Source organism: Kutzneria sp. 744 (genome assembly GCF_000568255.1).
Taxonomy (GTDB): domain Bacteria; phylum Actinomycetota; class Actinomycetes; order Mycobacteriales; family Pseudonocardiaceae; genus Kutzneria.
In genome coordinates this window covers 2477161-2526815 of the sequence record NZ_KK037166.1, presented here as the reverse complement: position 1 = coordinate 2526815, position 49655 = coordinate 2477161, and the positions used below count along the sequence as shown (strand labels likewise).

Genomic DNA, 49655 nt, shown 5'->3' with positions numbered 1-49655 from the left:
CCGAGCCGGTAGCCGCCGTGCGGGCCGCGGACCGACTCGACCGGGATGCCGGCCTCGCGCAGGATGCCGACGTAGCGCCGGGCGGCGCGCTCGGTCACGCCCAGGCGCTCGGCCAGCTCGTCCGCCGTGGTGCCGGGCCGGGTCTGGAGGATCTCCAGGGTCCGCAGCGCCCGCGCGGTGGGGCTGATGTCGGTGCTCACGTCAGCAGGCTAGGTGAACCGGAAGCCGAACGTCCGGAATTGCTCCTAGGCTGCCCCGCATGGACATTCTGCTCGCCTCCGGCCTGTGGCTGGACGGGTCGACCGCGTGGGACGACGTCGTGGCCGCCCTGGACCACCGGGCCGTGCCGATCACCCTGCCCGGCCAGGGCGACGGCAACGCCGCCGCCACCCTCGACGACCAGCTCGCGGCCGTGCTGTCCGCCGTGGACTCGGCGGAGGAAAACCCCGTGGTGGTCGGGCATTCCGCCGCCTGCACGCTGGCCTGGCTGGCCGCCGACCGGAGGCCGGACCGGGTGGCCGGGGTCGTGCTCATCGGCGGTTTCCCGACCTCGGACGGCCAGCCCTACGCCGACTTCTTCGAGATCCGCGACGGCGCGATGGCCTTCCCCGGCTGGGATCCGTTCGAGGGCCCGGACATCGCCGACCTCGACGCCGCCACCCGGCAGCGCATGGCCGCCGCCGCGATCCCCGTGCCCGAGGGCGTGGCCACCGGCGTCGTCCGCTACACCGACGAACGCCGCTTCGCCGTGCCCGTCACGCTCGTGTGCCCGGAGTTCAGCCCCGAGCAGGCCAAGAAGTGGATCGACGGCGGCGAGGTCGCCGAGCTGGCCAAGGCCGAGCGTGTGGAGTACGTGGACATCGACTCCGGGCACTGGCCGATGGCCACCAAGCCTGTTGAGCTGGCCCGGATGCTCGACGCTATTGCTGCGAGTTGACCTCCGCCTGAAGCCGCAGCCAGGTCGGATCGGTCGGCTCGGCCTCGGCCACGGTGGCCGGGTCGTCCCAGCTGCGGGTGCCGTCGGTCTTGGTGGCGACCGACCAGACGTCGGCGTCGGCGGGAATCTCGTTGGTGGCGGTCAGGAATCCTTCGACACCAACGGGATCCGCCGGCGCGGCGGCGGTGATCAGCACGAGCTCGCCGGCGGTGGCCACGACGACGTTGCCGGTCGCCATGGCGGCCAGGGCGGTGATCGGGGCACCCACCAGTTCGTCGTGTCCGACGGCGTTCCCGTCGGCGACGTCGATCTCGACCAAGGACCCGCTCGGCGTGCCGATCCACAGCGCGGCGCCGAACGCGATGTTGTGCCGCGACCAGGAGTCCATCTCCGCCCGCCAGTCGTCCGGGATCGGGTAGCCGGGGAAGGGGGCGCCGAGCGTCGTGGACAGCACGCGCCGCAGCGATGGAAACTCGAATACCGCCAACGTGTTCTCGTACGCGTTGCCACGGATGGCGATGTGCCGGCCGTCGGCGCTGAAGATCGGCGCCCGGTACCCGTCGACGTCCAGGATCAGCGCACGATCCAGCAGGCGCAGCGCTCCCCGGTTGACGCGGGCGAACACCGCCAGCGTCGCGCCCTGCTCGCTCTGCAACGCCACCGCCAACCCGCCGGCCGGATGCACCGCGAGCCCGGTGTCCCAGCGCGGACCGGATTCGACCCTGCCGTTGGTGATCGCGTCGGCGTGGTCCCAGTCGCCTTCGCTCGGCGAGGCGAAGACCGTCTCGCCGTCGGGGCTGAACGCCAGGTAGTCGTAGTGGTCGGCGAGATCCGACGGTGCCACGCCGTCCGGCGTCCAGCGCACGGTTCTGTTCAGCAGCAACGGTTCCGTCGGGTGCCAGGCCACAGGGCCGCTGGCCGCGACGACCTGGGGCGCGCCCTGGCCGTCCCAGATGTGGATCACGTCCGGGCCGATGCCGGCGATCAGGGGCAGTCGCGGGTGGCCGATCAGCCGCTCGATCGGGCCGGCCGGCACACGGTTGATGATCACGGTGCCACGGTACGGGGACCGGCGGCGAATTTTGGGCGTTTTCGCAGCACAGCGGGGGATCGTCTGCTGGGATCGTGGGACGGACCGGCCGAGCGACGACAGGGAGCACGACGATGCGGTTCCTCATGATGCACCGGATGGACGAGAGCCTGCCCGAGGCCTGGAACCCCAGCCCGGAGTTCATCCAGAAAATGGGCGAGAAGATCGGGGACTGGACCGCCCGCGGCATCCTCATCACGGCCGAGGGCGTGCACCCGTCGGCCAAGGGCGCCCTGGTGCGCAAGACCGCCGCCGGCTCCATCGCCTCGACCGACGGCCCGTTCACCGAGGCCAAGGAGGTCATCGGCGGCTTCGCGCTGATCAACGCCGACAGTCGCGAGCAGGCCGTGGCCTACGCCGAGGAATACGCCGCGCTCTTCACGGAGATCGAGGTCGAGGTGCGCCAGGTCGTCGAGTTCGAGGACCTTCAGTAGACAACACCGTCAGTAGCGCACACCGTCAGCAGAGCTGACGTTCAGGGGGCCGGCCGATTCCGGCCGGCCCTCAGGTCGCGGCGCGGATGCCCGTGATGATCAGCCGCAGCCCGTGCTCGAAGTGCTCGTCGGGATGGGGCGCCGGCACGAACTCGATGGCCGCCGCCAGGTTCGCGTACGGCTCGACGGCCGCGGTCAGCCGTTCAGCGCCCTCGTCGGTCAACGCCAGCTGGTGCTCGATCGTATGGGCCACAACGTGATACGTGACGGTGTCGGCGGTCCAGGCGGCGTCGCGAGGCGACAGGCCGGCCTCCAGTAGCGCCCCGATCATCGCGTCCCCGTAGGCCAGGGCGTTGGGCAGCGGGAAGAACACCGCCGAGTAGACGCGCGCCCCGTCACGGCGGCTCAGCAGCGCCCGTCGAAGCCGTCGCGCGAGGTCAGCGACCCGTGTGTCCCACGGCCCGGTCACGCCTTCGGCGACCCCGGTCAGCAGCTCGTCGGCCATGGCCTCCAACAGGGCCTGCTTGCTGCGGAAATGCCAGTACGTGGCCCCGTTCTGCACGCCGAGGGCGGTGGTCAGCCGCCGCATGGTCAGCTGGTCGAGCCCGACCTCGTCGAGCAGGTCGAGCGCGGCGGACAACACCTGCTCGCGATTGAGCCGCACGGGCCTCTCCTCAATGACGCGTTTGACGACGGCCACCAGTATGCCGCAGACTTCAACGACGTTGAAGTTCAACAGCGTTGAAGTCACGAGGGGATTGGCATGCGTCGTGTCGTCTTTCGCCGCTACGGCGGACCCGAGGTGCTGGAAATGGACCACGCCGAGCGGCCGGAGCCGGGCGAGGGGCAGGTGCTGGTCGAGGTGGACGCGATCGGCGTCAGCCTGCCGATCGTGCGCCTGAGCAGGGGCAACAGTGCCGAGCTGCCGCACGTCCCCGGCGGCGAGGTGGTCGGCCGCGTGGTGGCGATCGGCCCGAACGTCACCGACTTCCGACTGGGGCAACGCGTGGCGGGCCTGGCCTTCTCCGGCGCCTACGCCGAGTTCGCCACGGTCGTGGCGCCGTTCCTCGCCCACGTCCCGGACGGCGTCGACGACGCGGCGGCGGTTTCGCTGGTCCGCGGCGGTCAGGTCGCCCTCGGCACCCTCCGCGCGGCGGCAATGCACCCGGGCGAGAGCGTGTTGATCACTGCGGCGGCCGGGGCCGTCGGCCACCTCGCGATCCAGCTGGCCAACGCCTTCGGCGCGAGCCGGGTCGTGGCCGCGGTCAGCGACGAGAGCAAGGCCGACTTCCTACGCGGCATCGGGGCGCACGAGGTCATCCGCTACGACCAGACCGCGTCCCGGCCGGTCGACGTCGTGCTCGACGGGGCCGGCGGCGAGGCCCAGAACGCGGCCCTGAACCAGCTGGCGCCGTTCGGCCGCCTCGTCTCGTTCAACGCGGCGGGGGAGAAGGTGGACGTCAACGAGCTCCGCTTCCACGGCCGCACTATCATCGGCTTTGCCATGGCGCACTTGGCTTCCCGTCGCCCGGAGGTCTACGCTCGACACCGCCGGGAACTGTGGGACCTGCACGCGCGAGGTGCCCTGAAGCCGGCCGTCCACGCCACGCTGCCGCTCGAAGAAGCCGCCCAGGCGCACCGGATCATGGAGGCACGGGCCAACCTCGGCAAGATCGTGCTGACGCCCTAGATCCCTTCGGCGAGCCGCTCGATCAGCGGCACGGCGAAGGCCAGCGCGGCCAACTCCTCCTCGGAGAAGCCGGAGCCGAGGGCGGCGGCCAGCTGCCGGGCGTGGGCGGCCCGCTTGCGGCGCAACACTTCCCGCCCCGACTCGCTGGCCGACATGATGATCCGGCGGCCGTCGTGCGGATCGTTGCGGCGCTCGACCAGGCCGCGCTGCTCCAGCCCGCCGAGGGTGGTGGCCATGGCTTGCGGGGTGATCTGCTCCGCCCGCGCCAGTTCGGCCGACGTCGACGGCCCGCCACGGTCCAAACGGGACAGTGCCGAGCGCTCCGGCAGGGTGAGCTCCCCGGGCGTCGCGGCCTGGCGGAGTCGGCGCGCGAGCAGGCTCACGCTGTCCTGCAACGCGGAAGCCAGATCGTCGACGTCCATGGGCGCGAGCCTAGCCTGCGGTGGCCGGCACCAGGCTGGCCACTGTCATCGCCGTGCGCACGAACGCGGCGACGGCCGGCGAGCGGGCCTCGCGGGGCCAGGCCACGGCGATGGTGATCGGGTCGAGGTCGAGCACCGGCCGGTAGACGATGCCGGGCCGGGCATGGCGGCGGGTGACCGACAACGGCGGATACCAGACGATCTTGCCCAGCTCGACCAGGCCGAAGATCTGCGCCAGATCCAGCGGCCGGCCGCCGCTGACGTCGCCCGGCCCCGGCCGCCCGGCCAGGTCGGCCTGGCGCAGGGTTTCCTTGGCCACCAACGGATCCGTCGCGGCCAGGGCGACGAAGCAGGGCTCGGTCGTCAACGGCTCGAAGTCGATGTCCCGGTCGTCGAACGGGGCCGGGACGAGGGCGACGTCGGCCCGGCCGTCACGCAGGGCCGGGGCCTGCTCGCCGCGGCCGCCCATGTGCACCGACACCGGAACGGCGGCGTCTTCTTGTTCGTACAGAGCCAAGATCTGCGGCAGCAGCCCGCCGTCGTAGTCGGCCTTGAGGGTCAGTCGAAGCCCGGGCTCGTCCCGGCCGGCGTGCTGGGCCCGCCGCCCGGCCGCTGCGACGGCGTCCAGCGCGGCCAGCCCGTCCCGCAGCAGCACCTCGCCGGCCGGGGTGAGCGAGACCTGCCGAGTGGTGCGGATCAACAGCTGCACGCCGAGTTGCCGCTCCAGGTCCCGGATCGCCCGGGACAGCGGCGGCTGCGCCATGCCCAGTCGTTCGGCGGCCCGCCCGAAGTGCAGTTCCTCGGCCACCGCGACGAAATACCGGAGCTGCCGGACCTCCAGGTCACTCATATCTCCAGGGTATCAATCACAACCGGATCGGTCATTCCGTTTTTCCGGGGCCGGCGGTTGACTTCAGGACATGATCGTTGTGACCACCCCGACCGGATCCATCGGCAGCAAGGTGCTCCGGAACCTGCTCGACCACGACGCCAAGGTCCGCGTGATCGTGCGCGACCCGGCCCGCCTGCCCGAAGACGTCAGAGAACGAATCGAGGTCGTCCCCGGCTCGCACGGCGACGCCGATGTCGTCAACACCGCCTTCGCCGGCGCGGACGCCGTGTTCTGGTTGGCGCCGCCGAACTTTCGGGCCGAGAGTCTCGACGCGGCCTACCGCGACTTCGCCCGCGCCGCCTGCGACGCCTTCACCAGCCAGGGCGTGCACCGCGTCGTCGGCGTCTCCGCCCTCGGCCGCGGCACGGCCGTCGCAGACCGGGCCGGCTTCGTCACGGCCGCGCTGGCCATGGACGACCTGATCGCCGACACCGGCGTCAACTTCCGCGCCCTGGCGTTGCCCGGCTTCATGGACAACGTGCTGCGGGATCTCGCGGAGATCGTCGAGCACGGGGTCTACCGCACGCCGCTGCACCCCGACCTGAGGCTGCCGCACTGCGCCACCAAGGACATCGCCGCCGCGGCCACCCGGCTGCTGCTCGACGACACCTGGACCGGCCAGGGCCATGTGGCCGTGCTCGGCCCGGAAGACATCTCCAGCAACGAGATGGCGGCGATCATGGGCGATGTGCTCGGCCGGACCGTCCACTGTGAACACGTTGAGCCCGAGGCTTTCCTGGCCGGGCTGCGGGCCTCCGGCGCGACCGAGGCCGTCGTCCGAGGCTTCTACGACATGATGACAGCCAAGAACAACGGCCTGGACAACGCCGAGCCGCGTACCCCGGAATCCAGCAGCCCCACCGGTTTCCGCCAGTGGTGCGAGGAGAACCTCAAGAGCTGACCGCCAGCCGGAGGTCGACGACCATGCCCTCGTCGACGTCCTCGGCCCGGCGCACCTTCGCCTTCAGCGGCACGAGATAGCGGCCGTCCTTGGGGAACATGGACGTCTGCCAGGTGGTGTCGCCGAGGGTGACGGTGCACGGCACGCAGCCCCAGCCGTACGAGACCGCCGCCGACACCTCGTGCAGCTCGCGGCACTGATCCTCGGGCATCGTCACGAAGTAGAACGGCGACGGCCCGCGCCAGTGCCAGATCTCGCCGCTGAAACGGAACTCCATCACGGGGCGTCCTCCCCGACCCGACCGTCGATCGCCTCGCGGATCAGGTCGGCGTGGCCGGTGTGCCGGGCGTACTCCTCGATCATGTCGGTCAGCAGCCGGCGCAGGCTGGGCGTGCCCCAGCCGGGGAACTCCTGCCCCTTGGCCCGGTCGAGGCCACCGTCGGCGAGCGCCTCCGCGACCAGCCGCCGCGACCGCTCCACGGCCGCCCGCCAGTCCCGCCAGGTCTGCTCGACATCGCTGCCCGGGCCCCATTCCCAGTCGGATTCCCAGTCCGCGCGGGTGGGGCTCGGGCCGCCGTTCAGTTTCCACACGAACGTCGACGCCTCGCACCGGGTCAGGTGGCGCAGCAGTCCGCCGAGGGTGATCGACGACTTGCCGATCTGGGTCGACATGGCGGCGGCGTCGAGGCCGGCGCACTTCCAGGCCAGCACCCGGCGATTGCGCTCCAGAGTGCGCACCAGCGTGGTCAGCTCGTCGCCGGCCACCGGCGGCTCGGCCTCGACGCCGTCGAACAGCACGTCTACGAAGGGCTCGGTCATGCCGACACGGTAGAACCAGTTCCGGACGATCCCCTACCGGAATCGACACTGCCGGAATCGACACGGCCGGAAAGTACGTCCAGATCGCGTTCGGCGTACAGCCGGTGCTCCCACTCCTCGTTCAGCACGGTCAGCAGGCACTCCCGCACCGGGAAGCTCTCCCCGGACGGCGGCCAGCCGACGCCGTCGGCCGGCTCGGTGTCGCCGGCCAGGAACTCCTCGGTCAGGTCGTCGACCAGCTCCCGCACCGTGGCCATCCGGTCCCGCCGCAGCTCCAGCACCTCGTCCAGCGACGGCCGCGCCGCCCGGTCGCGGGGCACGCCCGGGGTGTCGGGCATCTCGTCCCACGGCAGGGAAAGCTCGTGCCACGGCGCCGGCTGGCCGAGAATTCCCCGGTAGATCCAGCATTCGGTGGCGAACACCAGGTGCCGCTGGGTCTCGATGAACGACCACTCGCCGTCCACGGATTCGTGCAGCAGCGCGGGATCGAAGGTGCGGGCCCGTCGAACGGTCCGGTCCCACAGGCGTTCCACCACGTCCCACGCGGTGCGGAAGCCGGCCGGGTCGGTGGGCCGCATCTTCGCCCGGTCGGGGTGCCGGCGGTCCAGCTCGGCCTCGACCAGCGGGCCGATGTCGACCCCGTTCACGGTGACGTTGACCAGCTCACCGGTGATGTCCACGTTGCGCAGCTCCAGGCCGTGCAGGGTGGCGTCCTTGACCAGCGCCCCACGCATCTTCACGTCGGTCAGGTTGACGGAACGGAACTCGGCCCCGATGAACCGGACGCGCTCGAACCGGGAGCCGCTGAGATCCTCGCGGATGAACTCGGGCATGTCAGGACTGTAGGTGCCGGCTCAAGTCCCCGCGCAGGTGAATCGTGACCCGCCGTTCGGCGAACCGCCAGCGGCCGTCGACGCGCGCGAAGGCGTCCCGGTAGCGGCCGGCGGCGATGCACTGCAGCGGAAAGTCCGGTAGGGCCTGGAAAATCGTCACGTACGCGTGCGTGACGGCAGTGTCGCCGTCGACCTCGATGATCAGGTTGCTGGTGGCGTGCTGGGTGCCGGGCGTGCCGTCCTCGTAACGGATGACGGTGTTCTCCAGCATCGCCGTGACGGCCTCGCGGCCGGTGAACTCGCCGACGCCGACGAAGGTGGCCTCGGCGAACAGGTCGCCGACGCCGGCGAAGTCGCCGGTGTCGACCAGGAGGGCGTAGCGGGCGATCAGGTTCTGGATCGCCACGTGATCGTCGGGCATGGGCCCATCATCGCCGCCACCGGGCGCCGGCCGCCGGTCGAAGCGCCGGGTTGGCGGGATGTGTGCGGCCCTGTGAGGTTTCGCCTACCACAGCCTAGGAAAGCGGTCGTGGCAACCGCGTTCTTGTTGGAGCACCATCGAACTAGTCAGACGGAGGAACCACCCGGAAAGCGAGAAGTTCGATGAGCGCAGCACAGAAGGTCGCGATTGTGACCGGCGCGTCCCAGGGGATCGGCGCCGGCCTGGTGGCCGCCTACCGCAAGCTCGGCTACCGCGTGGTGGCCGTTTCCCGGTCCATCGAGGAATCCGGCGATCCGGAGGTGTTGGCCATCAGGGCCGACCTTTCCCGACCGGGTGCCGGCGTCGAGGTCGTCCAGCAGACGCTGGCCACGTTCGGACGTATCGACACGCTGGTCAACAATGCCGGCATATTCTTGGCCAAGCCGTTCACCGAGTACACCGACGAGGACTACGACGCGGTCACCGGCATCAACCTGCGGGGATTCTTCGACATCTCCCGCGGTGCGGTGGCGGCCATGGTGGAACAGGGCGGCGGGCACGTCGTGTCGATCTCGACCACGCTGGTCGACCACGCCCTCGCCCAGGTGCCCTCGGCCCTGGCCTCGCTGACCAAGGGCGGCCTCAACGCCGTGACCAGGTCCCTGGCCATCGAGTACGCGGCCCGCGGCGTGCGGGTCAACAGCGTGGCGCTGGGCATCATCCGCACGCCGATGCACGCGCCCGAAACGCACGACTTCCTGGCCGGCTTGCACCCCGTCGGTAGGCTGGGCGAGATCGACGAGGTGGTCGACGCCATTCTGTACCTGGAGAACAACCGGTTCGTCACCGGCGAGATCCTGCACGTCGACGGCGGCCAGAGCGCGGGGCACTGAGAATGAACGCCGAAGAGCGGATCCTGACCACGGTCCTGGGCCGGTGGAAGAGCGCGGTCGACGCCCACGATCCGGAGCGGGTGGCCGCAAACTTCACCGAGGACGCCATTTTCCAGGGCCTGCATCCGTACACGGTCGGGCCCAAGGGTGTCGCCGAGTACTACGATTCCCAGCCGCTCGGAATGGTGGCTGAGTACGAGATCCAGGAAACGCGCCGGCTGGCCGAGAACCTGGTGCTCGGCTACCTGCACGTCGATTTCACCTTCACCGACCGGGACACCGTGAGCGTTCAGCTCAGCCTGGTGGTCGAGGGTGAGAAGATTCGGCACTACCAGGTGTCGCGGCTCTGAAGAAACGGCACCACCACATCGCGGAACTGGTTCGGGCACCGGCTGTGCACGCGGTGCCCGGCCGCGATGGCCACCAGCCGCCCGTTCGGCAGCCGGCGCGTCATCTCCGTGACGTGGTCGAGCCGGACGTGGCTGCCCGGGCCGCCGTGCACGAGCAGCGTCGGCGCCGCGACCGCCGGCAGCCGTGACCACCAGAACGGGTCCGGCGTGCGGAACTGCGTGATCACCGGCCGCACCATGGTCCGATCGAAGGCGCGCCACACGAGCAGTTCGGCCAGCGACGCCAACGATCTCGTCGGCGGTGGGCCCGGCTCGTGCGGCGGCGGGGGAGTGTCCTCCAGGACCAGCCGGCGCACCCGGCCCGGCTGCTCCAGCGCGATCATCGCCGCCACCCGCCCGCCCAGCGAATGGCCGACCAGGTCCACCTGCCTCAGGCCCAACTCGTCGAGCAGACCGACGATGTCGTCCCGGAAACCGGCCAGCGTGTAGTCCGCCGCGCGGGAACTCCGGCCGTGGCCCCGCAGGTCCGGCACGATCACCCGGCGGTCGCCCAGGCACGCCGCCAGCCGGCGCCAGGTCCTGCCGCTGCTGGCCATGGCGTGCAGCAGCACGACCGGCGGGCCGTCGCCGGAACCGGTGTCCCGGTAGGCGATCTCCACATCCCCGACCCGCACGGTGGGCAGGACGGAAGTGGGCACGGTCCAACCCTAGCCGTGACCGGTCCGTCGCGGTGCGTGGTCACTCGAACGCCGCAGAGGGGACGTCCGGACGCTCAATCCGGTCGGGCCGTAGCGCGGGGGCGATCAACGAGGTAGAACTAGCCAACCTCCCATCGTTAGACCGAACACGGGACCCGCCCGGGCCGCGAGAGAGCGCTCTCACCGGTCCGCCCGACGCTGGGAAGGGGGCTTTCCCGCACTCCGAGTGCGGGAAAGCCCCTTCCCGGCGTTCGTCAGACCCCGAGACGACAGGACGACCTATGACCATGGCTCGAAGACTCGGCCGGGCGCTCGTGCTCGGCATTGCGCTGGTGGCGGCCCTGCCCGCCATAGCGACGGCGGCTCCGGCGCCGCAGTATCACCTCGGCGGCAGCGGCGGCCCCGACCTGGGCCCCAACGTCACCGTGTTCGACCCGTCGATGCCGGTGACGCAGATCCAGGCGGCGCTGGACGCGGCCAGCACGCAGCAGGTCGACAACGAGATGGGCACGCAGCGCGTCGCGTTCCTGTTCAAGCCCGGCACCTACGGCACCGCGACCCAGCCGCTGCAGATCAAGGTCGGCTACTACACCGAGATCGCCGGCCTCGGCGCGTCCCCGAACGACGTCGTGATCAACGGCAAGATCGAGACCTACAACCGGTGCCTGGAGGGCGGCGGCACCAGCAACTGCCTGGCGCTGGTGAACTTCTGGCGCACCGTGTCCAACCTCTCGCTCAACATCAACGCCACCGGCCAGGACGCCTGCCGCGCCACCGCCAACTTCTGGGCCGTGTCGCAGGCCGCTTCCGTGCGCCGGGTCAACGTCACCGGCGGCGGCCTGTCGCTGATGGACTACTGCACCGCCGGCCCGCAGTACGCCAGCGGCGGCTTCATCGCCGACTCCAAGCTGCCGTCGGTGACCAACGGCTCGCAGCAGCAGTGGCTGATCCGCAACAGCGAGGTCGCCGGCTGGTCCAACGGCGTGTGGAACCAGGTCTTCTCCGGTGTGGTCGGCGCGCCCGCCGAGACGGGCTTCCCCAACCCGCCGTACACCACTCTCGACACCACCCCGGCCAGCCGCGAGAAGTCGTACCTCTTCGTCGACTCGCACGGGAAGTACAACGTGCGGGTGCCGTCGGTGCAGCACAACAGCAAGGGCGTCACCTGGGCCAACGGCATGACGCCCGGGCGCACCGTCCCGCTGTCCGACTTCTTCGTGGCCAAGCCGTCCGACCCGGTGTGGCTGATCAACGCGGAACTGGCGCTGGGCAGGAACCTTCTGCTCACGCCGGGCGTGTACAACGTGGCGCAGAGCATCCACGTGTTCCGCCCCGACACCGTGATCCTCGGGCTCGGGCACGCCACCCTCACCGCCGACCACGGCGCGATTCCGTTGGACATCGCCAACGTTCCCGGCGTGATCGTGGCCGGCGTGACGTTCGACGCGGGCGCCCAGAAGTCCCCGGTGGTGCTGCGGGTCGGCCGTGAGCACGGCATCGGCTTCAGCTCGGCCGGCGACCCGACGACGCTGTCCGATGTGTACTTCCGGGTCGGCGGCCCGCACGTGGGCAGCGCCGACACCGCGCTGGAAGTCAACAGCGACAACGTGATCATCGACAACACCTGGGTGTGGAGGGCCGACCACGGCGTGGAGAACCTGACCGACACCCAGCGCTGGAACACCAACATCGGCCGGGTCGGCGCGGTCATCAACGGCGACCACGTCACCGCCACCGGCATGTTCGTCGAGCACTTCCAGACGTACAACACGGTCTGGAACGGCAACGACGGCACCACCATCATGTACCAGAACGAGTTGCCCTACGACCCGCCGACGCAGGCCGACTGGATGAACGGCAAGGTGTTGGGCTACGGCGGCTACAAGGTCGGCGACAAGGTGAAGACCCACCACCTGTACGGCGCCGGGGTCTACGTGTTCAACCAGAACAACACGACCATCCACACCGCCAACGGTTTCGAGGCCCCGAACCGGCCCGGCGTGCAGCTGCACCACATCATGACCGTCAACCTCAGCGCCGGCACCATCGACCACGTGGTCAACGGCGTCGGCGGCCCGGCCGACACGACCAAGGTCGGCCAGCCGGTGTTCGTCACCGACTACCCGTGATGCCGATCGCGCGGGGGAAGCGTACCTTCCCCCGCGCGATCCCGGTGCGCCACCAGCACTCTGGTGACATGGCCGTCCTCATTGGACATGTCACGGTCGTGCACGAAACCGATCTTGCCCAGGGTGTGCAACGACGCCGCGTTGTCCTCGTGCACGGTGGCGTAGACCCGGTCGAGTCCGAGCGTGTCGAAGCCGTAGGCCACGATGGCGGTGGCCAGCTCGGTGCCGAGGCCACGGCCCCAGGCCGGCTCGGCCAGGACGTAGACCAGCTCGTGGCCCTCGATCGTCTTGCTGGGCTTGATCTCGGCGTGCCCGATGTGCCGGCCGTCCTCGCGCACCGCCCAGACGTCGAAGCGGTTCTCCTCGTAGACCGGGAACACGCGGAGGAACAGCGCCCGGGCGTCCTGTTCGGACAATGCGCCGTCGCCGACGTAGCGGTTGACGGCCTCGTCGCCCACCAGCACCACGAAGGTCTCTTCGTCGCCGTGGTCGTAGGGCTCCAGCAGCAGGCGTTCGGTGCGGATGGTCGGGGTCACGGCCGGAGGCTAGCCCGGGCGCGCCGATCCCTCCATGCGAAATAACTGTATCCTTGACAGGTATGTCGTCGAGAGGTGGTGCGCCGTGTGGCCGGCGAACGGGCGGTACGGGATGGACGTCGCCCCGGCGGGCCTCGGCTTCGTGCACGACCTGCTGAACACGCTCCCGGCCGGCAAGCCGCGAGTGGATCTGTTGGCGTCGCTGGACGGCGCCCAGCCCTGGCTCGACGGCGCGCTCGCGGCGTGGGCCGAGGAGACCGGCCGTGAGCGGCCCGAGGTGTCGCTGACGGAGCGTGACCTCGATCAGGTCCGCGGCCTGCGAGAGGAGATCAAGACCCTGCTGACCGGTGGGGAGCCCGCGCATGAGCTGTCGTCGGCGACGCTGCGGCTGGGGTCCGACGGCCGGGTGGCGATCGAGCCGCGGGGGACCGGGGCGCGGCTGGTGGCGTCGGTGGTGCTGATCGAGATGCTCGCCGCGCAGCAGGCCGACACCTGGCGGCGGCTGAAGGTCTGCCGCAATCCCCGCTGCCAGGTCGCATTCTTCGACCGCTCTCGTAACAACAGCGGGGTCTGGCACGCCACCAAGACCTGCGGCAACGTGGAGAACCTCCGCGCGCATCGGGCCCGGGCCAAGTCGACCGCGTGACCGGATCCGCAGGGTTTCGCTTCCCCGGCCCGGCAGGCCGGTGACCTGCCCCGCAAGGCACGGCCCGTTCCTCATTCATGAGTGTGACGAAAATGTCCGGCGGCTGTCCTCGTCGGCCGCCCGGCCGGACACCCGGAAAACGCCCCCGAGCTGCCGCGTCTCGCCCTTTGGCAATGACCGGACCCCGGAATGCGCTTTGTGACGCCGAACGGGTGGTCAACTGGGCGTTGTCCCAGTCCGCGGGCGGTTCGGGTAAATGGTGCTGGCCGCCTTCTTCGCCCTGGGCTAGACTGACGCCCGATTCGGAGAAAAGCGTTTCTGTCCGGGGGAAACGAGCCGGGGAGGGTGACCCGCTGGGGGTGAGTCACCCTCCCCTTCCGATAGTGGCGCATTCAACCTCTTGCCGTGCACACGCTGTGACGAAAAGCCGGAAATCCCGTTCCGGATGTGTCGCCCGCAGGCCATTTCCTCGCCGGTCGGGGGAATGTCGATCAGTCGCGGAGCGCTGCCAGGGCAGCGTCGAACAGCTCGCCCAGCGGCTCCGCGCAGTCGTGTCGGATCCATTCCTCGCCGGCGATCTCCAGGCAGGACAGCGTCGCCGTGATGATCGAGCCGGCGACCAGGTCTGTGCGCGCGGTGTCGCCGAGGCGGCGGGCCAGCTCAGGCCGCAGCAGCTCGACCCATTGCCGGTGCTTCTGGGCGCGGGCGATCTGCAACGCCGGCGTGTTGGCGAGCATGCGGCCGCGTCGGACGCCGGGGTCGCTCGTCAGGGAAGCGACGCAGACGTCGAGGGCACGGCGCAGCGCCGTGTGTGGCGACTCGTTGGCCGGGCGGGCGACCAGGGCTTCGACGACGCGATGGCTCTCCTCGATGAGCTCGCCGACGACCATGTCCTCCTTGGTCGCGAAGTAGCGGAACACGCTGCGCTGCGACATGCCGACGGCGCCGGCGATCTGGTCGACGGTGGTCTGCTCGAAGCCGTGCTCGGCGAAGAGCTCGACGGCCGCGGCTGCGATCTGGGCCCGAACCGCCCGTCGGGTCGCCTCGCGCAGGCCGCCGCCGCGCTGGAGATCGCTGGTCACCGAGCGTCGAAGGCATGACACGCATCAGCACGCCGTTCGGCGCTTCCTCGACGGCGGAACAGGTTCTGGACGGCGTCGACCTCACCGACCGGCACGCGATCGTCACCGGCGCGACCTCGGGCCTCGGCACGGAAACCGCCCGCGCGCTGGCCTCGGCCGGGGCGGAGGTGATCCTCGCCGTGCGCAATCTCGGCGCCGGCGCGCAGGTGGCGGCCAAGATCGGGGCGAACGTCGACGTGCGCAGGCTCGACACCGCCGATCAGTCATCGGTGGAGGAGTTCGCGAAGGGCTGGTCCGGGCCGCTGGACATCCTGGTCAACAACGCCGGGATCATGGCCGTGCCGGAGCAGTGCACGGCCGAAGGCTGGGAGCTGCACTTCGCCACCAACTACCTCGGGCACTTCGCCCTGGCCAACGCCCTGCACGGCTCGCTCGCCGCCGCCGGGGAGGCCCGGATCGTGTCGGTCAGCTCCGCGCTGCACCTGGCGTCGCCGATCGTCTTCGACGACATCCACTACCGCTTCCGGCGCTACCACCCGTTCGGCGCGTACGCCCAGTCCAAGACCGCCGACGTGCTGTTCGCGGTGGCGGCCAGCCGGCGCTGGGCCGGCGACGGCATCACCGCCAACTCCCTGATGCCCGGCTACATCCAGACCAATCTCCAGCAGCACACCAACGCCGAGGCGCTGGTCGGCATGACCCGCTTCGCCACCGTGCCGCCCAAGACCGTCGAGCAGGGCGCCGCCACCTCGATCCTGCTGGCCGCGTCGCCACTGGTCAAAGGTGTCGGCGGCGCTACTTCCAGGACTGCAACGAGGCCGAGGTGGTGCACGACAGCAACGGCTGGATGGTCGGCGTCGCCCCGTGGGCGCTGGGCGAGGGGCACGCCGAGAGGTTGTGGGAGGTCACCGAGGAGATGTTTGCTCGCGCCAGCCGCGGGTGAGGACCACGCCGGCCTTCTCGGTGATGGCCTGGTCGAGGTCGATGCCGAGCTCCTCGGCGGCCACGAAGGCCGTGATGACCACGTCGGCCAGTTCGGCCCTCAGCTCCTCGGCGGTGCCGGTCCGGCGGGCCTGCCCGGACCAGCGACGGTAGGCCCCGACGAACTCGCCGCACTCCTCGGCCACCGCCAGCACCTGCCGGTTGGCCGCCCCTTCGGCGGGGAAACCGTTGGCCCGCAGGTTCTCGGAGATGACGCGCGCCAGGTCGCGCAGGTTCCCGGTGTTGATGTCCACGGGCGCATCCTGCCGGAAGTGGGCGAGAGGGTGAGCCGTGACTTCCCCTCACGGCTCACCCTCTCGAAAGCCACTCTACCACGACATCGAACATGTGTTCGACCGGTGGTGGCTCACGTCACGCGATAGGGTCGTCCCGAAGGGGGACAACCATGATCGTGAACGTCAACAGTGTGGAGATCGACGCGGACACCTTCGGCGAGCCGGGCCGGCCGACGGTGCTGCTGCTGTCGGGCTCCGGCGGCTCGAAGGACTTCTGGCAGCCGGAGTTCTGCCAGAAGCTGGCCGAGGCGGCGGGCTTCGTCATCCGCTACGACATGCGGGACACCGGCCAGTCCACCACCTACCCGGTGGGCGAGCCCGGCTACACCATGCTCGACCTGGCCGCCGACCCGATCGCGCTGCTCGACCACTTCGGCGTGCGGCGCGCGCACTTCGTCGGCATCTCGATGGGCGGCGCGGTCGCCCAGCTGATCGGCATCAATCACGCCGACCGGGTCGCCTCGCTCACTCTGCTGTCCACCAGCGGCGGCGGCCCCGATCTGCCCGGCCCGACCGAGGCGCTGCGGGCCTTCTTCGCCGCCGAGCAGCCGTCCGATCCGGTCGAGGCGGCGGTCGCGGCCTGGCGGGCTTACGCCGCGCGGTCCGTGCCGTTCGACGAGGCCGCCACCCGCAAGCTCGTCACCGACGAGTACGCGCGGACCAAGAACATCGAGGCCCTGAGCAACGCGCACGCGACCAAGAGGATCGATTCGTGGACCGGCCGGCTGGGCGAGATCACCGCGCCGACGCTGGTCATCCACGGCGACGAGGACCCGCTGTTCCCGATCGAGCACGGTCGGGCGCTGGCCGACGCGATTCCCGGCGCCGAGCTGCTGACGCTCAAGCAGGTCGGCCACGAGCTGCCGCCCCGGGCCTGGGACAGGGTGATCACGGCCGTCGCCGAGATGGCCACCGACGACTGGGACCTGCGCGGCGATCGCCTTGCCGCGCAAGCGATCGCCGTCGGTCAGCCGACGTCCTGGTTCGACCGCCTGTACGCCGAGGGCGTGCGCGGCGAGGTCCTGATGCCGTGGAACCGGCAGCACCCGCACCCGATGCTGGCCGAGTACCTCGAAGGCCGCACGGGCCAGGGCAAGCGCGGCCTGGTCGTCGGCTGCGGGCTCGGCGTGGACGCCGGCTTCCTGGCCGGGAAGGGCTTTGCCACCACGGCGTTCGACGTCTCCGAGACGGCGATCGAGGTGGCCCACGAGCGGCACCCGGGCGTCGACTTCCAGGTCGCCGACCTGTTCGACCTGCCGCCGGAATGGTTGCGGGCCTTCGACTTCATCGTCGAGATCTTCACCGTGCAGGCGCTGCCGGAGTCGATCCGGGCCGAGGCCACCGCCGCCGTCGGCACCCTGTTGGCGCCCGGCGGCACGCTGTTCGTGGTCGCGATGTCCCGTGAGGAGGGCACCATCCCCGATGGGCCGCCCTGGCCGCTGACCCGAAGCCAGGTCGACGGCTTCGCGGTTGACGGCGTCACGCCGGTGTCCGTGGAGGAGCGGGACAACCGCTGGGTCGGGGTGTTCACGCGATGAGCCTGTCCAGCCGGGGCCTGACCCGCCTGTACGACACCCTGCGCCGGCACGTCGACAGCGGGGCCTGCCCCGGCCTGGTCAGCGTGATCCACCGTCGCGGCGAGACGCACGTCGACGTGATCGGGGATGTCCGGCGGGACACCATGTTCCGCATCAGCTCCATGACCAAGCCGATCACCGCCGCGCTGGCCATGGCGCTGGTGGAGCAGGGCCGGCTGCGGCTGGACGACCCCGTCGACGAGCTGCTGCCCGAGCTGGCCGACCGTCGGGTCCTCACGTCCATCGACGCCCCGCTCGACGACACCGTGCCGGCCAACCGTCCCATCACGTTGCGGGACCTGTTGACCTTCCGTCTCGGTTGGGGCGGCATCTTCGCCCCGCCCGGCACCTATCCCGTGCAGGTCGCCGCCGCGGCGCTGAACCTCGGGCTCGGCGACGGCCCGCCGCGGCCGGCCGGGCCGCCCGAGCCGGACGAGTGGATGCGCCGCTTCGGCACGTTGCCGCTGCTCGCCCAGCCGGGGGAGCGGTGGATGTACCACGTCGGCGCCGAGGTGCTGGGCGTGCTGCTGGCCCGGGCCACCGGCACGACGCTGGGCGAGGCGATGCGGGAGCACCTGTTCGAGCCCCTCGGCATGATCGACACCGGCTTCCACGTGCCGGCCGACAAACTCGGCCGTCTCACCGACAGCTACTCCGACGGCCAGGTCTTCGACGCCGTCGACGGGCAGTGGAGCAAGCCGCCCGCCTTCGAGGCCGGCGGCGGCGGTCTGGTCTCCACCGCCGACGACTACCTGGCCTTCGCGACCATGTTGCTGGGCAACGGAAAGGGCATCCTGTCCCGGTCGTCGGTCGCCCTGATGACCACCGACCACCTCACGCCCGCCCAGCACGCCTCCGACGGCTTCTGGCCCGGCTTCTTCGGCGAGCACCGGGGCTGGGGCTTCGGCGTGCAGGTCGTCACCAAGCGCGACCAGCTCTGGGCCACCCCCGGCCGTTACGGCTGGGACGGCGGTCTCGGCACGTCATGGCACAACGACCCGGCCGAGGAGCTCACGGCCGTTCTCATGACCCAGCAGGCCGCGTTCCCGCTGACTTCCCCGCTGTACCTGGACTTCTGGAACGGCGTCTACTCGGCGCTGGACGACTGATAGCCCTTCTCCTGCAACACCCAGGTGTTGCCGTCCGGGTCGGCGAAGTCCGCGAAGGAGTTGTAGTCGGCGTGGTCTGGGTCCACGCCCGGCTGCCAGCCGTCCTTCATGTGCCGGACCTCGCTGACCTCCAACCCCTTGGCCGCCAACGACTCCCTGACCGCCGCGATGTCGTTGACCACCAGGTGCAGCCCCTTGACCGTGCCCAGCTCCGCGTCGCTGATCCCGACCCCGAACGCGATGGAGCACGCCGACCCCGGCGGATCCATCTGCACCACCCGGAAGTTCTCCCCGGCCCGGTGGTCGACATGCACGGCGAACCCGCACTTGTCGGCATAGAACGCCTTGGCCCGGTCCACATCGGCCACGGGCAGCAGCACCAACTCCAGCTTCAGCTCCACCAGGCCACCCTCTCACACCCCAGCCCCCGCCACATGTGCGCCACATTCGCCCTCCAGCCCCACATGTGCGCCACATGTGGGGCTGCGCCCCGCTTGATGTCACATGCGCTTCCTATGTGGCATCAAGCGACACATAGGAAGCGCATGTGGCGAAAGAGTGGGTTAGTGCGGAGGCGGGAAGATACGATCCAGGTTGTAGTCCAACGTCGCCAGGACTTCCTCCGCCGTGACCGTGCCGACCAGCACGTCGGGCCCCATGCCGTTGGCGACGGCCATCAGGGTGGCGACCTCACGCTCGGGATGCAGCCATGCCGGTGAGGTCCCCAAAGCCTGGGAATCGCGGATCAAGGTGGCGAAGAAGGCGGCCAGCTCGTCGGTGCCGTCGCCGCGGAAGGCCTCGCTCAGGGCGGGATCGTTCAAGGCCCGCACGAAAAAGGCGATGAACACCAGCGACACCATGCGACTGCGCTCGTCGACGGGCACGAGCTCGACGAGGGTGGCCCGGATGATCTCACGGGGCGTGGGCTCGCGGCCGAGGTCGAGGCGGGCCCGGACCTGCTGCTCCAGGACCTCGTTGAGGTGCTTCAAGGCGTAGAGCAGCATCCCGTGCTTGGTCTCGAAGTAGTACTGCACGAGCCGCATGGACACGCCGGCCTCGGCGGCGACCTGGCGCAGGCTCACCGACTCCAGCCCACTGACGCTGGCCAGCCGCCAGACGGCGGCGGCGATCTCGCGTCGCCGCTGCTCGTGGTCGACCAGTTTGGGCACCGAGGCTCCTCACGATCTGTTATGGTGCGATCGCATCATAAAACATCCGGGGGGTAGTGATGAGCAAGCGGACCTGCGAGATCCTGCAGATGGTGGCGGCCTTCGTCGGCATACACAGCGGCGTCCTGCCGTTCGTGTTCAAGCTGGTCGGCCGCGGCGCGTCGGGCCTCGCCCTGCCGCTCTACCTGCCGGACCCGGCCGCGCTGATCGTGGCCGGGTCCGTGCTGGCGGCATCCGTCGCGGCGCTGTGGCTGCTGGAGAACGCCAAGGGCCGCGCCACGAGCTAGGCCACGGAGGGCTGCTCGCGGAACTGCGTGTTGTGCAACTCCGCGTAACGACCGTTGGCGGCCATCAGCTCGACGTGGTTGCCCCGCTCCACCACGCGGCCGTCCTCGATCACGAGGATCTGGTCGGCGGCGCGGATGGTGGACAGCCGGTGCGCGATGACCAGCGCGGTCCGGCCCTGCAAGGCCTCGGTCAGCGCGGCCTGCACCGCGACCTCCGACTCGGAGTCCAGGTGCGCGGTCGCCTCGTCGAGGATCACCACGCGGGGCCGGGCCAGCAGCAGGCGGGCGATGGTCAGCCGCTGCCGCTCACCGCCGGACAGCCGATAACCGCGCTCGCCGACCACGGTCTCCAGGCCGTCGGGCAGGCTCCGGACCAGGTCGCCGAGCCGGGCCCGCTCGATGGAGTCCCACAGCTCCTCGTCGGTGGCGTCCGGTCGCGCGTACCGCAGGTTGGCGTCGATGGTGTCGTGGAACAGATGCCCGTCCTGCGTCACCACACCGACCGCGCCCCGGACGTCGTCGAACGACAGCTGGCGGACGTCCACATCGGGACAGACGAACCGAGCCCGACACCGTGTCGTACAGACGCGGCACCAGCGACGCGATGGTCGACTTGCCGGCGCCCGAAGACCCGACCAACGCCACCAGCTGCCCGGCCTCGGCCCGGAAGCTGATGCCGTGCAACACTTCCTGCCCCGCCCCGGGTGTCCAGATTGGCCCACCGCCTCCAGCGAGGCCAGCGAGACCTGGTCCGCCGACGGGTAGCCGAACCGCACGTCGTCGAACTCGACCGACACCGCCCCCGCCGGCAGCGGAGTGGTGCGCTCGGCCTCCACGATCATCGGACGCACGTCCAACACCTCGAAGACCCGCTCGAACGACACCAGGGCGGTCATGATGTCCACCCGGGCGTTGGCCAGCGCGGCCAGCGGCGTGTAGAGCCGGGTCAGCAGCAACGCCAACGACACCACGGTGCCGGCGGCCAGCTGACCGCTCAGCGCCAGCCAACCGCCGACGCCGTACACCACGGCCTGGGCCACGGTCGGCAGCAGCGCCATGCCGGTGAGGAACCAGCGCGTGGCCATCGCCGTCTTCACGCCGATGTCCCGCACCCGCTCGGCCTTGTCGCCGAACTCCGCCGCCTCCGCGCCGGGCCGCCCGAACAGCTTCACCAGCGTCGCGCCGGGCGCGGAGAAGCGCTCGGTCATCTGGTTGGTCATCGACGCGTTCAGCCCGGCGGCCTCCCGCTCCAGCCCGGCCATCCGGGTGCCCATCCGCCGCGCCGGCAACAGGAACGCCGGCAGCAGCACCAGCGCCAGCAGCGTGACCTGCCACGACAGCGACAGCATGACGACGAGCGTCAGCACCAGCTGGATCACGTTGGTGACCAGGCCCGACAGCGAGGACGTGAACGCCCGCTGGGCGCCGATCACGTCGTTGTTCAGGCGGCTGACCAGGGCGCCGGTCCGCGTGCGGGTGAAGAAGGCGACCGGCATGCGCTGCACGTGCTCGAACACCGTGCGGCGCAGGTCGTAGATCAGGCCCTCGCCGATCCGCGACGACTGCCAGCGCTCGACCAGGCTCGTGGCCGCGCCGATCACCGCCACCAGCGCGATCAGCGCCGCCAGCCCGATCACCACACCCAGCGCGGTCTTGTTGATGATGCCGTCCACCACCCGACCGGCCAGCACCGGCGTGCTGACCGCGAGGAAGGCGTCCACCACCGTCAAGCCGAGGAACCACGCCAGCTTGCCCCAGTGCGGGCGGGCGAACTCCAGCACCCGCCGCAGGGTCCCGCGGCGCACCTGCTTGGGCGTGTCCGCCCTGGCCATCGCGCCGCGCATCAACATCCAGGAATCCATGATCCCCCCGACCTCGTGTGTACCGACGACCGGGGAACCGGGCCGTCTACTCTTCTATTCCATGTATCTCGGCGTCGACGCTGGCGGTTCGAACACCAGGGCGGTGCTCGTCGACTCGGACGGCGCCGTCCTCGGCACCGGCAGGGCCGCCGGCGCCAATCCCGTTGTGCACGGTGTCGAGCACGCCGGCCAGCAACTGGAGTCGGCGCTCCGGCAGGCGCTCGGGAACCATACTGCCGCCGGCGTGTCCGCGGCGGTCATCGGGCTGGCCGGCGGGCCCACCGCGGGCCGGCCGCTGCTGGACGAGGTCGCCCGCGTCGCCCGCCACCTGGGCATCGTCACGCCCCGGGTGGTCAGCGACGTGGAGGTGTCCTTCGCCGCCGGCAGCGAGTCACCCGATGGTGTGCTGGTGCTGTCCGGCACCGGCGCGGCCGCCGCCGAGCTGCGGAACTGGCGGCTGGCCCGGCACGTGGACGGCAACGGCTGGCTGGTCGGCGACGACGGCTCCGGCTTCTGGGTCGGTCGGCAGGCCGTTCGCGCCGTGCTGCGCATGATCGACGGCCGCGGCCGCCCGACCAAGCTCATCGACGTCATCTGCTACGCGCTGGCCGCCGAACCGGACGTGACCTCGCTGGAAGCCGCCGTCTACAACGAGCCGCCCCTGCGGCTGGCCAGCCTCGCGCCCCTGGTCACCGCGCTGTACCACGACGACTCCGTGGCCGCCGAGATCGTCACCGAGGCCGCGGAGCTGTTGCTGGCCGCCGTTTCCGCCCTCGGCCCCGTCGCCGCCGGCTACCGCGACGCCGTGCTGGCCGGCGGTCTGCTGCTGGCTAAGGGACCGCTGCGCGACCTCGTGGCCGGCGGCCTCCAGGACCGCTTCGGCCTCACCGCCCGCTTCGCCGAGAAAGCCTCATTTTTCCGGCGTTCCCTCTCCCCAGGACTCAATCCAGTATCACCGTCCTGTAGGAATGAGCGGGGCATCTCACGTATTCGTAACTCTACGAGTAGTTACCCGAAGTTATAGCCGCGTCTGGTTTACCGGGAATACGTGCGGTTGGAGAGTGGTCGCTGCCGTTCAGACTGGAAGTCCGCTAAACGTTCTGCCGAATGCGTCTAGAATGGAGGGACAACTCTAAGGGAGTGGTGAGGCGTTGGCCTTAGCCTCGCTCGCGGTCTGTGACCCCCAATGCAGGGAAGGACGCCTTACCCGCGTTCAACGAGGGTAAGGCGTCCTTCCCTGCATAAAGGGGGAGCGGAGTCGGTGGTTACTTCACCACGGCCCCGGTCTTGGGGTCGAGGATCAGCTTCTTGTCGCTGGGGCGCTGCCAGAAGTTGAACATGCCGAAGAGGCTGCCGGCGCGCTGGTCGAAGGAGTGGTCGCCGATCGGGCCGGTCCGCCAGTTCTCCTCGATGAACTTCAGCACCGAGGTCTGGTCGGTCAGCGAGTGGTCGACGTGGTTGGTCTTGGCGTAGGGCGAGACGACCAGCAGCGGCAGGCGCGGGCCGTAGCCGCAGCGGTCGGCGTAGCCGCCGGACACCGGGGCGCGGCCGCACACCGAGGCCTGGTCGAGCGCCGCGTCCTTGGAGCCGTTGACCTTCGGCGGCGTGACGTGGTCGTACCAGCCGTCGGAGTCGTCGTAGGCCAGCACGACGGCCGTGGAGGACCACTCCTTGGACTTCTGGAGCTGGTTGATCTCACGCACGATGAACGCCTGCTCGTCCAGCGGGTCCGAGTAACCGGCGTGCCCGTCCTGGTACTCGCCGGCCTTCAGGAAGCTGACCGACGGCAGGTTGTTGGCCGCCAGGGCCGCGTCGAAGTCCGAGGTGTCGTACTGATGGTTGGCCTGGTCGGTGTGGCCGATGGCGTTGACCGAGGTCGGCGCCAGGTGCTTCGGGTTGGCCGTCGACTGGTAGTACATGAACGGCTCGTGGTGCGGGCTGTAGTCGTTGGACGCGTTGCCGCCGACGTTGGCGTGCGTCGCGCCGCAGACCGCCTTGCCGTCGGGGCTCGTCGAGGTCGGCTTGAAGCCGCCCTGGAACCAGCCCCACGTGACGTGCTTCTGGTTGAGCAGGTCACCGATGTTCTGCCCGTGCATGACGGCCAGGTTGTTGGCCGACTTGCCGTTGTTGTTCGAGCAGTCGTCGTAGTACGGGTCGGGGTCGTTGGTCATGGTGCCGATCCCGTTCTTGTCGGGAGACTGCACCGCGTACGCGTCGGTGGTGGGCTTGCCGGTCTTCGGGTCGATCGCCTGCACGCCGTGCGTGTTGCCGGAGATCAGGTTGATCGCGCCCGGGGACGAGGGGCCGTACACCGTGTCGAAGGAGTTGTCGCTCAGCGCGTAGTGCTGCGCGTAGTTCCACATGCCGGTGACGGTGTTGCCGTCGAAGTAGTCCATCACCAGGCCGGGCTCGCCGAACAGCACCGGCTGCCCGGTGCACTTGTCGGTCTCGGTGTTCTCGACGAACTTGTCGTCCTTGCCGCCGTTGACGGCCTTCTGCTCCGGCCCGTAGCTGTGGTTCTGGTCGCAGGTCAGCGCCTGCGACGGGGCCAGCCGCTTCGGGTTGTAGGCGTTGGGGTTGTCGGTCAACAGCTTCTGCGACAACCCGTTGACGTGCGGCGTGCCGGGCGCGGCCTTGAACGGCGTCCCGTCGGCGTTGGTGGCGTTCGGGTAGGTGCCGAAGTAGTGGTCGAACGAGATGTTCTCGCCGAAGATCACCACGACGTGCTGGATCGGCGTCGTGGGACGCACGATCTGGTACGAGTCGGCGGCGTTGGCCACCTGGTTGGCGTCGCCACCGCTGCACGCGGCCAGCAACAGCCCCGTCGCGGCCACGGCGGCCGTGGCCAGGACACGGCTTCTAGGCATGCCTTTTCCTCCTGAGTGACTCATGTGAGCAACGACCGTCCGAAGTGGTCGTTGCTGTCCCGAACACCGGGAAGCGCGAAGAAGTAGCCGCCGCCGACCGGCCTGATGTAGTCGACGAGCGGCTCGTCGACCAGCCGGGTCTGCACGGCCTCGAACTGCCGGGCGATGTCCTGCTGGTAGCCGCAGAACATCAGCCCCATGTCCAGGTCGCCGACGGAGTCGGTGCCCCGGTCGTAGTTGTAGCCGCGCCGCAGGAACTGGCTCGGCGCGGTGTCGTCGGTCCGCGGATTGGCCTTGCGGATGTGGCTGGTCAGCGGGATCGCCGTGCCGGTCGGGTCGGCGGGGTAGTCCGGCACGTCGGTCTCGGTGTTGCCGTCCAGCGGCGCCCCGGTGTCCCGCCGCCGCCCGAACATGTTCTCCTGCTCGCCCACCGACACCCGGTCCCAGAACTCCACCAGCATGCGGATCTGGCGCAGCACCTGGTAGCTGCCGCCTTCGGTCCAGGCGGGCTCACCGTTGCCTTTGCCCACCCACACGAGCTTGTCGAAGTCGGCCGGCACGGGCTTGACGATGCCGTCCTTGAAGCCCATGAGGTTGCGCTGCGTGCCGGAGGGGCGGGGCGGGTTCTGGAAGCCGTCGATCCGCCAGCGCAGCTGCATCGCGCCACGAGTGTGGCGGGCGATGTCCCGCAACGCATGCAGCACGGTGTCGGTCTCGGCGGCGCACAGCTGGAGGCTGAGGTCCCCGTGGCACTGGCTGTCGTCCAGGCTGTCGTTGGGGAACGCCTTCATCGGCGTCAGCTTGGCCGGCTTGCGGTCCTTGATGCCGTAGCGGTCGTCGAACAGCGAGGCGCCGACACCGACCGTGACGGTGAGGTCGTCGCCGGGCATGTCCGGCCCGAGCACGCCGGAGTCGGCCGGCGGCGCGGTGATGCCCAGCGGCGGCAGCGCGCCGCCCGCGGTGAGCATCCGGGCCCGGTCGGTCAGCGTCTGGAACAGCGCGGTCAGCTCGGCCTTGTCGGCGGCGATCACGTCGAAGGAGGCGAAGACGGCCTGCTTCTGCGGCGGGGTGTCGATGCCGGCCTGGTGCACGCCGTGGAACGCCACCGCCGTCGACGGCTCGGCGTCGGCGGTCACCGACAGCCCGGTCACCGCCGCCGCGCCCGCGCCGACGAGAGCGCCGCGCAGGAAGGAACGGCGGCCGACGCCGGTCATGAACTCCTCCGTACTTCGCAGATCGCGGCCACCGGCGCGAGCTTCTCCAGCAGCTCGCCGACGGCCCCGTTGATCTGTTCGCGGGTGGTCCGGTCCAGCTGGCCGACCGGCGTGTTCAGGTGGGCGGTCAGCAGCGTCCGCGTGCGGTCCGACCACTTCTGCACGGCCGGTAGGTCGGCGTAGCGGGGCTTGAGCACCGGGTCCAGGATGGCCAGCACCTTGGCGCTGCCGTCGAGGTTGGCCAGCGCGGTGTTCAGCACCGTACCGCTGCCCTGGTCGTTCTCGCCGGTGAGCTCGAACTGAAGCGCGTTCTCCATGATCTCGTGGGCCCGCAGCCCGAGATCGTTCGGATCCACCTGTTCGTTGGGCAGGTCGGCCTGAAGCCCGTGCACGTCGGTGGACAGCTGGTCGGCGATCGGCTTGAGATCGGCGGCCGAGGCGTTGTGCCACAAGCCCTTCTCCAGCGGGTGGAAGCCCGCGTCGGAGCCGTCGATCTTGTCCGCGAAGTCGCCGAACGCGCCGTAGGCCGCGCCGAGCGAGTTGTACGCCAGGTGCGCCGGCAGCCAGTCGGCGCGGGCGGTGTCCAGGTTGCCGGCGCCGATGTCGTCGCGCAGCTTGTCCGTCTTGGCAACGAGATCGGCGACGCCGGCGGATACCGCGGCCTCGTACTGCTTGACCAGCGGCAGCATGTCGTTCTTGGTGACCGGAACCACGGCCGCGCCGCCCTCGGCGTCGCCCTGCAGCCGCACGGCCGGGCCCGTGAGCGGATCGGTGTCCTCGATCAGGCAGCGGAAGGCGAACTGGCCGGCTCCCAGCTGCACGTCCATCGACGCGCTGGTGTTCGGCCCGAGCCCCTCGACCTCGCCGTACACCTTGCCGCTGTCCAGCTCGACCAGGTCGACCTCGGCCGCGGCGTCGCCGGTGTTGTGCACGGTGAACGTCTGCCGACCGGCCTTGGCATCGTTCCAGCCCTGGCCGCAGGCGCTGCGGGACACGGTGATCTGCGCCGGCCCGCCGACCGCGTCGGCGGAGCCCTCCCAGGGCCGCCAGACCGCCACCGCGACAACCGCTCCCACGCCGACCAACGCGATCGCCGCCGGCAGGGGACGGGGTGTCCGCACGAGGTCGCTCCTGGTCATCGGCAATCTCTATCGTGGGGAATCCTAAGGCTGCGGTCAGGGGAGTCCAGCACTGTTGGTCCGCTCGTCACTCAGTGTTCGTCCTAGTCGGACAGAATCGGCATTGTGCCCTCGAATGGACGCACCACTCATCGACTGTCGGTAACCGGTTCGGTACGGGATTGGGTGGTGCGGCCCGTGATCGCCGCACCTGTGCCCGACTCGGATCTCGGTCTGGAGGCCACGGGTTCGCCGTGGGGACCCGACGGCCGATGGGTCCTCACGAACGGCCCGGACGTCACCCCGCTCAAGCGCCGGCTCTATCTCGCCCGGCCGCTGCCGGTCGACCGGCCGGTGCCGGAAGTCGTTGATGGGCCCGACTTTCGCCGTATTCATACCGGTGCGGACGGTTTGGTCGATTGGAGCGAATTCTGCTTCACGCCGACGTATCGCACCGCCGTCGCCGGCACCGCGTTGGAGGTCGACCAGGCCGAGTGGCGGACGCTGCGGGTGGCCAGCACCGGCCCGGTTCTGGTGCATGTCAACGGTGAACTCCTTCTGCACGCCGACACCGTCACCTACATGGAGCCGGCCGAGCACACGATCCGGGTGTGGCTGCCGTCCGGGGTGTCGCAGGTCGTGATCACGTCGTGGCAGGTCGGTTTCCGGGAGTGCCGCCAGGTGGTGCGGCTGCGGGTCGACGGGCTGCCGGTGCGGGTGGTGATTCCCAGTCCCGGGGCGGACGAGCGGGCCTCGGCCGCGGCGGAGCGGATCCTGGCCGCGGTCGGCACGCCGACGTGGGGCACCGTCAACGGTTCCGTCGAGCTGACCGGGCCGGCCGGGGCTTCGTTGCGGGTCGGCCGCGAGCTGGTGACGTTGGTCGACGGCCGGGCGACCGTGCGGCTGGACTCGGACGCCGAGGGGGCGGTCGGGTCGGCGTCGATGCTGGCCAGCGGCGAGGTCACGCTGCGGGTGTCGGTGGACGGTTCGCCCGTGTTCCGGGAGTTCCCGGTCGCGGTGCTGCCCTCGTCGTATCGGGGCGAACCCGTTGGCCCGCCGGAACAGTGGCGATCGGAGCTGCTGGCCCACGTGCGGTCGACGACGCCGAGCGTGGCGACCGCGCTGGCCTCGGGATACGTGTCTGGGGCGGCTTTGGCGCGGTCGCTGTGGATGATCGGCGGCCGGGCCGACTGCGCCGACTTCGAGGCCGTCGGCCTGGTGACGTTGCTGCACCGGATAGGCGCCGAGGACTGGGATCCGGGGCTGCGGGACGAGGTCCGGGCCGCGCTGCTGGGCTTCAAGTACTGGATCGACCAGCCCGGTCTGGACGCCATGTGCTACTTCACCGAGAACCACCAGCTGGTGTGGCACACCGCCGAGCTGCTGACCGGGGAGCTGTTCGGGGACTCTGTCTTCGGCAACACGGGATGGCGGGGCGCGGCGCACGCGGCGCACGGCGGAGAGCTGGCGGCCGAGTGGATCCGACGGCGGCTGGCCGGCGGGTTCAGCGAGTTCAACTCCAACGCCTACCTGGCCATCGACGCGCTCGCGCTGGTGTCCATTGTGGAGTTCGCCTCGGATTCCTCGCTGGTCGAGGCCGCCCGGACGCTGCTGGATCGGATCCTGACCGGGCTGCACATGACGTCCTGGCGGGGCATCAACGGGGCCGCGCACGGGCGGTCGTACGTCAACACCGTGCGGTCGTCGCGGTTCGAGGAGACCGCGCCGATCCTGTGGCTCTGCTACGGCGTCGGCGCCCTGAACGCCGCCGTCCTGCCGGCGACGGCTCTGGCCGCGGCGGTGACGTACCGGATTCCGGCGGCCCCGGCGTCTCGTGACCTGCTGCGGATCAGCTCGGAAGGGGAGTACCGCTTCGAGCACGACCTGCTCTCGCGGCCGTACCACTCGGACATCGTGGTGTACAAGACGCCGGACGTGATGCTGTCCACTGTGGAGGATTACCGGCCGGGGCTGCCCGGATTGCAGGAGCACGTCTGGGGCGCGACGCTCGGGCCGGAGACGCAGGTCTACGTCACCCACGCGCCCAACTCCTCGACCAGCTCCTCGGCCCGGCCCAACGCCTGGGCCGGCAACCGGATCCTGCCCCGGGCCAGGCAGTTCCGTGACGTCGTGCTGGCGCTGTACCGGATCCCGCCGGACGACCCGATGGGCTACACCCACGCCTGGTTCCCGTTGTCCACCTTGGACTCGTGGGAGCAGCGCGGGGTATGGACGATCGGCCGTCGCGGCGACGGTATCGTGGCCCTGGCCTGCGAAGGCGGGGCCAGGATCGTCACCGTGGGTGCGGATGCGTATCAGGAGCTGCGGCCCAACGGTCCCGGCACGGCGTGGGTGTGCGTGGTCGGCGACCCCGACCCGGCCGAGCCGGAATTCTGGTCCGGCGGCGTGAGATACCGCGAGCACACCCTGGACTGGGAGGGACCGTGACCGGACTGGACCCGAGTTCGTCCCTGTACGCGCAACCCCCGCTGCCGCCGGTCGACCCCGCGCTGTTGACAGTTGACGTGTTGGCCGACACCGGTCGGCGGATCGCGGCCCGGGCCTCGGACATGGGCCTGTCACGGTGGTTCTGGGGCGAGGGCGTGGTGCTGCTCGGCCTGCTTCGCCTGGCCGAGGCGACGGGGGATCCCGTGCCGCACTTCGTGATCGATTTTGTCGATCGCCACCTGGCCGCCGGCATCGAGCCCGATCATGTCAACTCGCTCATTCCCGGCGCCGCTTGTGCCTGGCTGTACCGCGAAACCGGTGATCGCCGCTACCGCGACGGCTGCGTGCGGCTGCTGGACTGGCTGGCCGCACGCACCGATTCCGGGCCGTTGGAGCACTGGCCCGGCGGGGTGTGGGCCGACACCGCCTTCATGGCCGGGGTTTTCCTCGTGCACTGCGGACGCGCCCTGGACCGACCGGCGCTCGTCACCGAGGCCGCCCGGCAGTGGACGCTGCATGCCGAGGTGCTCGGCGATCCGGCCAGCGGCCTGTTCGCCCACGGCTCGCATCGTGGCGAGACCATCCGGTGCTTCTGGGGCCGCGCCAACGCTTGGCTGGCCCTGGCCGGCGTCGAAATCCTCGAAGCCGACCCGAGCCTCGGTCACGTCCGTGAACGCCTGGCCGCGCAGCTGACCGGGCTGATGGCGACCCAGCCCTCCCATGGCGTCTGGGACGTTCTGGTCGACGGCTACCCGGAGACACGCGGCATCATCGAGACCTCGGCCACAGCCGGCATCGCCGCCGCGCTGTTCCGGGCCGCCGCTTTGAACGTTGTTTCTGCTGAAGTGTTGAGGTCAGCGGGATGGCGGGCCCTGGGCGGCCTGCATCCACACGTGACGGAGAACGGAACGGTCACCAGGTCCAGCGCGGGAACGGTGTTACAACTGGTGCCGTTCGGGTACTCCGTCATTCGTGACGACCGCATTCAGCCTTGGGGTCAGGGCCTCGGGCTGCACGCTTACGCGGCGGCCCTGGTCACCCGGTCGTGTCGGTGATCCCGTTCGCTACGGTGAACCGACGCTCGGCCAGCGGCGTGATCTCCACCGGGAAGCCTGGGCGTCACCTGTCGAGATGCTGAAGGTCACCTGTCCGGCCCAGTGCCAAGGGTCGGAGGTGAATCCCCTGGTCGGAAGGGACATGCGCGGATCATGGGAGAGCTTGCCGGGCCGTCGGAAGGTTATCGACAGGCAACGAAACGCCCATCCTTAATCCACTCTCAGGTCGAGGTTGTTAGCTAGTCACCGATCACGAGATGGATGAGGGAGGACACGCCCGATGAGCGTCCAGATGCTCCCCGCCGCGCCGGCGGCCACCGCCAAGGCGAAGGCGGGCAAGGGACACCTCAACCAGGTGGACCTGGTCCGAGTGCTGACCTTCGCCAGCGTGATCGCCGTGCACGTCATCACGTACACCAACGACGGGGCCAACGTCACCGCCTACGGCGCGCTGACCCTGCTGCACTTCACCCGGTCCGTTTTCTTCTTCCTGACCGGTTTCGTGCTCGTCTACACCTACCGCAGGCGCCCGCTGGCCGCCGGCAACTTCTGGCGACGGCGGATGTCGCTGGTCGGCATCCCGTACCTGATCTGGACCGCGTTCTACTTCGGGATCATCCAGCAGGTCGGCATGCCCGCGCTGCCGGTCGGCGAGTTCCTCGACTACCTGTGGGGCTGCATCTACAAGGGGATCGGCTGGTACCACCTGTACTTCCTGCTGGTGTCCCTCCAGTTCTACATCCTGTTCCCGCTGGTGCTGGCCGTGCTCAAGGCGACCGTCCGGCACCACAAGAAGATCCTCGTCGGCTCCCTGGTGCTGCAGGTGGCGCTGTCGTTCGCCGAGACCTACCTGCCCGCCCCGTCCGACCCGGACTCGCTGCTCGGCGAGCTGTGGTCCAACGACGGCACCATCGTGTTCACGTACCAGTTCTTCCTGATCGCCGGCTGCATCGCCGCGTTCCACTACGAGGCCTTCCAGGCGTGGATCACCGCCCACTCCCGGCTCATCTGGTGGGGCCTCGGCCTGTCCGCCGCCTTCGCCCTGGCCTGGTACGGCGTCAACATCGCCTACGGCCACACCCCCGGCGACGCCACCGGCGTGCTCCAGCCCGAGATGCTGCCCTGGTACGGCTTCGTCGTGCTGGCCCTGTACCTGGTCGGCTCGCGCTGGGCCGCCAAGCAGGAGACCGGGTCCCGCTGGCAGCGCATCGTCGCCGCCGCCTCGCAGCGCTCCTTCGGCGTGTTCCTCGTGCACCCGGCCATGCTGTGGGTGTTCCTCAACGAGTTCGACATGTGGTTCCCCAACCACATCCCCCAGGGCCTGCCGCTGACCGCGTCGGCCTACGTCTTCGCCGTGGTCACCTCGCTGATCTTTGTGGAGATCGTCATCCACACCCCGCTGGCCAAGGTCCTCATCGGCCGCGCCCGCATTCCCTTCACCAAACCGGCCCCCGAACCGGTCCCGGCCCCGGCCGCCGCCTGACCCCCGCGAGTCCCGCTCAGCGTCACACCGAAATACGGTTTCCGGCAGATCCGAGACTCAGGGCTCAGATGTGCTCGAAACCGTATTTCGGTGTGTCTGAGAGCGGGACTCGCGGGGGGTTAGACCAGCTCGCGCCCGCGACCGGGCGACCTCCAGCACCGCCGGGTCGGCGTCGACGCCGACCACGGCCCCGGTCGGACCGACCAGGTCGGCGATCAGTAGGCTGATGTCGCGGGCCCCGCAGCCCACGTCGAGGACTCGCATGCCGGGCTCGATGCCGGCGATCGTGAACAGGTGCCGGCTGTGCGAGCGGTAGATATCGGCCTGGAGCATCAGCCGCTCGGTCTCGCGGTCGTTGCGGCCCATCGCGTAGTCCATACGGCCCATTCTGGCCCGGCTTCCTCCGTTCGCGCCTGCGGTCAACTGGCAACGGATGGCTCTTTCCGCCGACCGTGATCACTCCCTAACGTCAACGGCATGCGGGCGTGGATGCTGGCGACGGCGCTGGTCATGACGGTTGCGGGCGCGCCCGCGGTGGCGGCGCCACAGGCGGCCGCGGAGGTGTCGGGCACGCCGGCGCAGTCCGTCCAGGGCTTCGGCGCGTCCGGGGCATGGTGGGTCAACGACCTCGCGAACTTTGCCCCGGCGGTCCAACAGCGGGTCGGTGATCTGCTGTTCGGATCCGAAGGACTCGACCTGAGCGTCTACCGCTACAACGTGGGCGGCGGCGGTGTCGGCGTGACGAATCCGCCCCGGGCGCCCCAAACCGTCCTGGTCAGCCCCGGCGTCTACGACTGGTCCAAGGACCCCGGCGGCACGACCTTCGTGCAGCAGGCGGCCCAGCACGGCGTTCCCGATCTTCAGGCGTTCGTGAACAGCGCCCCGCCGGTGTGGACGACGAACGGCAAGAGCTGCGGCGGCTCCCTCAAGAGCGGCAGCGAGGCCGCGTACGGCCAGTTCCTGGCCGACGTCGTCACCCACTTCCAGCAGCAGGGCGTGACGTTCTCGCAGGTCAGCCCCATGAACGAGCCGGACAACAGCTTCGGCGACTGCGGCCAGGAGGGCATGTCGGTCGGCACCGGCCAGCGCGGCCCGATCGTCCGGGCCCTCGGCGCCGCCCTGACCAACGCGGGCTCGCCGGCGCAGGTCCTGGCCGACGAGACCAGCTGGGCGTTGCAGGACATCTTCGAGCTGCCGGCCTGGGCCGGCGACGCGAACACCCAGCGCTACCTGGTCGCGCTGGCCCACCACACGTACGACTTCCCGACCAACGCCACCCTGAACACGTTGCGGGCCAGCGCCAAGAACTACGGCAAACCGTTGTGGGCCACGGAGATCTGCTGCTCCAACGGCGGCGGCTACGGCCAGGGCTACGATCCGACGATCGACGGCGGCCTGCGCATGGCCGACCTGATCCACCAGGACCTGACCGAGGCAGGAGACGCCCAGTTCGACTGGTGGACGGCGCTGTCGCCGGTGTTGGGCTGCGACCCGGTGGCCGCGCCGAGCTGCTCGACCACCAAGAACGGCCAGGGCTGGAACGACGGCCTGATCTACTACGACCCGAACTACGCCGGCAACGGCAACCAGAACCTCTATGTCACCAAACGGTTCTGGGCGCTGGCCAACTTCAGCCGGTTCGTCCGCCCCAACGCCGTGCGGTTCCCGATCAGCGGCATGCCCTCGGGCGTGTGGCCGGTGGCCTTCGAGTCCGGCGGCACGTGGACGGTGGTGGCGATCAACGACAACACCGCGGACACCGCTTTCCCGCTGCACTTCGGCGCGACGAACGGCCAGCTCACCGCCACCGGCGCCTATCGCACCTCGGCCACCGAGGACCTCGCCCCGGTCGCCCTGCCCTCCGTCAGTGGCAGCACCGCGACCGCCACGCTGCCGGCCCGCAGCATCACCACGTTCACCTTCGGCCAGCCGACATCCGTTGTCCCGGGCCACAACTACGTTCTCCAGGCCACCAACTCCGGCTCTGCCGCCGACGTCGCCGGGGCGTCCACATCGGACGGTGCGGGCATCATCCAGTACCACACCACCGGCGACACCAACCAGCGCTGGACCGTGCGGGCTGACGGCACGATCGCCTCCGTCCAGAGCGGAAAATGCCTGGACGCTTCCGTTGCCGCCGTTGTGCAGCGAACCTGCAACGGCTCTGCCGGCCAGCAGTGGGCCATCGCCAACGGCGTGATCTCCAACCAGGGCAGGGGATTGTCGGCAGCGTCCAAAGCGGACGGTGTGCAGCTGACCGTCGGCTCCGCCCAGCAGTGGACCTTGAACGCTACTGGTTGACGATCGTGTCCTTGTCCAACGACAGCACCGTGTTCGTGTCGGCGTCGATGATCAGCTGCATCGACGTCGGGCCGACGTTGAGCACGTACAGCGCGCCCTGCCGGCCGGTGAGGTCGCGAGTCTTGGTCGGGTCGAGCAGACCGACCCCGGGCTGCGACAACAGGACCCGCACGGCCGTCGCGCGCAGGTCGGCGCCGAGCCCGGGCTTGCTGAGCAGGTCGCCCAGCACCTCCCCGTTGTACTTGCCGTTCGCCTTGGCCACCGCGGCGACGACGACTTCCAGCGCGGCGTCCGTGTGCGGCAGACCGGCGACGACCGTGCGCTGATCGGCCACCAGCACGTCCGGCGACATCCGGGCGAACTCCGCCGGCATGCCCGGCCTGTTCAGCGCGATCGGCTCCGGCACGTCGGTGAAGGTCCGGTCGAAGTCCGGCGATTTGAGCCGCACGGTGTGGTGCACGTCGTCGATCCACACCTCGTCGGTCCGCTGGTTCCCCGCTCCGCCCTCCGGGGTGATCCACCGCAGGTAGCGGATCGACGACGGCGCGCTGGCCACCGGCGCGTCGGTCGACCCGACCGGCGGCCGCACCACGGTCAGCACCAGAACCGCCGCCGCCACGGCCGCCGTCCCCACCGCCGGCAGCCACCGCCGACGGCGCTTCGGCGGCTCGACCTTGCCGGAGGCCGGCCAGCATCCGCTGCTCGAACGGGGGTCAGGTCGGGCATGTGGGCTCCACCAGCGACCCCAGCTTGCGACGCGCCCCGGATGAGCCCGCATGCGGGTCGCCGACGGCGAGATGCCCAGCACCTCCGCCGCCTCGATCGGTGTCAGCTCGTCCAGGCTGACCAGTAGGAACAGCTCCCGCTCGGCCGGCGGCAGGTCGCCAAGTCCGGCCAGCACGGCGGTCGCGGCGTTGGCTGCGTCCACTCGTGCCTCCAGTTCGGCGAAGTCGTCGGCGGCCAGTGTGCGTTGACCGTAGACCCGTTGCAACGCCCGATACTCGGCGCCACGTCGCCGGCCCCGGGAGGCGATCATGTGCGCGGCGATGCCGAAGAGCCAGGCCCGCGGCGCGCCGCGGCTCGGGTCGTAGCCGCCCGGTCGTTCCAGCACGGCCAGGAACACCGCCGCGATCACGTCCGCGGCCTCGTTGGGATCGCCGAGCCGGCGCGCGGCGTACCCGAGCAGGGCGTGCACGTGCTCCCGGTACAGCGATTCCAGGTCCTCCACGGTGTGGTCGACGAGCGAGTGGCGGCAGAAGTTGCGCTGCCGCAGACTTGTGCCAATCCCCAGTGACGCCGTTCGTGAGCTCAAGGGGTCCGTGTTGATGTCTCGTATCGTGAAAGTGCTGGTCACAGGCTCGGCGCTGCTGCTGGCGGCCGCGTGCGGCCAGGCCCGCTCCGCGCCTCTGCCGGCGGCCGCGCCCACTGTGACGTCGCCCACAACGACCACGACCACGCCCAAGCCGGCCCCGCCCAGCACGTTCCAGGTCCAGCAGGCGCTCGGCGCGCTGGGCTACCAGGCCCGGCAGGCCAACGGCGCGCTCGACGACGAGACCAAGCACGCCGTCATCGCCTTCCAGAAGGTTCAGGGCCTGCCCCGCACCGGCGTCGTCGACGACGCCACGGCGGCCGCGTTGAGGGCGCCCAGGACGATCACCCCGCAGCACGCCACTCCCGGCACGCATCTGGAGGTCGACATCGCCCTCCAGGTCGCCTACGTCGTCACCGACGGCCACGTCACCAAGATCTACGACGCCTGCACCGGCGACAACGTCGGCGAGCGGGTCACGCCGCTGGGCGACTTCCACGTCTACTACCAGATCAACTTCATGGAGTACGCGCCGCTCGGCAATCTCTACCACCCCAGCTACATCACCACCACCGGCATCGCCGTGCACGGTGGCGAGCCCGTGGAGGCCGTGCCGGCCAGCAACGGCTGCGTCCGCCTGACCGACCCGTCCATCGACGACGTCTTCCCGTTGCTGCACCCGGGGGCCGAGGTCCTGATCTTCTAGTTCAGGCGCAGCAGTTCGTCCGCGTTGCCGTGGGCGATCCTGGTTCGGTCCACTTCGGACAGATGTGAGTCGGTCAGGAAGGACACCGCGCCTTCGTTGCCGATCAGCGGGAAGTCGACGGCGTGGATTATCCGGTCCGCGCCGACCGTGTCCACGCAGTAACGCAGCTGGGCCTGGCTGAACATGCCGCTGGGCGTGATGAACACGTTGTCCCGCATGTACTCCCGGAAGCTGCGGTCCCGGCCGGTCATGCGTTGCGGCATGGCCTCGTCCAGGCGGTCCAGGTAGAACGGGATGAACTCGCCCCAGTGGCCCAGGATGAACTGGAGGCTCGGGTAGCGGTCGAGCACTCCGGTCAGGGCCAGGTGGATGAAGTGCACGGCCGTCTCCTGGTGCCAGCCCCATGCGGCCAGCCGGAACGCGGAGGCGACGGCGGGGGAGAGCGCCCCGGCGTAGTTGGCTTCGCTGACCGCCAGTGGCGGCGGGGCCGGGTGCAGGTAGATCGGCACGTCCAGGTCGTTGGCAGCGCGCAGGATCGGGTCGAACCGGGGCTGGTCCAGGAACTCGCCGTCGGTGCGTCCCATGATCATCGTGCCGACGAAGCCGAGCTCCCGCACGCACCTTCGTAGTTCATCGGCGGCTTCGTCCGGCGCGGCGGTCGGCAACGCCGCGAAGGCCTCGAACCGGCCCGGGTGCTGCTTCATGGCCTCGGCCGCGATGTTGTTGGCGGCCTTGGTCAATGCCGGTGCCACGTCCGCCGGCACGGCGGTGTTGAGGCAGGACAACACCTGGGTCGTGATGCCGTGGCGGTCCATGTCGGCGATTCGCCTCGCGCCGATGTCGGCCATCAGGTCCATCTGCTGCGTGTACGGCATCCCTGGCGCGAAGGCCGCCGCGTAGCCGGGCACCAGCTCCGCCCTGGCCGCCCCGCCGGCCGTGTCCAGCGCCGGCTCCGACCAATGCTCTTCGAGCGTGACGATCCGCATGCCTCCACCATCGTCCCGGGCAGCGATAGGCTCAAACACTTGTTCCTGATTCATCCATCAGTGCTACTGATGGGTCATGGAGCTTCGACACCTGCGGTACTTCGTCGCCGTCGCCGAGGAGGGCGGCTTCAGCCGGGCCGCACGGCGTCTGCACGTCGTGCAGCCCACTTTGAGCATGCAGATCCGGGACCTTGAGCACGAGCTCGGCGGGTTGTTGTTCGATCGCGGCGCCCGCCGGACCCGCCTGACTCCCGCCGGTCAGGCTTTCCTGGTGGAGGCCCGCCAGGTGTTGGCCCAGGCCGATCGCGCCGCTGCCGCCGGCCGCGCCGCCCTTCGTGGCGACACCGGCCACGTCCGCATCGGCGTAGCCGGCGCCGCCGTGTTCAGCGGCATGGTCGCCGGCCGTATCCGTGCCTTCCACTCGGCCCGGCCTCTGGTTCGGATCGAGCTCCGTGAGGCCGCTCCTCGTTCCCAGCGGGCTTTGATCCTGTCCGGCGAGCTCGACGTCGGCTACAGCGCCCTTCCCGCCCCGGCCGATGAGCCCCGCTTGGCTTCCATGCCGGCGAGCACTGGATACCGGCCGTGAGCCGACGCTCGGGTGGGCGGAACCAGAACCGACGCCCGCTACAGGGCGGGCAACCCTGCCTGACCCCTGCGAACGAGGCGGAGTGGACCCGGACTAGGTCCGGCATACGGCGGGCTCGGGGCGAGGTCGGACCAGGGCGGGCGAGATGGATCGACCGGCGAAGCACTCGCGGGAGGGGGGTGGCGGGATGGGTGCCATCCACCCCATCCCAGAAGCATTGCGCACGATTAAAGAGTGCGCTACGCTTCACCCCAAGCAACCACCCACCGAGGGAGGCACCACAATGCCCAGCCGCGACGCCACCACCCACTGGGAAGGCGGACTTCAGGACGGCAAAGGGACCGTCACGTTCGACTCCTCGAACGCGGGGCAGTTCGACGTCTCCTTCCCCACCCGCACGGGGAACCCGGACGGTCAGACCTCGCCCGAGGAGCTGATCGCCGCGGCGCACAGCTCCTGCCTGGCGATGAACCTCTCCGGCGTCCTCGGCGCGGCCGGTCTCACCGCCGAAGGCCTTGACGTCAGCGCCGAAGTGACGCTGGGCCCGGACCCGGCCGGCGGCTTCGCCATCACCAGCATCGCCGTCACGGTGAACGCCAAGATCCCCGGCCTCGACCCGGAGAAGTTCGCCGAGCTGGCGAAGACGGCCAAGGACACCTGCCCGGTCAGCAAGGCACTGACCGGCACCACGATCACGCTGGACGCGTCGCTGGTGTGAGGGCAAACGCCTGCCACAGCCGGGCGTAGTGGTCGCTGTCGGCGAGCAGCTGCTCATGCGTGCCGACAGCGACCACACGGCCGGCGTCCATCACCACGATCCGGTCGGCGCCGCGAGCGGTCTGCAAGCGGTGCGCGACGAGGATGGTGGTGCGGTCCTCGGCCAGCGTGGACATCGCGGCCGAGACAACGGATTCCGTTGCCAGGTCGAGGTTCGCGGTGGCCTCGTCCAACAGCAACAGCACCGGATCGACGAGCTGGGCGCGGGCCAGGCACAGCAGCTGACGCTGCCCGGCCGACAACGACCCACCCCGTTCGCCGATCTCATGCAGGTAACCCCCGGGCAGCCGGGCCACGAACTCGTGCGCTCCGATGGCCCGCGCCGCCGCCTCCACCTCCGCATCGGTGGCATCCGGCCGGCCGTAGGCGATGTTGTCCCGGATGGTGCCGGGGAACAAAAACGCCTCCTGTGGCACATAACCCAGCTGCCGCCGAAACTCCGACGGATCCAGCGCACGCAGATCAAACCCGTCCACGGTCACGGATCCCTTGTCCGGGTCGTAGAACCGGGCCAGCATCTTGACCACAGTGGACTTCCCGGCCCCGGTCTCGCCGATCAGCGCCACCGTTTCTCCCGGCTCCACCACGAGGTCCACACCCCGCAGCACATCGTTGTCCACACCCGGATACCGGAACCACACATCCGACAACACGATCCGGCCACGCAACCGCCCGGGATGGACCGGTTCGGTAGCAGTCGGCGTGAGATCCGGCTCGGCCAGCAGGTCGTTGATCCGGGTCATCGACACCCGCGCCTGCTGCCAGTCGTCGAACACACCGGACAGCTGCTGGACGGGGGCGAAGAACAAGCCGAGGTACAGCACGAACGCGATGAGCTCGCCGGGCGTCAACTCGTTGCGGGCGATGAGGAAGTACCCCGCGCCGAGCACCAGCGCCGCGCCCAGGTCGGACAGGAACTCCAGGAACGGGAAGTAGGCGGAGATCAGCCGCTGCGACTTCATCCGGGCGTCCAGGTAGCCGCGGGTGAGCCGCTTGAACTCGGTGTGCCGACGCCCCTGCTGCCCGAACGCCTGCGATTCCCGCACCCCGGCCAGGGTTTCCTGGAGTCCGGCGTTGACGTCGGAGATCTTCTCCCGCGCCTGCACGTAGCTGCTCTTGGACTTGCGGCGGAACACCGTAGTGGCCAGCACGAACGGGATGAGGATCAACGCGGCGACGCCGGTCAGCTCCAGGTTCATCACGCCCATCGCCACCAGCACGCCGGTGAACGTCAGCACGCTGGCGGCGGCCTGGAGCAAACCGTTCTGCAGCAGCGAGGAGAACGAGTCCGTGTCGGTGGTCATGCGGGTCATGACCTGGCCGATCATCTCCCGGTCGTAGAACGAGACCGGCAGCTTCAGCAGCCGCTTGAACACGCGGACCTTCAGAGCCATCAGCAGACGCTCGCCGGTGCGGCCGTTGACCAGCGTCATCGCCACAGACACGCCGAGATCGCCCAGCACCACGGCGAGGAACAGCAAGGCCGACAACAACAACGCGCCCGATGAACCGTTGAGCACGCCGTTGTCGATGCCCTCGCGGGAGAAGTACGGGCCGGCGGCCGTCGCGACAGCGTCCAGCAGCACGAGGAACAGCCCGAGACCGAGGGCCGCGCGGTGACGCCAGACGAAGTGACGGAAGGAGAAGTGCGGGCCGTCGTCGCCTACGGTGTCGACCTCGGCGCGATCACGGGCCGGAGGCAACAACGCAATACCCGCCGCCATCTCGGCCGGCGTCTCCATGATCGCCAGCTGCTTCCGTTTGCCATCGGAGGCCTGCCACGCCTCCTCGGTGACGCCCGGGGCGTCCTCGATCACCTCGACGTCGATATCCTCGTCGGCGCCGGCCAGCAGCCGCCGGTACAGCGCACTGGACGCCATGAGCTCGTCGTGACTGCCTTGCGCGACAACGCGTCCCTTGTCCACCACGACGATCCGGCCGGCCAGCCGCAGGGTGGATCGGCGGTGGGCGATGAGCAGCGTGGTGCGGTCGACCATCACGCGGCGCAGGGTGGCGTGAATGCCCTCCTCGATCCGGGCGTCCACGGCGCTGGTCGCGTCGTCCAGGACCAGGATCCTGGGATCGGTCAGCAGGGCCCGGGCCAGCGCGATCCGTTGCCGCTGACCGCCCGACAACGTGAGACCCCGCTCGCCGACCTGCGTGTCGTAACCCTGTGGCAGCGCCATGATGAACTCGTGCGCCTCGGCCGACCGGGCCGCCGCCTCGATCTCCAGGTCGGTGGCGTCCGGGCGGCCGTAGCCGATGTTGGCCCGAACCGTCTCGGAGAACAGGAAGCTCTCCTCGAACACCATGCCGACCTGACTGCGCAGGGAGTCCACTGTCACGTCACGGATGTCGACGCCGTCGATCTTGAGGCTGCCGGCCTGCACGTCGTGGAACCGGGCCAGCAGCATGGCCACCGTGGACTTTCCGGAACCGGAAGTCCCCACCAGGGCAACGGTTTCGCCGGGCTGAACGTGCAGGCTGAACCCGTCGAGCACCGGTTCCGAGCTGAGGTAGCCGAACCTGGCGTCCGTGATGGCGATGTCGCCCTGTACCGGAGGCATGGGGGAGGCGCCCGGCTTGTCCGTCACGGCCGGGACCGAGTCCAGCAGGTCGAAGATCCGCCGCGCGGAGATGCCGGCCCGCTGGGTGGCGCTGATCATCGCCGCGAACATCTGCGCCGGGCCGATGACCTGTGACAGGTAGGTGGCGAAGGCCAGGAAGGTGCCGACGGTGATGTTGCCGTGCAGGGCCAGCCAGCCGCCCAACGCCAGCAACAACACCTGGCCGACGGCAGGGATGGCCTGGAGCAGCGGCTGGTACTTGGCGATCAGCCGCACCGACCGGATGCGGGCCCCGAACAGTTTCTGGCTGGCCTCGACGAACCGGTCCAGCTCGTGGTCCTCCTGGCCGAACGCCTTGACCACGCGGATGCCGGACACGGTCTGGGTGACCGTCTGCGTCACCTCGGCGCCGCGCTGCTGACTGTCCCAAGTGGCCGGTCGTACCTGCCGCCGCATCCGGTAGACGACGATCACCAGCGCCGGCACCACGAGCGCGCTGATCAGCGCCAGCAGCGGCGACAGCACGATCATGACCACCAGCGACACCACGATCAGCAGCACGTTGCTGCTCAGGGACGGCAGGTAGGACAGCACCCGGACCATCACGCCGGCGTCGGTGGAGATGCGGGACACCAGCTGGCCGGTCGGCATCGCCTGGTGGCTGCCGATGTCCAGGCGCTGCAACTGTTCGTGCACCGCGTTGCGGATCTGGTACTGGACCTCCAGCACCACCTTGGCCGCCCGGTAGCGGCGGATCCGGGACGCGGCGAAGGTCAGCACGCCGACCGCGACCAACGCGCCGAGCCACGGCAGCAGCGCCGATTTGTGGGTGAGGATGACGTCGTCGACGATGTGCCGCTCCAGCAGCGGTGTGACCGCGGCCAGCCCGGCGCCGGCGAGCGCGGCCGTGAACGTCATGACCATGCTGCGGCGCTGGATCTTCAGGAACGGCAGCAGGCGGCGGATCCAGTTGTCAGTCATCGGCCAGCCGATCCATCAGCTCGGCCGCGTCGGCCAGCAGCTGACGTTCGGACGGCGTGAGGTGGATGTCCATCGCCTTGGCCAGCCAGCGCTCACGGGCCTGCATGTCCTCCGACAGCGCGGTCAGGCCCTTCTCGGTGATGCCGATGACCGCCTGCCGCCGGTCCAGCTCGTCGGGCCGCCGCAGGATCAGGCCGTCCGCCTCCAGCGCGGCCAGGGTCCGGGTCAGCGACTGCGGCTGGACCCGTTCCAGGTCGGCGAGGTCGCCCGCGGACATCCGGCCGTTGCGCCAGAGCTGGGCCAGCACGCTGATCTTGGTCGGGGCCAGCGCGTCCGCCGGCCGTTCCGCGCGCAGCCGGCGGGACAGCCGGACCACACTGGACCGGATCCGGCGGACGTTCTCGTCACGGGGCACGTTAGTACGCTACAACTTACTAACCCGCCGACGCGACCGGTTTGGCCGCACGGAACTTGAACGCGCCGTCCCGCAGCGTGACCTCGACGTCGGAGAACCCGGCCCGGCGCAGCCGTTCCGGCAACTCCTCCGGGTCCACGACGTTCATCGTGTCGCCGATGTGCAGCAGCCGGAACCGGAAGCTCAGCCGGCTGTCGCTGCCCGCGAACACCCCGCCCGGCTCCAACACCCGGAAGGCCTCGGCGAAGATGCCGTCCTGCATCGCCCTGGTCGGCACGTGGTGCAGCATCGTGAAGCAGACGACCGAGCTGAAGTCGTTGTCCGGCAACGACATCCGGCTGCCGTCGCCGTGCAGGACCGTCGCCTTGCCGGCGAACTCCCGTTGCAGGTCGAGCGCGGAGTGCTCGTCCACCTCCACCGCGGTGACATCGGGCGCCATGTCCACCAGAACCCGCGTGGTGGCCCCGTATCCCGGCCCGATCTCCAGCAGCTTCGCGCCGAGGTCGACGTCCCGCAGGGACCACGGCAGCTTCTGCTCGCGGACCTGCCGGGCCCAGTCCTCCGACGAACAGATCCTCCGGTGCACACGATTCATCGGCATGTCCTCGACGGTAGAACCCTTGTCCGGTGTCTGCCACCGCGTAGAGTGACAGGCGATGTCGCGAAACGGTCAAGCCCTGATGGTGCTCAGCGTGACCATGCCCAAGGGGGAGTGGTTCGACTGGCACCTGCACCCCGAGCACCAGTTCGCGTGGGCGGCCGAGGGCATGCTCACCGTGCAGATCGGGGACGGCACCTACGTTCTGCCGCCCAGCCGAGCTCTGTGGATCCCCGCCGGGACCCTGCACCGCACCGGCGCCGCCAGCACTTCCTCCATGCACAGCGTGTACTTCGGCGGGCGGCAGTGGGGCGAACCCACCGTGGTCGCCGTCGGGCCTCTGCTGTCCGAGCTCATTCGCTACCTTGCCGACCTCACCCTGGACACGGCTCCTCGCCGCCGCGCCGAGGCCGTGCTGCGGGACCTGCTCGTGCCCGTCCCGGTCTCCACCATCCACGTGCCCACGGTGTCTTCTCGGCTGGCGCGCATCGCCCAGACTCTCACCGACGACCCGGCCGACGACCGTGACCTCGCCGCCTGGGGTCGCCTCGTCGGCGCCTCGGCCCGTACCTTGGCGCGGGCGTTCGTCGCCGAGACCGGCATGACCTTCGGCGCCTGGCGCACCCAGGTCCGGCTCCTGGCCGCCCTGCCGCTGCTCGCCGCCGGCATGCCCGTCGCCACTGCCGCCCGCCGCGTCGGCTACGCCACGCCCAGCGCCTTCGTCGCCGCCTTCCGCCGCGTCACCGGCACCACCCCCGGCGCCTACTTCAGCTGAACGTCGAGCTGGCCGTGGTCGATGAGCCAGCGGAGGGACTCCAGCACGGCCGCCTCCGGTTCGTAGCGAGGGGTGTAGCCGAGGAGGCGGGTGGCCTTCTCGATGGAGCACACCTGGCTGCGGAACAGGTGGCCCCAGCTGACGTCGGCGTGCTCGGGGTCGGTCGAGCGGCGGAATTCCTCCCAGGACACGAACTCCAGGGTGGCGGCCTGCCCGAACCAGCCGGCGGCGATCTCGGCGTAGCCGCGGACGTTCAACGACGTGGGGGCGACCACGTTGAAGTCCTCGCCGGCGGCCGCATCGCGGTGCGAGATCGCCAGCTCGAAGGCCTGGGCGACGTCGTCGGCGTGCACGTGGTGCATGTGCTCGGCCCCGATTCCCGGCACCGCCAAGGGTTTCCCGGCGGACAGGGTGTGCCAGACGGCGGGGTCGAAGTTGCCGAGCGGGCCGACCGGATGCCAGCCGGGACCGACGATATGGCCCGGGTGCAGGGAAGTCGTGGCGAGGTCGGTCTCCGCCTTCAGCATGCGGGCGATGCGGTCCTTGGCGATGCCGTAGTCGCCGAACGGCGGCGTGCCGGCGTCCTCGGTGATCGGCAGCTTGTGGCTCGGGCCGTACCGCCAGATCGAACCGCAGTGCAGCAGGTGGCCGACTTCGCCGCGGAGCCGGTCGACCAGCGCGGTCGCCGATTCCAGGGTGTAGCAGATCAGATCGACGACGACGTCGGGCCGCAGTTCGGCCACCCGATCGCCGAAGTCCTCCTGCTGCCGGTCGGCGACAACCGCGCGCACGTGCTGCCATTCCGGCGAGTCGACGTACGCGGTGCTGGCGCCGCGGCTGATGTTGACGACCTCGTGGCCGGCGCGGACCAGCCGGGGCACGAGAAAGGTGCCGATGTGGCCACTGCCGCCGATGACGACGATCTTCACGGTGCTCCGATCACGTGAGGAGGCGAGATAGCTCCGAGGTCAGCAGGTCGAGGCCCATGGGACCAAGGTCGAGGGCGGTGGAGTGGAAGGTGCGCAGGTCGAAACGCGAGCCCTGGCGGGCCTTGGCGTCGGCGCGGGCGGCCAGCCAGACGCGCTCGCCGACCTTGTACGAGATGGCCTGGCCGGGGTAGCCGAGGTAGCGATCCACCTCGAAGCGGGCGAACTCGGCGCTGCCCATGGAGCCGGAGCGGGCCAGCACGAACTCGAAGGCCAGCTCGGGCGTCCACACCGAGCCGTCGTGGAAGCCGGCCCCGGCGGGGATGGGCAGTTCGAGGTGCAGACCGATGTCGACGACGACGCGCGCGGCGCGAAGCTGCTGCCCGCCGGCGAACATGCCCATGCGGTGCGCGGGCAGCTCGTAGTAGCCGAGCTCGTCCATGAGCCGCTCGGCGTAGAGGCCCCACCCCTCGCTGTGCCCGGAGTGCAGCTCGGCGCTGAGGCGCTGGAACCGGTTGAGGGAATGGGTGTTGAGGACGTTGAGCCCCAGCTGGAGATGGTGCCCGGGCGCGCCCTCGTGGTACATCACGGACGGCACGGCCCAGGTGGACGGCTCGTCCACAGTGGTGGAGTACCACACGGTGCCGGGTCGGCCGAGGTCCTCGGTCGGGGCGAGGTAGTAGATGCCAGTGTTGGAGGCGGGCACCCGGCATTCCAGGCGCCGCAACGGTTCCGGGATGTCGAAGTGGGTGCCGTCGAGATCGGCGATGGCCTTGTCGGCCAACTCCTGGATCCACACCCGGAACTGCTCGGCCCCGGCCACCCGGTGCGCGGGATCGGCGTCCAGCGCGGCGAGCACGGCGGTCAGCGGCTCGCCGGGCAGGATCTCACCGCCGACGGCGCGCATCTGCGCCTCCAACCGGGCCAGCTCCTGCCAGCCCCACTCGTACGTCTCCAAAAGATCTACCTCGCTGCCGAGGAAGTTCCGTGCCTCCAGGGCATAGCGCTCGCGGCCGACGGCGTCACGGTTCGGCGCGGCGGGGGCGAGGGTCTCGGTGAGGTAGGCCGCGAAGTCCACCAGGGCGGCCCCGGCCCGCTCGGTCTCGGCCCGGTAGGCCGACGGCAGCGTGCCGAGATAGTCGGCGAACTCCTTGCTCTGCCGGGCGCAGTTGACGACCTGGCGCACGGCCGACACGCGCCCCTGCTGCCGGCCCCGTTCCAGCGACACCCGCAGCCCGGAAAGCGCTTCCGGGATGCCGGTCAGTCGCGACCGCATGTCCGCCACCACGGTGCGGTCGCCCTGGTCCAGCAGCTCGACGGCCTGCCGCAGCCGCTGCGGCGGGCTGTCCACGGAGTTCAGCTCGGCGTCGACGTAACCGGCCACGGACCGGGCCAGCTCGATGTCCAGCCGGTCCCGCAGCACCGCCGCGGCCCGCCGCTCGGTGTCCGAGTTGACGGGCGTGGCGGCCAGTTCCGCGAGGGTGCGTTCGGCCAGCTCGTGCCGGGCGGCGAAGCCGTCGGGACCGTAATCCGTCAGCTCGCCGTCGTGTCCGGCGATCCCCATCATGGCCGCGTGGCACGGATCGGTCGCGGCCAGCTGGCCCACGTACCGGTCGGACAGCGCATCGACGTCGCTCACCGGAGCGAGCATAGGTGCTCGGCGGCGCGAAGGTGGCTAATTGCCGTTTGCCACCAGCTGTTGGGCAATGGTTTTTGCCGAGTTGCTCGGGATGGCGAAGCCGATGCCGATGCTGCCCTTGGACGGCGAGTAGATCGCCGTGTTGATGCCGATGACCTGGCCCTGGGCGTTGAACAGGGCGCCGCCGGAGTTGCCGGGGTTGATGGGCGCGTCGGTCTGGATCATGCCCTTGTAGCTGGTCGAGGAGGACTGCGACTGCGAGTACGGGGTCTGGTCCTGCTCGCCGGCGGTGATGTTCCGGTTCAGCGCGCTGACCACGCCGGAGGTGACGGTGCCCTGCAGGCCCTCGGGCGAGCCGATGGCCACCACCTGGTCGCCCACCTTCACCTGCGAGGAGTCGCCGAACACCGCCGTCTTCAGGCCGCTGACGCCCTGCACCTTGATCACCGCGAGGTCGGTCGAGGGGTCCGTGCTGACCACGGTCGCGGTGTGCTTGCTGCCGTCGTTGAAGGTGACGGTGAACTGGCCGCCGCCGGCGATGACGTGGTTGTTGGTCAGCACCAGGCCGTCGGAGCTGATGACGACGCCGGAGCCGAGGCCCTGGGAGTTGGCGATCTGCACGACCACGGGCAGTCCGTTGGCCGCCACTGTGCTCACGTTGGTGGCCGTGTTGTTGGAGGCGGTCGTGCCGGTGGTGCTGCCGCTCACCGAACTGACCACAGTGGACGGTGAGGCCGTGGCGGTGGTGATCCACGCGCCGGCCCCGCCGCCGACGACCGCCGCCAGCACCGCCGCGCCGACCAGCACGGCGGTTCCCTTGCGGGCCTTGCGTGGCGGCTCGGGCGGGGGCGGCATGAACAGCGGGTTCTGGAAGCCGGTCGGCGGCGTCGGCGTGTCGTCGGTGAAGACGGCGGCGGCGGGCTCAGGGGTGCGGGGCGTCTCGGTCATGCTTCTACTGTGGGGCCGCCACATATGAGGAACCTGAGGCGAAGGCGTGCTGAACCCAAGAGTTTCCTGGCGTTATCTGGGGGACAGGCCGGCCTTGCGGTAGATCTCGTCGATCACGGTCATGTTCCGGACCGAATCGGACGGTGGTGTGAGGACCGACCTGCCGCGCAGCACCGCGTCGCAGAAGGCATCCAGCTGATAGCTGTAGGACGGCCGCTTGGACAGCCGCTCCACGCGCTTGCCGTTGGCCGTGCGCACGGCCAGCCGGTGATAGGCCTGCGGGGCGACGAAGTTGAAGACGTCGATCCGGCCCTTGTCGCCGACCGCGGAGGCGGCGATCTTGAGGATGTCGGCCGACCACAGGGAGGCCGTGACGGAACCGGTGTGACCGCCCGGGAACACCAGGGAAGCCGTCATCGCCCGGTCCACATCGGGCTTGTGCAGCTTGGCCTTGGCCGAGACGACCTCCGGCTCGCCACCGCCCAGCAGCCGCGTCATGTGCAGCGCGTAGCAGCCGGCGTCCATCATCGCGCCGCCCGCGAGATCGCGGTTGTAGCGGATGTCGGAGAACTTCGGCAGCGGGAAACACAGCGCCGCCTGAACGTGCTTGAGTGTGCCGATCTCGCCGCTGGCCAGGATTTCCGCGATGCGGCGGGCCAGCGGGTGGTAGCGGTAGTGGAACGCCTCCATCACCACGAGGCCGCTGGCGTCCGCCGCTTCGGCGACGGTGGTGGCCTCGCTGGCGTTGCTGGTGAACGGCTTCTCGCACAGGACGTGCTTGCCGGCGGCGAGTGCCGCGAGCGTCCACTCGGCGTGCAGCGCGTTGGGCAGCGGGTTGTAGACGGCGTCGATGTCCGGGTCGGCCAGCAGCTCGTCGTAGCTGCCGTGCACCTTGGGAATGCCGTGCTTGCCCGCGTAGGTGGCGGCGCGGCCCCGGTCCCGCGCCGCCACCGCGACGACCTCGGCCTCGGTGTTGTCCCGAGCCGGCGCGATCAGGGCGGTCGGCGCGATACGCGCCGCGCCGAGCACCCCGATGCGGACTGTGTTCGTGCTCATCCGACGATGATGCCACCCGCTAGTAAACAGGTGTAACTAGCCCTGCTGGGTGCCGCCCTGCTGGTTCTGGCCACGGTCGCCGCGCGGCCCGCCGAAGCCGCCCTGGGGGCCGCCGAACTGGCCGTTGTACGGCCGGTGCACGCCTGGCCCGAAGCCGCCGCCGTGATGGGCGGCGCCGATGAGGCCGCCGATGCCGCCGCCCACGATCAGGCCGACGACCAGCGCGGCGACGACCTGCGTGACGCGGTGGCGGGCGAAGTTGGCGAACTTGCCGGGCGGCCGCTGGACGTAGATCACCTGCGGCTGGGGGGCTCCGGGCGGGACCGCTCCGGGTTGAGGCGTCGTCCCCGGCTGGGGCGGCGCGTAGGACGCCTGCGGCTGTTCCGCCGCGAAGGCCTGCGTCTCGGGCTCCTCGGCGGCCGGCTGGGGCTGTGGCTCAGCGGCGGCCGGCTCCGGGGCCTGCTGGGCGTCGGGGCCGGCCACGGGCCGCTGGTGCTGCTCGGTCGGCTGCTCGTCTGGGGTCTTCGGCTCGGACATCTGGCCTGCTCCTGGGTCAATTCGGGCTGCTGAACACCAGACTGTGCGAACGGGCTGTGCTCCCGCTGAGCGGAAGCTGTCGAAGTCGTAGCGAAACCATGACGTGACACGCACGGTTCCCACACAGGACACGGGCAGTGTCGATCTCATGAGGTTGCTGGCCGCGGCGGGGTGTGTGTTCGGGTTCCTGCTCGCCTACATGGTTTTTGTGGTGTCCCCGGCCGGCCGCCGGCTGGAGGACGCCACGCTGCCGACCCCCACCGACGGCGGTCCGATCGCGGCGATGAGCCCGCAGCTGATCGGGCTGGG

Annotated in this window: 49 protein-coding genes and 2 pseudogenes; 21 read left to right on the top strand and 30 right to left on the bottom strand. The window is 70.0% G+C overall.

What is annotated here, in order from left to right; translation table 11 throughout:
* Positions 1–200 (bottom strand): helix-turn-helix transcriptional regulator (locus tag KUTG_RS61010; RefSeq protein ID WP_043716702.1); only part of this gene is annotated, 200 nt, incomplete at its 3' end.
* A 59-nt stretch (positions 201–259) separates the two neighbouring features.
* Between KUTG_RS61010 and KUTG_RS11160 the strand changes: the two genes are divergently transcribed.
* Complete coding sequence (locus tag KUTG_RS11160) at positions 260–937, top strand: alpha/beta fold hydrolase (RefSeq protein WP_043716701.1); 678 nt, start codon at positions 260–262, stop codon at positions 935–937.
* On the opposite strand, the gene KUTG_RS11155 is transcribed toward KUTG_RS11160, so the two are convergent.
* Entirely contained in the window at positions 921–1988 is a 1068-nt protein-coding gene (locus tag KUTG_RS11155) for a WD40 repeat domain-containing protein (RefSeq protein WP_198047095.1), read from the bottom strand. The two genes, KUTG_RS11160 and KUTG_RS11155, sit on opposite strands and share 17 nt — an antisense overlap.
* Before the next feature lie 113 nt (positions 1989–2101).
* Here KUTG_RS11155 and KUTG_RS11150 point away from each other — a divergent pair, with 113 nt between their 5' ends.
* Positions 2102–2461 (top strand): YciI family protein, encoded by a 360-nt coding sequence (locus KUTG_RS11150; RefSeq protein WP_157494459.1) that lies wholly within the window; start codon positions 2102–2104, stop codon positions 2459–2461.
* Positions 2462–2531: 70 nt separating this feature from the next.
* Here the strand turns inward: KUTG_RS11150 and KUTG_RS58295 are convergent, their stop codons facing one another.
* Positions 2532–3125 carry a TetR/AcrR family transcriptional regulator C-terminal domain-containing protein gene (locus KUTG_RS58295; RefSeq protein ID WP_198047094.1) on the bottom strand — a complete coding sequence of 198 codons (594 nt, stop codon included), beginning with the start codon at positions 3123–3125 and terminating at the stop codon, positions 2532–2534.
* Between the two features lie 99 nt (positions 3126–3224).
* Between KUTG_RS58295 and KUTG_RS11140 the strand changes: the two genes are divergently transcribed.
* Positions 3225–4151, top strand: a complete 927-nt coding sequence (locus tag KUTG_RS11140) for a quinone oxidoreductase family protein (protein WP_043716700.1) — start codon at positions 3225–3227, stop codon at positions 4149–4151.
* Here the strand turns inward: KUTG_RS11140 and KUTG_RS11135 are convergent.
* Positions 4148–4573, bottom strand: a complete 426-nt coding sequence (locus KUTG_RS11135; RefSeq protein WP_043716698.1) for a MarR family winged helix-turn-helix transcriptional regulator — start codon at positions 4571–4573, stop codon at positions 4148–4150. The two genes, KUTG_RS11140 and KUTG_RS11135, sit on opposite strands and share 4 nt — an antisense overlap.
* A 10-nt stretch (positions 4574–4583) precedes the next feature.
* The gene (locus KUTG_RS11130) at positions 4584–5423 is read right to left on the bottom strand and encodes a LysR family transcriptional regulator (protein ID WP_043716696.1); all 840 of its coding nucleotides are present in this window, start codon (positions 5421–5423) and stop codon (positions 4584–4586) included.
* Between the two features lie 70 nt (positions 5424–5493).
* On the opposite strand from KUTG_RS11130, the gene KUTG_RS11125 reads away from it, so the two are divergent.
* Positions 5494–6366 (top strand): NAD(P)H-binding protein, encoded by an 873-nt coding sequence (locus tag KUTG_RS11125; RefSeq protein ID WP_043716695.1) that lies wholly within the window; start codon positions 5494–5496, stop codon positions 6364–6366.
* Here KUTG_RS11125 and KUTG_RS11120 read toward each other — a convergent pair.
* Genes KUTG_RS11120 through KUTG_RS11105 form a run of 4 tightly spaced genes read right to left on the bottom strand, consistent with a single transcriptional unit; the run spans position 6356 to position 8439 of the window.
* Entirely contained in the window at positions 6356–6643 is a 288-nt protein-coding gene (locus KUTG_RS11120; RefSeq protein WP_043716694.1) for a DUF1905 domain-containing protein, read from the bottom strand. The two genes, KUTG_RS11125 and KUTG_RS11120, sit on opposite strands and share 11 nt — an antisense overlap.
* Entirely contained in the window at positions 6643–7185 is a 543-nt protein-coding gene (locus KUTG_RS11115) for a mycothiol transferase (RefSeq protein ID WP_052394325.1), read from the bottom strand. Before KUTG_RS11115 ends, KUTG_RS11120 begins: the two co-directional genes overlap by 1 nt.
* Entirely contained in the window at positions 7182–8018 is an 837-nt protein-coding gene (locus tag KUTG_RS11110; RefSeq protein WP_052394324.1) for a DinB family protein, read from the bottom strand. The genes KUTG_RS11115 and KUTG_RS11110 overlap by 4 nt, the downstream gene beginning before the upstream one ends.
* Before the next feature lies 1 nt (position 8019).
* Positions 8020–8439, bottom strand: coding sequence for a nuclear transport factor 2 family protein (locus KUTG_RS11105; RefSeq protein ID WP_043716693.1), 420 nt, complete (start codon positions 8437–8439; stop codon positions 8020–8022).
* 182 nt (positions 8440–8621) lie between these two features.
* Between KUTG_RS11105 and KUTG_RS11100 the strand changes: the two genes are divergently transcribed.
* Both KUTG_RS11100 and KUTG_RS11095 read left to right on the top strand, forming a co-directional pair.
* Positions 8622–9332 (top strand): SDR family NAD(P)-dependent oxidoreductase, encoded by a 711-nt coding sequence (locus tag KUTG_RS11100; RefSeq protein ID WP_043716692.1) that lies wholly within the window; start codon positions 8622–8624, stop codon positions 9330–9332.
* Between the two features lie 2 nt (positions 9333–9334).
* Complete coding sequence (locus KUTG_RS11095) at positions 9335–9682, top strand: nuclear transport factor 2 family protein (protein WP_043716691.1); 348 nt, start codon at positions 9335–9337, stop codon at positions 9680–9682.
* Here KUTG_RS11095 and KUTG_RS11090 read toward each other — a convergent pair.
* The gene (locus tag KUTG_RS11090) at positions 9661–10380 is read right to left on the bottom strand and encodes an alpha/beta fold hydrolase (RefSeq protein WP_043716690.1); all 720 of its coding nucleotides are present in this window, start codon (positions 10378–10380) and stop codon (positions 9661–9663) included. The two genes, KUTG_RS11095 and KUTG_RS11090, sit on opposite strands and share 22 nt — an antisense overlap.
* Before the next feature lie 287 nt (positions 10381–10667).
* Between KUTG_RS11090 and KUTG_RS11085 the strand changes: the two genes are divergently transcribed.
* The gene (locus KUTG_RS11085) at positions 10668–12509 is read left to right on the top strand and encodes a hypothetical protein (protein ID WP_198047093.1); all 1842 of its coding nucleotides are present in this window, start codon (positions 10668–10670) and stop codon (positions 12507–12509) included.
* Here the strand turns inward: KUTG_RS11085 and KUTG_RS11080 are convergent.
* Positions 12500–13045, bottom strand: a complete 546-nt coding sequence (locus KUTG_RS11080) for a GNAT family N-acetyltransferase (protein WP_052394323.1) — start codon at positions 13043–13045, stop codon at positions 12500–12502. The two genes, KUTG_RS11085 and KUTG_RS11080, sit on opposite strands and share 10 nt — an antisense overlap.
* An 85-nt stretch (positions 13046–13130) precedes the next feature.
* Between KUTG_RS11080 and KUTG_RS11075 the strand changes: the two genes are divergently transcribed.
* Positions 13131–13691 (top strand): CGNR zinc finger domain-containing protein, encoded by a 561-nt coding sequence (locus KUTG_RS11075; RefSeq protein ID WP_232240750.1) that lies wholly within the window; start codon positions 13131–13133, stop codon positions 13689–13691.
* 491 nt (positions 13692–14182) lie between these two features.
* Here the strand turns inward: KUTG_RS11075 and KUTG_RS11070 are convergent, their stop codons facing one another.
* Positions 14183–14773, bottom strand: a complete 591-nt coding sequence (locus KUTG_RS11070; RefSeq protein WP_043716687.1) for a TetR/AcrR family transcriptional regulator — start codon at positions 14771–14773, stop codon at positions 14183–14185.
* Positions 14774–14787: 14 nt separating this feature from the next.
* On the opposite strand from KUTG_RS11070, the pseudogene KUTG_RS66090 reads away from it, so the two are divergent.
* Positions 14788–15507: pseudogene (locus KUTG_RS66090) on the top strand (SDR family NAD(P)-dependent oxidoreductase); the annotation flags it as partial.
* Positions 15508–15678: 171 nt separating this feature from the next.
* On the opposite strand, the gene KUTG_RS66085 reads toward KUTG_RS66090, so the two are convergent.
* On the bottom strand, positions 15679–15900 hold the full coding sequence (locus KUTG_RS66085) for a MazG nucleotide pyrophosphohydrolase domain-containing protein (protein WP_369794633.1): 222 nt from the start codon (positions 15898–15900) through the stop codon (positions 15679–15681).
* Positions 15901–16160: 260 nt separating this feature from the next.
* Here KUTG_RS66085 and KUTG_RS53245 point away from each other — a divergent pair, with 260 nt between their 5' ends.
* Both KUTG_RS53245 and KUTG_RS11050 read left to right on the top strand, forming a co-directional pair.
* Positions 16161–17588, top strand: a complete 1428-nt coding sequence (locus KUTG_RS53245) for an alpha/beta fold hydrolase (protein WP_052394321.1) — start codon at positions 16161–16163, stop codon at positions 17586–17588.
* Positions 17585–18736 (top strand): serine hydrolase domain-containing protein, encoded by a 1152-nt coding sequence (locus tag KUTG_RS11050; RefSeq protein ID WP_043716685.1) that lies wholly within the window; start codon positions 17585–17587, stop codon positions 18734–18736. The genes KUTG_RS53245 and KUTG_RS11050 overlap by 4 nt, the downstream gene beginning before the upstream one ends.
* On the opposite strand, the gene KUTG_RS11045 is transcribed toward KUTG_RS11050, so the two are convergent.
* Positions 18715–19137 (bottom strand): VOC family protein, encoded by a 423-nt coding sequence (locus tag KUTG_RS11045; protein ID WP_043716684.1) that lies wholly within the window; start codon positions 19135–19137, stop codon positions 18715–18717. The genes KUTG_RS11050 and KUTG_RS11045 overlap by 22 nt on opposite strands.
* A 162-nt stretch (positions 19138–19299) precedes the next feature.
* Complete coding sequence (locus KUTG_RS11040) at positions 19300–19905, bottom strand: TetR/AcrR family transcriptional regulator (protein ID WP_043716683.1); 606 nt, start codon at positions 19903–19905, stop codon at positions 19300–19302.
* Between the two features lie 59 nt (positions 19906–19964).
* On the opposite strand from KUTG_RS11040, the gene KUTG_RS11035 reads away from it, so the two are divergent.
* A complete protein-coding gene (locus tag KUTG_RS11035; protein ID WP_043716682.1) occupies positions 19965–20192 on the top strand; it encodes a hypothetical protein in 228 nt (75 codons plus the stop codon).
* Here KUTG_RS11035 and KUTG_RS11030 read toward each other — a convergent pair.
* A pseudogene (locus KUTG_RS11030) lies at positions 20189–22054 on the bottom strand (ABC transporter ATP-binding protein). The gene KUTG_RS11035 and the pseudogene KUTG_RS11030 sit on opposite strands and share 4 nt — an antisense overlap.
* 61 nt (positions 22055–22115) lie before the next feature.
* Here KUTG_RS11030 and KUTG_RS11025 point away from each other — a divergent pair.
* Positions 22116–23078, top strand: coding sequence for an N-acetylglucosamine kinase (locus tag KUTG_RS11025; protein ID WP_052394320.1), 963 nt, complete (start codon positions 22116–22118; stop codon positions 23076–23078).
* A 241-nt stretch (positions 23079–23319) separates the two neighbouring features.
* Here the strand turns inward: KUTG_RS11025 and KUTG_RS11020 are convergent, their stop codons facing one another.
* The 3 genes from KUTG_RS11020 to KUTG_RS11010 are packed head-to-tail and all read right to left on the bottom strand — an operon-like array spanning position 23320 to position 27274.
* Positions 23320–24921, bottom strand: a complete 1602-nt coding sequence (locus KUTG_RS11020; RefSeq protein ID WP_043716680.1) for a phospholipase C — start codon at positions 24919–24921, stop codon at positions 23320–23322.
* Between the two features lie 20 nt (positions 24922–24941).
* Positions 24942–26135 (bottom strand): iron uptake transporter deferrochelatase/peroxidase subunit, encoded by a 1194-nt coding sequence (efeB, locus tag KUTG_RS11015; protein ID WP_043716678.1) that lies wholly within the window; start codon positions 26133–26135, stop codon positions 24942–24944.
* Complete coding sequence (locus KUTG_RS11010; RefSeq protein ID WP_084579156.1) at positions 26132–27274, bottom strand: EfeM/EfeO family lipoprotein; 1143 nt, start codon at positions 27272–27274, stop codon at positions 26132–26134. The genes efeB and KUTG_RS11010 overlap by 4 nt, the downstream gene beginning before the upstream one ends.
* A gap of 177 nt (positions 27275–27451) precedes the next feature.
* Between KUTG_RS11010 and KUTG_RS11005 the strand changes: the two genes are divergently transcribed.
* The 3 genes from KUTG_RS11005 to KUTG_RS10995 all read left to right on the top strand — a co-directional run bounded on the left by KUTG_RS11005 (position 27452) and on the right by KUTG_RS10995 (position 32239).
* The gene (locus tag KUTG_RS11005) at positions 27452–29701 is read left to right on the top strand and encodes a hypothetical protein (protein WP_157494456.1); all 2250 of its coding nucleotides are present in this window, start codon (positions 27452–27454) and stop codon (positions 29699–29701) included.
* The gene (locus tag KUTG_RS11000) at positions 29698–30756 is read left to right on the top strand and encodes a glycoside hydrolase family 88 protein (RefSeq protein WP_043716677.1); all 1059 of its coding nucleotides are present in this window, start codon (positions 29698–29700) and stop codon (positions 30754–30756) included. Before KUTG_RS11005 ends, KUTG_RS11000 begins: the two co-directional genes overlap by 4 nt.
* A 280-nt stretch (positions 30757–31036) precedes the next feature.
* Positions 31037–32239 carry an acyltransferase gene (locus KUTG_RS10995; RefSeq protein WP_043716675.1) on the top strand — a complete coding sequence of 401 codons (1203 nt, stop codon included), beginning with the start codon at positions 31037–31039 and terminating at the stop codon, positions 32237–32239.
* A 57-nt stretch (positions 32240–32296) separates the two neighbouring features.
* On the opposite strand, the gene KUTG_RS10990 is transcribed toward KUTG_RS10995, so the two are convergent.
* Positions 32297–32617 carry a methyltransferase domain-containing protein gene (locus KUTG_RS10990; protein WP_232240749.1) on the bottom strand — a complete coding sequence of 107 codons (321 nt, stop codon included), beginning with the start codon at positions 32615–32617 and terminating at the stop codon, positions 32297–32299.
* 99 nt (positions 32618–32716) lie between these two features.
* On the opposite strand from KUTG_RS10990, the gene KUTG_RS10985 reads away from it, so the two are divergent.
* Positions 32717–34540, top strand: coding sequence for a glycoside hydrolase (locus tag KUTG_RS10985; protein WP_052394318.1), 1824 nt, complete (start codon positions 32717–32719; stop codon positions 34538–34540).
* Here KUTG_RS10985 and KUTG_RS53240 read toward each other — a convergent pair.
* Complete coding sequence (locus KUTG_RS53240) at positions 34530–35852, bottom strand: RNA polymerase sigma factor (RefSeq protein ID WP_198047091.1); 1323 nt, start codon at positions 35850–35852, stop codon at positions 34530–34532. The genes KUTG_RS10985 and KUTG_RS53240 overlap by 11 nt on opposite strands.
* Before the next feature lie 13 nt (positions 35853–35865).
* On the opposite strand from KUTG_RS53240, the gene KUTG_RS58290 reads away from it, so the two are divergent.
* The gene (locus KUTG_RS58290) at positions 35866–36555 is read left to right on the top strand and encodes a L,D-transpeptidase family protein (protein ID WP_157494455.1); all 690 of its coding nucleotides are present in this window, start codon (positions 35866–35868) and stop codon (positions 36553–36555) included.
* Here the strand turns inward: KUTG_RS58290 and KUTG_RS10970 are convergent.
* Positions 36552–37541 (bottom strand): amidohydrolase family protein, encoded by a 990-nt coding sequence (locus KUTG_RS10970; RefSeq protein WP_043716671.1) that lies wholly within the window; start codon positions 37539–37541, stop codon positions 36552–36554. The two genes, KUTG_RS58290 and KUTG_RS10970, sit on opposite strands and share 4 nt — an antisense overlap.
* Before the next feature lie 76 nt (positions 37542–37617).
* Here KUTG_RS10970 and KUTG_RS10965 point away from each other — a divergent pair, with 76 nt between their 5' ends.
* Both KUTG_RS10965 and KUTG_RS10960 read left to right on the top strand, forming a co-directional pair.
* A complete protein-coding gene (locus KUTG_RS10965; protein WP_232240748.1) occupies positions 37618–38127 on the top strand; it encodes a LysR family transcriptional regulator in 510 nt (169 codons plus the stop codon).
* A 283-nt stretch (positions 38128–38410) separates the two neighbouring features.
* On the top strand, positions 38411–38845 hold the full coding sequence (locus tag KUTG_RS10960) for an OsmC family protein (RefSeq protein WP_043716669.1): 435 nt from the start codon (positions 38411–38413) through the stop codon (positions 38843–38845).
* Here KUTG_RS10960 and KUTG_RS10955 read toward each other — a convergent pair.
* From KUTG_RS10955 to KUTG_RS10945, 3 genes are read right to left on the bottom strand one after another with little or no spacing between them, the layout of a single operon-like run.
* On the bottom strand, positions 38820–42452 hold the full coding sequence (locus tag KUTG_RS10955) for an ABC transporter ATP-binding protein (RefSeq protein ID WP_052394315.1): 3633 nt from the start codon (positions 42450–42452) through the stop codon (positions 38820–38822). The two genes, KUTG_RS10960 and KUTG_RS10955, sit on opposite strands and share 26 nt — an antisense overlap.
* The gene (locus KUTG_RS10950; protein ID WP_043716668.1) at positions 42445–42867 is read right to left on the bottom strand and encodes a MarR family winged helix-turn-helix transcriptional regulator; all 423 of its coding nucleotides are present in this window, start codon (positions 42865–42867) and stop codon (positions 42445–42447) included. The genes KUTG_RS10955 and KUTG_RS10950 overlap by 8 nt, the downstream gene beginning before the upstream one ends.
* 19 nt (positions 42868–42886) lie before the next feature.
* Entirely contained in the window at positions 42887–43468 is a 582-nt protein-coding gene (locus KUTG_RS10945) for a class I SAM-dependent methyltransferase (RefSeq protein ID WP_043716666.1), read from the bottom strand.
* 55 nt (positions 43469–43523) lie between these two features.
* Between KUTG_RS10945 and KUTG_RS10940 the strand changes: the two genes are divergently transcribed.
* Positions 43524–44240: an AraC family transcriptional regulator gene (locus KUTG_RS10940; protein WP_043716665.1), complete on the top strand. Its 717-nt coding sequence runs from the start codon at positions 43524–43526 to the stop codon at positions 44238–44240.
* Here KUTG_RS10940 and KUTG_RS10935 read toward each other — a convergent pair.
* From KUTG_RS10935 to KUTG_RS53235, 5 genes are all read right to left on the bottom strand, one after another.
* Entirely contained in the window at positions 44228–45169 is a 942-nt protein-coding gene (locus KUTG_RS10935) for an NAD-dependent epimerase/dehydratase family protein (protein ID WP_043716663.1), read from the bottom strand. The two genes, KUTG_RS10940 and KUTG_RS10935, sit on opposite strands and share 13 nt — an antisense overlap.
* 10 nt (positions 45170–45179) lie before the next feature.
* Positions 45180–46805, bottom strand: a complete 1626-nt coding sequence (locus KUTG_RS10930; RefSeq protein WP_157494454.1) for a DUF885 domain-containing protein — start codon at positions 46803–46805, stop codon at positions 45180–45182.
* 36 nt (positions 46806–46841) lie between these two features.
* Positions 46842–47753 (bottom strand): S1C family serine protease, encoded by a 912-nt coding sequence (locus tag KUTG_RS10925; protein WP_063753506.1) that lies wholly within the window; start codon positions 47751–47753, stop codon positions 46842–46844.
* Positions 47754–47825: 72 nt separating this feature from the next.
* Positions 47826–48809 (bottom strand): Gfo/Idh/MocA family protein, encoded by a 984-nt coding sequence (locus KUTG_RS10920; RefSeq protein WP_043716659.1) that lies wholly within the window; start codon positions 48807–48809, stop codon positions 47826–47828.
* Between the two features lie 36 nt (positions 48810–48845).
* Complete coding sequence (locus tag KUTG_RS53235; protein WP_052394314.1) at positions 48846–49346, bottom strand: hypothetical protein; 501 nt, start codon at positions 49344–49346, stop codon at positions 48846–48848.
* Between the last annotated feature and the right edge of the window lie 309 nt (positions 49347–49655).

Coding starts and splice junctions, on each gene's coding strand:
- KUTG_RS11160 (WP_043716701.1), top strand. CDS start 260: ATGGACATTCTGCTCGCCTCCGGCCTGTGGCTGGACGGGTCGACCGCG.
- KUTG_RS11150 (WP_157494459.1), top strand. CDS start 2,102: ATGCGGTTCCTCATGATGCACCGGATGGACGAGAGCCTGCCCGAGGCC.
- KUTG_RS11140 (WP_043716700.1), top strand. CDS start 3,225: ATGCGTCGTGTCGTCTTTCGCCGCTACGGCGGACCCGAGGTGCTGGAA.
- KUTG_RS11135 (WP_043716698.1), bottom strand. CDS start 4,573: ATGGACGTCGACGATCTGGCTTCCGCGTTGCAGGACAGCGTGAGCCTG.
- KUTG_RS11130 (WP_043716696.1), bottom strand. CDS start 5,423: ATGAGTGACCTGGAGGTCCGGCAGCTCCGGTATTTCGTCGCGGTGGCC.
- KUTG_RS11125 (WP_043716695.1), top strand. CDS start 5,494: ATGATCGTTGTGACCACCCCGACCGGATCCATCGGCAGCAAGGTGCTC.
- KUTG_RS11120 (WP_043716694.1), bottom strand. CDS start 6,643: ATGGAGTTCCGTTTCAGCGGCGAGATCTGGCACTGGCGCGGGCCGTCG.
- KUTG_RS11115 (WP_052394325.1), bottom strand. CDS start 7,185: ATGACCGAGCCCTTCGTAGACGTGCTGTTCGACGGCGTCGAGGCCGAG.
- KUTG_RS11110 (WP_052394324.1), bottom strand. CDS start 8,018: ATGCCCGAGTTCATCCGCGAGGATCTCAGCGGCTCCCGGTTCGAGCGC.
- KUTG_RS11105 (WP_043716693.1), bottom strand. CDS start 8,439: ATGCCCGACGATCACGTGGCGATCCAGAACCTGATCGCCCGCTACGCC.
- KUTG_RS11100 (WP_043716692.1), top strand. CDS start 8,622: ATGAGCGCAGCACAGAAGGTCGCGATTGTGACCGGCGCGTCCCAGGGG.
- KUTG_RS11095 (WP_043716691.1), top strand. CDS start 9,335: ATGAACGCCGAAGAGCGGATCCTGACCACGGTCCTGGGCCGGTGGAAG.
- KUTG_RS11085 (WP_198047093.1), top strand. CDS start 10,668: ATGGCTCGAAGACTCGGCCGGGCGCTCGTGCTCGGCATTGCGCTGGTG.
- KUTG_RS53245 (WP_052394321.1), top strand. CDS start 16,161: ATGATCGTGAACGTCAACAGTGTGGAGATCGACGCGGACACCTTCGGC.
- KUTG_RS11050 (WP_043716685.1), top strand. CDS start 17,585: ATGAGCCTGTCCAGCCGGGGCCTGACCCGCCTGTACGACACCCTGCGC.
- KUTG_RS11035 (WP_043716682.1), top strand. CDS start 19,965: ATGAGCAAGCGGACCTGCGAGATCCTGCAGATGGTGGCGGCCTTCGTC.
- KUTG_RS11025 (WP_052394320.1), top strand. CDS start 22,116: ATGTATCTCGGCGTCGACGCTGGCGGTTCGAACACCAGGGCGGTGCTC.
- KUTG_RS11020 (WP_043716680.1), bottom strand. CDS start 24,921: ATGCCTAGAAGCCGTGTCCTGGCCACGGCCGCCGTGGCCGCGACGGGG.
- efeB (WP_043716678.1), bottom strand. CDS start 26,135: ATGACCGGCGTCGGCCGCCGTTCCTTCCTGCGCGGCGCTCTCGTCGGC.
- KUTG_RS11010 (WP_084579156.1), bottom strand. CDS start 27,274: ATGACCAGGAGCGACCTCGTGCGGACACCCCGTCCCCTGCCGGCGGCG.
- KUTG_RS10995 (WP_043716675.1), top strand. CDS start 31,037: ATGAGCGTCCAGATGCTCCCCGCCGCGCCGGCGGCCACCGCCAAGGCG.
- KUTG_RS10990 (WP_232240749.1), bottom strand. CDS start 32,617: ATGGACTACGCGATGGGCCGCAACGACCGCGAGACCGAGCGGCTGATG.
- KUTG_RS10985 (WP_052394318.1), top strand. CDS start 32,717: ATGCGGGCGTGGATGCTGGCGACGGCGCTGGTCATGACGGTTGCGGGC.
- KUTG_RS58290 (WP_157494455.1), top strand. CDS start 35,866: ATGTCTCGTATCGTGAAAGTGCTGGTCACAGGCTCGGCGCTGCTGCTG.
- KUTG_RS10970 (WP_043716671.1), bottom strand. CDS start 37,541: ATGCGGATCGTCACGCTCGAAGAGCATTGGTCGGAGCCGGCGCTGGAC.
- KUTG_RS10965 (WP_232240748.1), top strand. CDS start 37,618: ATGGAGCTTCGACACCTGCGGTACTTCGTCGCCGTCGCCGAGGAGGGC.
- KUTG_RS10960 (WP_043716669.1), top strand. CDS start 38,411: ATGCCCAGCCGCGACGCCACCACCCACTGGGAAGGCGGACTTCAGGAC.
- KUTG_RS10955 (WP_052394315.1), bottom strand. CDS start 42,452: ATGACTGACAACTGGATCCGCCGCCTGCTGCCGTTCCTGAAGATCCAG.
- KUTG_RS10945 (WP_043716666.1), bottom strand. CDS start 43,468: ATGCCGATGAATCGTGTGCACCGGAGGATCTGTTCGTCGGAGGACTGG.
- KUTG_RS10940 (WP_043716665.1), top strand. CDS start 43,524: ATGTCGCGAAACGGTCAAGCCCTGATGGTGCTCAGCGTGACCATGCCC.
- KUTG_RS10925 (WP_063753506.1), bottom strand. CDS start 47,753: ATGACCGAGACGCCCCGCACCCCTGAGCCCGCCGCCGCCGTCTTCACC.
- KUTG_RS10920 (WP_043716659.1), bottom strand. CDS start 48,809: ATGAGCACGAACACAGTCCGCATCGGGGTGCTCGGCGCGGCGCGTATC.
- KUTG_RS53235 (WP_052394314.1), bottom strand. CDS start 49,346: ATGTCCGAGCCGAAGACCCCAGACGAGCAGCCGACCGAGCAGCACCAG.